The sequence below is a fragment of the Methylobacterium dankookense genome (genome assembly GCF_902141855.1).
Classification (GTDB): Bacteria; Pseudomonadota; Alphaproteobacteria; order Rhizobiales; family Beijerinckiaceae; genus Methylobacterium; species Methylobacterium dankookense.
The window spans coordinates 1-54,312 of the sequence record NZ_CABFVH010000008.1 but is presented as its reverse complement, the minus strand read 5'-3'; the positions used below and the strand labels follow the sequence as shown (position 1 = coordinate 54,312).

The window sequence follows — 54,312 nt, the reverse complement described above, 5'->3', positions numbered from 1 at the left end:
TTCCTCAGATCAGACGCCGGTCGAGGCGGATGATGCGGCAGGAATCGCCCGCCCGCGCGGCCGGGGCGTGGGGCGGGCGGATCAGCAGGGCCTCCGCCTGGCCGAGCACGGCGAGCATGGAGGAATCCTGGCGGCGCTCCGGCGTGGCGACGGGCAGGCGGTCGGGGGCGGTGTCGAGCTGCGCGCGCATATAGTCCTCGCGCCCGTCATTGGCCTCGACGTCGCGCCCGAGCAGAGCCGGCTCGCTGCGGTCGGCCCCGGCCACGGGATCGCCGAGCAAGGCCCGGATCGCCGGCACCACGAACAGGTAGCCGCAGACGATGGAGGAGACCGGATTGCCGGGCAGGCCGATCACCAGCATCGGTCCGAGGCGCCCGTGCATCAGCGGCTTGCCGGGCCGCAAAGCCACCCGCCAGAAGCCGAGTTCCAGCCCCTCCCTGGCGAGCGCCGCCTGGACGAGGTCGTGGTCGCCCACCGAGGCGCCGCCCAGCGTCACCAGGAGGTCGGCCCGGGCCTCCTTCGCGCGGCGGAAGGCGTTCTCCAGCGCAGCGTGGTCGTCCGAGGCGATGCCGAGGTCGATCGCCTCGCCGCCGGCGGCCTCGACGAGGGCGGCGAGCGCCAGCGCGTTCGAGGCGACGATCTGGTCCCAGGCCGGCTCCTCGCCCGGCGCGACGAGCTCGTCCCCGGTGGCGAGCACCGCGACGCGGGGTTTCCGGCGCAGGCTGAGGGACGGCCGGCCGGCCGCCGCCGCGAGCGCGATCCGGCGCGCGTCGAGGCTCTCGCCCGCGCGCAGGAGCCGGTCGCCCGCGCTGAAATCGAGGCCGGCCCGGCGCAGGAAGCGGCCGGCCACCACCGGCTCCAGCACGCGCACCGTCCCGCCCTCGGCCTGCGCGTTCTCCTGGATCACGATGGCGTCGGCGCCCTCCGGCACGGGCGCGCCCGTGAAGATCCGCACCGCCTCGCCGGGCCCGACCGCCCCGCGGAAGCCGTGGCCGGCGGCGCTGGTGCCGATGAGCCGGAGCACCGCCCCGGCCCGGTCCGCATCGCTGCCGCGCACCGCGTAGCCGTCCATGGCGGAGGCCTCGAAGGGCGGCTGCGTGCGCGTCGCCGTCACGTCCTCGGCGAGCGTCCGCCCGGCGGCGCGGGCCAACGGCACCGTCTCCGCCTCGACGGGGCCCGGCACGGAGGCCAGCACCCGCCGCAGCGCCTCCGCGACCGGGATCAGGCCGCTCACGCCTGCCCCTCGTCCGCGCGATAGGCGCCGGAGCGGCCGCCATCCTTGGCGAGCAAGCGGATGCCCTCGATCCGCATGCCGCGGTCCACCGCCTTCACCATGTCGTAGACCGTGAGGCAGGCCACCGAGACGGCGGTCAGCGCCTCCATCTCCACTCCCGTCGGCCCCTGCACGCGCACCTCGGCGGTGAGGCGCAGGCCCGGCAGCGCGTCGTCGAGGGCGCACTCCACCTTCACCTTCGAGAGGAGCAGCGGGTGGCAGAGGGGGATCAGCTCGTGGGTGCGCTTGGCCGCCATGATGCCGGCGAGCCGGGCCGTGCCGATGACGTCGCCCTTCTTGGCGTCGCCCTCGCGGATCAGCGCGAGCGTCTCGGGCCGCATCGCCACGAAGCCCTCCGCCACCGCGGTACGGTCGGTCGCGGGCTTCTCGGTGACGTCGACCATGTTGGCCGCGCCGCTCGCGTCGAGATGGGTCAGGCCCGCCATGCCGCCCCGCTCACGCCTTCGCCTTGCGGGCGGCCTTCTCGCCGAACAGGAGCGCACGCGTCGCGGCGGTCACGTCCGCCTGCCGCATCAGGCTCTCGCCGACGAGCACGGTGTCGAGCCCGTGCGCGCGCAGGCGCTCCACGTCGGCATGGGTGGAGATGCCGCTCTCGGCCACCGCGATGCGATCCTTCGGGATCCCCGGCCCGAGCCGGATCGCCGTGTCGAACGAGACCTCGAAGGTCTTGAGGTTGCGGTTGTTGACGCCGATCAGCGCCGTGCCCAGCGGGATGGCGCGGGCGAGCTCGGCCTCGTCATGCACCTCGGCGAGCACGTCCATGCCGAGGTCGTGCGCCGTCTCGACCAGCGCCTCCGCCTCGTCGTCGTCGAGGCAGGCCATGATCACGAGGATGCAGTCGGCGCCCCAGGCCCGGGCCTCGTAGACCTGGTAGGGCTCGAACAGGAAGTCCTTGCGCAGCACCGGCAGGGTGCAGGCCGCGCGGGCCTGGCCGAGATAGTCCGGCTTGCCCTGGAAGGAGGGCTCGTCGGTGAGCACCGAGAGGCAGGTCGCGCCGCCCTCCGCATAGGCCACCGCCAAGGCCGCCGGGTCGAAATCGGCCCGGATCAGCCCCTTGGAGGGCGAGGCCTTCTTCACCTCGGCGATGAGCGCCGGGCGGTCGGCGGCGATGTGGGCGCGGACGGCGTCGGCGAAGCCGCGGGGCGGATCGGCCTCGGCCACACGGGCCTCGAGCTTCGAGAGCGGCACGCGCAATTTCGCCTCGGCGATCTCGCGGCGCTTGTAGGCCTCGATCCGGGCGAGCACGCTCGGGCGCTCGGCGCCGGCCTCGGCGTCCGGCACGGGCGCGGAGGTGGTGGCGGAGGACATCGGTGCTCCTATCCGTTCGAGACCGCGACGAGGCGGGCGAGCGTCGCGCGGGCCGCACCCGAATCGATCGCATCCTGCGCCCGCGCGACACCCTCGGCCAGGGTCCCGGCGGCGCCTGCGACGACGAGGGCGGCTCCCGCATTGAGAACCGCGATGTCGCGGTATGCGTTGCGTTCGCCCGCGAGCACCGCCTCCAGCGCCCGGGCATTGTGCTCGGGGTCGCCCCCGCGCAGCTCCTCGAGCGTGCGCAGCGGCAGGCCCACCTCGCGTGGGTCGATGGTGAACTGCGTGATCCGGCCCGCGTCGAGGACGACGACGGCGGTGGGGCCCGTCACCGTGATCTCGTCGAGCCCGTCCGAGCCGTGCACGGTCCAGACCCGGCGGCTGCCGAGTTCGGCGAGCACCCGCGTCAGCGGCTCGGCCCAGCTCCCTTGCGAGACCCCGAAGAGCTGGCGCTCGACGCCGGCCGGGTTCGAGAGCGGCCCGAGCAGGTTGAAGATCGTGCGCACGGGCAGTTCCGCGCGCACCGCCGCCACGTGGCGCATGGCGCCGTGATGGGCCTGGGCGAACATGAAGCAGAGGCCGGCCTCCGCGAGGCAGCGGCTGAGCGCCGCCGGGGGCAGGCCGAGCTTCACGCCGAGCGCGGCGAGCACGTCCGCAGCGCCCGAGCGCGAGGTCGCGGCGCGGTTGCCGTGCTTGGCCACCGGTACGCCGCAGGCGGCGGTGAGGATCGCGGCGAGCGTCGAGACGTTGTAGCTGCCGGAATGGTCGCCGCCGGTGCCGACCACGTCGACGGCCTCGGCGCCGCCCTCGACCCGCACCATGCGCGCGCGCATGGCCTCGACGGCGCCGACGATCTCCTCCGTGCTCTCGCCGCGCACCTTGAGGGCGACCAGGAAGGCGCCGGCCTGGACGGGCGTCACTTCGCCGGAGAGGAGATCCTCGAAGGCGGCGCGCGCCTCGGCGCGGTCGAGCGCTTGGCCGCTCGCGACCTTCGCCAGATGGGGCTTGAACGAATCCATGCGCGCCGGGTGAGCGAGACCGTGTGCGTTACGGACGCGTCAATGCACGCCCGGCCCGCGCTTGTCACGCTCCGCGTTCCAGGCCGCGGCGATATCGAGGAAGTTGCGCAGGATCCGGCTGCCATGCTCCGAGAGGATGCTCTCGGGGTGGAACTGCACCCCGTGCACGGGGAGTTGCGTGTGCTCCAGCCCCATGATCAGCCCGTCGGCCTCGGCCGTGACGGCGAGGCTGTCCGGGCAGCCGTCCCGCTCCACCACGAGCGAGTGGTAGCGCGTGGCGTCGAAGGTGTCGTTGAGGCCGCGGAACACGCCGCGCGCCGCGTGCCGGATGGTCGAGACCTTGCCGTGCATCGGGATCGGCGCACGCACCACCGCGCCGCCGAAGGCCTGCCCGATCGTCTGCAGGCCGAGGCAGACGCCGAAGATCGGGATCTCGCCGCTCAGGGACTTCACCGCATCGAGGCAGATCCCGGCCTCGTTCGGCGTGCAGGGCCCCGGCGAGAGCACCAGCGCGTCCGGCGCCCGGGCGCGGATGTCGTCCACCGTGACGGCATCGTTGCGCACGACCTCGATCGACCCGCAGAGCGGACCGATCAGATGGACGAGATTCCAGGTGAAGGAATCGTAGTTGTCGATGACGAGGACGTTGGCCATGGCCGGCGGCTTTCCGGAAGATCCCCGCCGATGTGGCCGTCTATCCGCCGACGGTCAACCGGGACCGGCGCCGCATCGGCGCCATCCGGCCCGCCCGCCGCTACGCCTCGGCCGCGTGCACCCGCAGCAGGAAGGTCGTGACCGCAGCCTCGAGGCTCGCGGCGCCGTCGCTCACGCGCACCGCTCCGCTCCGGACCTCGCCCGCCCGCTCGGCGTTCGAGGCGGCGGCGCCGCGCATGTCCGCGACGCTGTCGGACACCGTCCGCACCTCCATGGCCGCCCGCGCGATGGCCGAGGCGATCTCCTGGCTGGCCTGCCCCTGCTGCTCGGCCGCGCCCGAGACCTCCGACGCGATCAGCCCCAGCTGAACCACGGTGCTCCGGATCGAGCCGATCGCCGCGGCGGTGCCGCCGGAGGCCGTCTCGATCGCCTCCACCTGGGCGACGATGCGGTCCGTGGCGAGGGCGGTCTGCCCCGCCAGCGCCTTCACCTCGGCGGCGACCACGGCGAAGCCGCGGCCCGCGGCACCGGCGCGGGCCGACTCGATCGTCGCGTTGAGGGCGAGCAGGCTGGTCTGGTCCGCCACGCTGCGGATCAGGGAGCTGACGGTCCCGATCTCGGCGGCGGCGCGGGCGAGCGCCTGGACGGTCTCCTCCAGGCTGCTTGTATCGGACAGGGCCACGTCCGAGATGGTGCGGGCCCGCTCGACCTGCTCGGCGATGGCGCGGGCCGAGCTCGACAGCTCCTCGGCTGCCCCCGCGACCCCGTTCACCAGTTCGGCCGACTGCCCGGAGGCGCCGGAGACGATCCCGGCGCGGCCCGCCATGTCCTCCGCCGTCCCGGTGAGGCTGTCGGCGGCCGCCCGCATCGCCTCGGCGGAGCCCGCGAGCTCGGCGACGGCGGCGCCGGTCTCCTACTCGAAGGCCTGGGTCGCCTCGGCGAGGCGCTCGGCCCGCGCCGCATCCTCGTCCACCCGCGCCCGCGCCGACAGGTCGAGCCGGTCCTTCTCGATCAGAGCCGCCTGGAAGGCCGCGATGGTCCGGGCCATGGCGCCGACCTCGTCGCGACGGCTCGTGAACGGCACGACGCCGTCGAGCCGGCCCGCGGCGAGATCCTGCATCGCCTGCCGCAGCCGGTTCAGGGGCTCGCGGATCTGGGTGATCACGATCCAGAGGGCCGCCACCAGGCCGAGCCCGATCGCGAGGGCCGGCCCGGCGATCAGCGCCAGGGTGGCGCGGTCCCGCGCCTCGGCCGTCGCCTGGCGCTGCGCGTCGAGGGTCGCCAGCACGGTACGGCCGAGATCGTTGATCCGCGCCACCATCCGCTCGCGGTTGGCCACCGTCGCCTCGTCGGTGCCCTGGATCAGGGCCGCCTTCGGCGAGACCGTGAGGCCGAGCTCGGCCGTATCGGTCTGGTAGGCCACGAACTCCTTCACGGCGAGGTCGAGCCGACGCTCCTCCGCGGCCGGGAGGTGGCCCTCCATCGCGGCGAGGAAGGGCCCGCGCAGCCGCTCCACCTCGGCCAGCGCCCCCTGCAGGGCGGCGAGGCGTCCCCGCGCCTCCTCCGTGTCGGCGGCGGTGTAGAGCGCCGTCGCCTGCACCACCGTGTGCTCGATGGCGCGGGCGAGGCCGCTCGCCTGAAGGCCGGCATTCCACACCGCCTCCGTCCGCTCGGACCAATGCTGGCGCTCGGCGGCCTCGTAGAGGGCGAAGGCCGAGATACCGGCGGCGATGCCGCCGAGGAGGACGATCACGGAGACGAGCTTGAGGCTCAACGAGGCGCGCATATCGCTTCTGCCACATGCATCAGGGTGCGATGCAGCGAGCGAATAGGGCGCGTTCCTTGCGCTAGTTTTAAACAAAGCCGCCTAAAATTCCGCGTCTCCCGGGAAATATGCTTGCCGGAAGAAACGATCTACGTCCTTCGACTTCTCTTTATCGAAGAGACATCTCCGCCTCGCCCGCCCTCGGCCTGGCGGCGTGGATCACTGCCCCCGGCGCGCCTGGGCCGCGAAGCGCACGGCCTCCTCGGCGGCCCGGAACAGGGCACGCGCCTTGTTCACGCATTCCTGCTGCTCGGAGGCGGGGTTCGAGTCGTAGACGATGCCGGCGCCCGCCTGGACGTGCATGCGCCCGTCCTTCACGATCGCGGTGCGCAGCACGATGCAGGTATCCATCTCGCCGCGCGCGCCGAAATAGCCGATGCAGCCGCCATAGGGGCCGCGCTTCTCGCGCTCCAATTCGTCGATGATCTCCATCGCCCGCACCTTCGGCGCACCCGAGACCGTGCCGGCGGGAAAGCCCGCGGCCAGCGCCGAGAGGGCGTCGTGGGCGGGATCGATGTCGCCCTCGACGTTCGAGACGATGTGCATCACCTGGCTGTAATATTCGAGGAAGAACGAGTCCGTGACCCGCACGCTGCCGATGCGGGAGACGCGGCCGACGTCGTTGCGGCCGAGATCGAGCAGCATCAGGTGCTCGGAGCGCTCCTTCGGGTCGGCGAGCAGCTCCTCGGCGAGCGCCCTGTCCTCGGCCGGCGTGGCGCCGCGCCGCCGCGTGCCGGCGATCGGGCGGATCGTCACCGTGCCGTCGCGCAGGCGCACCAGGATCTCGGGGCTGGAGCAGACGACCTGGAAGCCCTCGAAATCGAGGTAGCACAGGAAGGGCGCGGGGTTCGTCCGCCGCAGGGAGCGGTAGAGGGCGAAGGCCGGCAGGGTGAAGGGCGCCTCGAAGCGCTGCGACAGCACCACCTGGAAGATGTCGCCCGCGACGATGTACTCCTTGGCCTTGGCCACCATCGCCGCATACGCGTCCGGCGTGGTGTTCGAGACGGGCTCGGGATGGGCCACGTCGCCGAGGTCGATCCGCGCCTCGATCGGCAGCGGGCCCTCCAGCGCCTCCGCCACCCGGTCGAGCCGGGCGAGCGCGGCCTCGTAGGCGGCCCTGGCCGGGACGCCCTCGGACGGCCGCACCGGGCAGACCACGGTGATGAGGTCGCGCACCGCGTCGAACACCACCATGGTGCGCGGGCGGATCATCACCGCATCCGGCACGCCGAGCGGGTCCGGATTCGGCTCGGGCAGACGCTCCATGGCCCGGACCATGTCGTAGCCGAGATAGCCGAACAGGCCGGCCGCCATCGGCGGCAGATCCTCGCCCGCGTCCCCGATCGCGCTCTCGGCGATGAGCGCCCGGAGGCTCTCCAGCGGCTTCCGCGCGTCCGGCTCGAAGCGGGCGAGGTCGGGACCGTGCGTGCGCTCGGGGCGGCCGTCGCGGCAGCGCCAGATCAGGTCGGGGTCGAGCCCGATCATCGAGTAGCGCCCGCGCACGGCGCCGCCCTCGACGGATTCGAGCAGGAAGGCCGGCCCGCCCTGGCAGGCCCGGAGCTTCAGGAAGGCCGCGACCGGGGTCTCGAGGTCGGCGACCAGGGTGAGGCTGAGCAGCGTCGGGCGGCCGGCCTCGTAGGCCGCCCGGACGGCGGCGAAGTCGCTCGCTTCGGGCATCAGTACTCGCCGCCGATCGCGCGGCGCAGAGCGGCCTGGTTGATGCTCACGCCCGCATTCTTCTGGACCTCGGCGATGTACTGGCCGAGCACGTCGTCGGCGAGCGCCGTGCGGAAGTTGCCCTCCACCGTCTTGTCGCTCGGGCTGCCCGCCACGTAGGCCGGCATGGTCGCGGCAGTGACCTTGAACACCACGCGGTTGTCGCCCGCGGGCGCGGAGCCGGCCTTGCCGACATTGGTGGCGAAGACGCGCTCGACCACGTCGGTGGTCAGCCCCTCCTTCGCCTGGTTGCGGGCGATGTCCTCGGTCTTCTGCACGTTGAGGCCGGCCGACTGGGCCACCGCCTCGATGTCCTCGCCCTTGTCGAGGCGCGCGGATAGCTCCTTGGACTTGTCCTGCAGGCGCTTGGCGATCTCGGCCGCGCGCCAGCCCGCGGCGACCGCGTCGCGCACCTGGTCGAGGGGCTTGTCGTGGGCGGCGTCGATCTTCGTCACGTCGTACCAGACATAGCCGCCGGCCTTGGTGCGCAGGGGCTCGTTGTCGCCGCCGATCTCGGACCGGAACAGGGCCGGCAGGGTCGTGTCGGGCTCCGGGATGTCGGCGACCTTCGCGCCGGCCGGATCCTGTCCGTGGGCATCGACGGCCGGGACGGTGACGAGGGGCAGGTCGCGCTCCTTGGCGATCTCGGCGAGCGGCTTGGCGCTGGCGCGCTGGTCCTCGACCGCGTCGTGGATCTTATCCACCTGCTCGCGGGCGCGGGCCTGCGCCACCTGCTTGCGGATCTCCGGCTCGACCTCGGAGAGCGCCTTGGTGGTGCCGGGCTCGATCGCGGTGACGTGCAGGAGCACGGTGCCGAAGCGGCCCTTCACCGGCTGGCTGACGCCGCCCTGGGGCAGACCGAAGGCGGCCTCGGCCACGGCCGGATCGAACAATTCGGCCTTGGTGAGGGTGCCCAGCGTCAGGTCCTTGCCGTCGGTGCCGCGCTCGGTGGCGACCGCCTCGAAGGTCTTGGCGCCGGATTCGATCGTCTTGCGCGCCTCCTCGGCCGCGGCCGCGTCGGGGAAGACGATCTGCTGGATGGTGCGGCGCTCGGGCGCGCCGAACTTGCCCTTCTGCGCGTCGTAGATCTTCTGGACCTCCTCGGCGCTCACCGCATCGGGCTTGGCCAAGCGCTCGGGATCGAGGACGAGGAGGCTCGCGGCGCGGGTCTCGGGGGCCCGGAAGCCGGACTTGTTCGCCTCGTAGTAGGTCTTGAGGTCCTCCTCGCTCGGCGCCGGGATATCGCCCGCGACGGAGGGGGTCAGCACGAGGTAGGCGGCGGCGCGGCGCTCGGTGGCGTAACGGTGCACCGCCTCCCGCATGGCCTGCGGCACGGCGAGGTCGGCGGTGACGGCCTCGGCGAGCTGGAGCCGGGCGATCACGGCGCGCTGCTCGCGCACGAACATCGGCTCGTTGAGGCCCGCCCGCTGCAAGGTCTGGTAGAACAGCGTCGGATCGAAGCGCCCTTCCGCGTTCTGGAAGCTCTTCTCGTCGTGGATCGCCCGCACCACCGCGGCGTCCGGCACGGTGAGGCCGAGGTCGCGCGTCTTCTGGTCGAGGGCGGCCTCGGTGACGAGCTGCGACATCACCTGCCGCTCGATGCCGAGCGCCCGGGCCTGGTCCGGCGTCAGGTTGCGGCGGAACTGGGTCTGGAAGCGCTGGAGCTGGTTCTGGTAGGCGGTGCGGACGGCCTCCGCGCTGATCGGCGTCTTGCCGACGGTGGCCACCGTGGTGCTGGCGCTGCCGCGGAAGAATTCCTCGACGCCGAAGATGCCCACGCCCGCGATGAGCAGGGTGAAGATGACCGTCAGCACGATCTTGCCCAGCCAGTGCTGGCTTGCGTCCCGGATGTTCTGAAGCATGCTCGCGTCCTCCCGCGCCCGTGGGCGGCGGGCCGTCATTCATTTGCGCCCGCGATAGACCATCCGCGGGCGGGGAGCAAAGGCGGCGTCCGGTTGTCAGCCGGCTGGTTTGCGCGCCCAAGCTTGCTCTGCTAGGCCCCGGGGCGCTTCATAAGGCGCGTGGAGGTAGACGGGTATGGCGAGCAGGCGGCGTCCTCTGGTTGCAGGCAACTGGAAGATGAACGGCACGCGCGCCTCGGTCGCGACGGTCGAGGCGATCCGGGACGGCCTGTCGCCCAAGCTCGTCGAGACGATCGACGTGCTGATCTGCCCGCCCGCGACGCTGATCGGCTCCTGCGTCGCCGCCACCTACGGCTCGGCCATCGCCATCGGCGGCCAGAACCTGCATGCGCGCCCGAACGGCGCCTTCACCGGCTCGATTTCCGCCGAGATGCTGGCCGATCTCGGCGCGAAATACGTGATCGTCGGCCATTCCGAGCGGCGCGCCTACCACCACGAGACCGATGACGGCGTGCACGCCAAGGCGCTCGGCGCCCGCCGCGCGGGCCTGTGCGGCATCATCTGCGTCGGCGAGACGCTGGAAGAGCGCGAGCAGGGCCGGGCGCTGAGCATCGTGCGGGCGCAGCTCGCGATCGGCACCCCGAAGGGCGCGACCGCCGAGGACACGGTGATCGCCTACGAGCCGGTCTGGGCCATCGGCTCGGGCCGCACCCCGACCCCGGCCGAGATCGCCGAGGTGCACGCCTCCCTGCGCGAGATGCTGGACAAGCTCGTCGGCGACGAGGCGCAGAAGATCCGCATCCTCTACGGCGGCTCGGTGAAGCCCTCGAACGCCCGCGAGCTGCTCTCGGTCGAGAACGTGGACGGCGCCCTCGTCGGCGGCGCGAGCCTCGTCGCAGAGGACTTTTTGGGGATCTGCAACGCCTACGCGTGAGGGCGCGGCCCTTCAGATCTTGAAGGCCTGCCGCGCGAGCAGGCGCCAGCGGCCGCCGTCGCGATGCCAGACCTGAAGCACCCCGATATGGACCGGCACGGTCTTCCCGTCGGAGACCGTCTCGCCGTCGAAGACGTGCCGCACGATGGCGTCCTCGCCGACGACCGAGGCGGAGCGCTTCGTGAGGGTGATGGTCGGGAAGCTGGAGCGCCGGCTCGCCAGCGCGTCGACGAAGGCCGCCTTGTCCTGCACCGCCCCGCTCGAATGCCCGTAGCTCAGGCCGTCGAGCACGAGGGCGTCGAGGGCCGCCCGGTCGGCCGCGAGTATCGCCTGCGTCAGGGCGTCGACCGCCGCCTCGACCTCCACTTCCGGCCCGGCAGCCCGGGCGGAGGGCATGGAAGCGGCGCCGCAGAGGGCGGTCGCCACGGCCAGGGCGCGGATCGTACGGTGCGGGACGGCCATGGCTCGGCTCCTCGACGTCGGCGGGGCTCGCATCCGCCGAGCTGAGCACGGACGCAACCGAAAGGCGAGGCCGGCCGGCGCCGGCCGCCATCCGGTTGGCGTGAGGCCGCATCTGGTGTAAGGGCCGCGTCGAGTTTCGTGGCCCGGGCCGTCTCTTGCCGCCCGGCCACTGTGCACGCGCTCCTCAGATCCTGCGAAGGATCGGCCCGTGCCGAGCCCTTTCGGAACACCGATGCAGACCGTCCTGATCGTCGTCCACCTCATCATCGTGCTCTCGCTGATCGGCGTGGTGCTGCTGCAGCGCTCCGAGGGCGGCCTCGGGCTCGGCGGCGGCGGCAGCGGCGGCGTCTCCGGCTTCATGACCGGCCGCGGCCAGGCCAACGCCCTGACCCGGGCGACCGCGATCCTCGCCGCCCTGTTCTTCGTCACCAGCATGACGCTCGCCGTGATGTCGCACCGTTCGGCCGGGCCGCGCTCGATCCTGGAAGGCGCCGGCGGCGCGAATCAGTCCGCGCCGAAGCAGCCGGGCGGGGCCGACAACCTGCTCGACAGCCTGCGCCAGCAGCAGAACCAGCAGGGCCAGGCCGCCCCGCAGACCCCCGCGCCCGCCGCGCCGCAGGCACCTGCCCCGGCCCAGCCGGCCGAACCCCAGGCGCCGCAGTCGCGCTGATCGACGGGCGCCACCCGGCGCCCGGAGCACACGTCGCCAGCCATGCCGCCGACGCGGCCCGGACCCGCCCCGCACGATCACAGAAATCGCGCGGCGCGGGGCTCGTGCCGTTTGGCAAACCCCCCTGCTTTCTTTATGGACCGAGGCCCATGACGCGGTACGTCTTCATCACCGGCGGCGTGGTTTCCTCCCTCGGAAAGGGCCTCGCCTCGGCCGCTCTCGCGGCGCTCCTCCAGGCACGCGGCTACCGCGTCCGCCTGCGCAAGCTCGACCCCTACCTGAACGTCGATCCGGGCACGATGAGCCCGACGCAGCACGGCGAGGTCTTCGTCACCGACGACGGCGCCGAGACCGACCTCGACCTCGGCCATTACGAGCGCTTCACCGGCCTGCCGGCGAGCCGGGCCGACAACATCACCACGGGCCGGATCTACCAGGACATCATCGCCAAGGAGCGGCGCGGCGACTATCTCGGCGCGACCATCCAGGTGATCCCGCACGTCACCAACGCCATCAAGGCCTTCGTGCTCGACGGCAACGAGCCTTACGACTTCGTGCTGGTCGAGATCGGCGGCACGGTGGGCGACATCGAGGGCCTGCCCTTCTTCGAGGCGATCCGCCAGCTCGGCCAGGAGCTGCCGCGCGGCGCCACCGCCTTCCTGCACCTGACGCTGCTGCCCTACATCCCCTCCGCGGGCGAGCTGAAGACCAAGCCGACGCAGCACTCGGTGAAGGAGCTGCGCTCGATCGGCATCCAGCCCGACATCCTGCTCTGCCGCTGCGACCGGCCGATCCCGGCCGACGAGCGGCGCAAGCTCGGCCTGTTCTGCAACGTGCGCGAGACCGCGGTGATCGAGGCGCGCGATGTCGCCTCGATCTACGACGTGCCGCTCTCCTACCGCGAGGCGGGGCTCGACCGCGAGATCCTGACCCATTTCGGCCTGGAAGCCGCGGGCGAGCCGGATCTCGCGCGCTGGCGCCGGATCTCCGAGCGGGTCCACAACCCCGAGGGCGAGGTCTCCATCGCCATCGTCGGCAAGTACACGGGCCTGAAGGACGCCTACAAGTCGCTCACCGAGGCGCTCACCCATGGCGGCATCGCCCATCGCTGCCGGGTGAACCTCGAATGGATCGAGGCGGAGGTGTTCGAGCGCGAGGATCCGGCGCCCTTCCTCGAGGGCATCAACGGCATCCTGGTGCCCGGCGGCTTCGGCCAGCGCGGCGCCGAGGGCAAGATCCGCGCGGCGCGCTACGCCCGCGAGCGCAAGATCCCGTATTTCGGCATCTGCTTCGGCATGCAGATGGCGGTGATCGAGGCGGCGCGCGCGCTGGCCGGCATCCGCGACGCCAACTCCACCGAGTTCGGCGAGACCTCGGAGCCGGTGGTCGGCCTGCTCACCGAGTGGCTGAAGGGCAACGAGCTGGAGAAGCGCGCCGCGGCGGGCAACCTCGGCGGCACCATGCGGCTCGGCGCCTATCAGGCCCGCCTGCACGCGGACACCAGGATCGCGCGGATCTACGGCGGCACGGAGATCTCCGAGCGCCACCGCCACCGCTACGAGGTCAACATGGCCTATCGCGAGCGGCTGGAGGCGGCGGGCCTGCGCTTCTCCGGCACCTCGCCGGACGGCCTCCTGCCGGAGACCGTAGAGCATGTGGGCCACCCGTGGTTCATCGGCGTGCAGTACCATCCGGAGCTGAAGTCGCGCCCCTTCGAGCCGCACCCGCTCTTCGAGAGCTTCATCGGCGCGGCGATCGAGCAGAGCCGTCTGGTCTGAGAAGGAAGAGCCCGTGACCTCGATCTCCGGGCTTCCCGCCTTCCTCGCCTACTACGCCACGGCGCTGGCGCTCGTGGCCGCCTATCTCACCGTCTACCTGACGGCGACCGCCCATCACGAGATCGCCCTGATCCGCGCCGGCAACGCCGCCGCGGCGATCGCGCTCGGCGCGGGCCTGATCGGCTACGCCCTGCCGCTCTTCGTCTCGATCTATAATGCGCAGTCGCTCCTCGACTGCGTCGTCTGGGGCCTCGTCGCCCTCGTGGTGCAGATGTCGATCTACTGGGCGATGCGTTTCGTCCTGCCCGACCTCTCCGGCCGCATCGAGCGGGGCGAGACGGCCGCGGCGATCCTGCTCGGCGCCGCCTCGCTGGCGGGCGGGCTCATCAACGCCGCCTCGATGACGTACTGATCACCTTCCGGCCGATTCGGACCGGGACGGACAGACGCGCGACCGGGGGAACGCCGGATGGACGCAACGCAGGACATTGACGGCTCGCGGACGCGCTCGAAGCGCTCCCAGACCGTCTCCCTCGTCCTGATCGCGGGTGCGGGCGCCGCGGCGCTCGGCCTCGGCAGCCTCGATCCGAGCCAGCGCGAGGAGGACGTGCTGGTCTACGCGGACGCCGCCGCCTGCGCTGCCGAGGCCATCCGCCCGGCGGAGGAGTGCCGCAGCGAGTACGCGGTGGCCCGGGCCGCCTACCCGACCGCGGCGCCGCGCTACGCCAGCCTGCCCGATTGCGAGGGGCATCACGGGCCGCTTCACTGCCGGCCGGGCGGCGAGGTCACCGAGCAGGCGCGCGACCGCTACCTGCCGCGCATGGCGGGCTACATGATCGGCCGGCGCGCCGCGCAGGGCCTCGCGCCGCAGCCGGTCTTCGACCACGCTCCGAGTCCCGGCCACGCCGCGGCGGCGGCGGGACATGGCGGCTACTGCACCGGCGGCGGGGCCCGGATCTTCACGGGCAGCGGCGGGCGCGCCTCGGCCGCGCGCGTCCAGACGGCGTCGCTGCGCGGCACCTCCTTCGGCGGGTTCGGGCAGACCGGGCGCTCCTTCTCCTCCGCCTCGCACGGCTCGGCGCACGGCGCCTCCGGGGGCGGCTGATGCGCCGCGTCGCGACGGGCGAGCGGCCGGACTGGCGCGCGACCGCGCAGAGCCACGGCTTCGTCTTCCACACCCTCGACGGCGCGCCCTACTGGGACGAGAGCCACGCCTACGCCTTCAGCCTCGCCGAGATCGAGGACGGCATCGAGGGCCCGAGCGGCGACCTGCACGCCCTCTGCCTCGCCTTCGCGGCGCACGCGGCGGAAGACGAGCGCATCCTCGCCCGGCTCGCGATCCCCGAAACGGCCTGGGACGCGATCCGCACGAGCTGGCGGCGGGGCGATCCCAGCCTCTACGGGCGGCTCGACCTCGCCTATGGCGGGACCGGCCCGGCCAAGCTCCTCGAATACAACGCGGATACCCCCACCGCCCTCTACGAGACCGGGGTGTTCCAGTGGCTCTGGCTGGAGGAAAGCTTGCGCGGCGGGCGCCTGCCGCCAGGCGCCGACCAGTACAACGCCGTGCACGAGCGGCTGATCGAGCGGTTCCGCGCGGTCGCGGGCCCGGGCCTCCTCGCCTTCACCGCCTATGCGGAGGCGCCGGAGGACCGCGGCACCGTGGCCTATCTCGAGGATTGCGCCGTGCAGGCCGGATGCCGGACCGCCTTCGCGGACCTGCCCGATCTCGGCCTGCGGCCGGATGGCAGCCTGTGCACCCGCGCGGGCGAGCCGATCGAGACCCTGTTCAAGCTCTACCCCTGGGAATGGGCCTTCCGGGACGCCTTCGGCGAGGCAATTGGGCAAACGCCGACCCGCTTCCTGGAGCCGCCCTGGAAGGCGGTGCTCTCGAACAAGGGGCTGCTCCCCTGCCTCTGGGCCCTGGAGCCCGGCCATCCGAACCTGCTGCCGGCCTATTTCGAGGACGACCCGCGGGCCGCCGAGCTCGGGGACAGCTACGCCCGCAAGCCGCTGTTCTCGCGCGAGGGCGCCAATGTCAGCCTCGTGCGGGACGGCGCGATGCTTGTCGCGGGCGACGGCCCCTACGGCGCCGAGGGCTTCGTGCGGCAGGGACTGGCGGACCTTCCCACCTTCGACGGGCGCCGGGCGCTGGTGGGCTCGTGGATCGTCGGCGATGCGCCGGCCGGCCTGTGCATGCGCGAGGCAGCGGGGCTCGTCACCGGCAACGACGCGCTCTTCGTGCCGCACTTTATCGAGCCGGGCTGACGTGACGCGGTGGCGGCGCGACGCCGCCGGTCCTATCTCGGAAGCGCCGTGACCGAGATCCTGTTCTACCACATGCAGCGCCAGCCCCTCGAGCGGGTGCTGCCGAACCTCGTCGAGCGCTCGCTGGAGCGCGGCTGGCAGGCCGCGATCCAGGCGGTGAGCGAGGAGCGCCTCCAGGCCCTCGACGACGGGCTCTGGACCTATACGGATGAGAGCTTCCTGCCCCACGGCACCGACCGCGAGCCCGATGCCGGTTCCCAGCCGGTGGTGCTGACGCTACGCGACCTCAACCCGAACGGCGCCTCGATCCGCTTCCTCGTGGAGGGCGCCGACCTGCCCCCCGACGCCGCCGACTACGCACGCATCTGCATCCTGTTCGACGGTACCGACCAGGACGCCCTGCTGCGCGCCCGCGAGCAGTGGCGCGAGGCCAAGGCGGCGGGCCACGTGGTCGCCTACTGGCAGCAGGACGAATCCGGCCGCTGGAACAAGAAGGCGTAGGCTTTTGAGACACGCATCCCGGCTCCATCCGTGCCTGCCCTTGACCCTCTGCGCCGAAGGAAGGCCCGCGGACCAGCGCGGACCGGAAGAAGGGACCAGCGGTGCCGGAGACGGCGCGGGTCCCCTCTCCCGTTCGGGAGAGGGACAGGGTGAGGGTCGAGAACTTTCAGGAATGAGCAGAACCGGAGCCGCTTCGCCGTCGCGACATCTCCGGACAATTCTCAACCCTCACCCCAACCCTCTCCCGAACGGGAGAGGGGGCCTGTCGCGGGTCTGGCTGGTGCTCGCCGCCCTCCTCGTCGGCCTCGCGCCGCTGCACGCCCAGGAGGCCAATCGCCGCCCGCCCGAACGGGCCGCGGCGGAATCCCGCGAGGGCCGCAAGCTGCCGCCCGATTCGGTGACGCAGCAGAGCGTCACCCTGCCGGACGGCCGGGCCCTCGCCTTCACCGCGACCGCCGGCAGCCTGCCCCTCGTCGACGAATCCGGGAAGCTCCAGGCCGAGATCGCCTTCGTCGCCTATACGCGGCCGGCGGAAGCCGGGGCCGAACGCCCCGTCACCTTCGCCATCAATGGCGGGCCCGGCGCGGCCTCGGCCTACCTGAACATCGGCGCGATCGGGCCCTGGCGCCTGCCCGCGGACGGGCCGAGCATCAGCCCCTCGCAGGGGGTGGCCCTCGTGCCGAACGACGGCACCTGGCTCGACTTCACCGACCTCGTCTTCATCGATCCGGTCGGCACCGGCTACAGCCGCGCGGCGGAGGGGGACGGCAAGTCCTACTGGAACGTCGATGCGGATGCCTCGGTCCTCTCCGCGGCGATCGCCCGCTACCTGCGCGTCAACGAGCGCATGGGATCGCCGAAATTCTATGTCGGCGAGAGCTATGGCGGCTTCCGCGGCCCGCTGATCGCGGCGAAGCTCCAGGAGGAGATCGGCGTCGGGCTCTCCGGCATGGTGCTGCTCTCGCCGGTCCTCGACTTCGCCTGGCTGCAGCAGCCGCGGGCGAATCCCTGGAGCCACGTGCTGCGCCTGCCCTCCTACGCGGCCTCCGCCCTGGAGCGCGCCGGCACGGCGCCGACCCCCGACCTGATGCGGGACGCGGAGGGCTACGCCACCGGCGACTACCTCGCCGACCTCCTGAAGGGCCCGGGCGACGCGCAGGCGGTCGCCCGCCTCACCGACCGCGTGGCGGCGCTGACCGGGCTCGACGCGGCCTTCGTGAAGGCGCAAGCCGGCCGCCTGTCGATGGGCAGCCTCCAGCGCGAGATCGACCGCAAGGCCGGCCGGGTCGCGAGCGCCTACGACACCGCGGTGAGCGGCTGGGACCCGGACCCGGCGGCCCCGCATGGCGGCTTCGACGACCCCCTGCTCACCGCGCTCCAGGCCCCGCTCACCAGCGCGATGATCGACCTCTACGCCAAGCGCCTGAACTGGCGCGTGCCGAACCTGCGCTACGAGCTCCTGAACGGCGCCGTGAACCGGGCCTGGGGCTGGAATTCCGGCCGCTCGGCCCCGGAGGCGCTGGGGCAGTTGCGCGGCGTGCTGGCCCTCGACGGGAACCTGCGGGTGCTCGTGGCGCACGGCTATACCGACCTCGTCACGCCCTACTTCGCCTCGAAGCTGCTGATCGCGCAGATGCCCGCCTACGGGGCCGAGCCGCGCCTGAGCCTCGCTGTCTATCCGGGCGGGCACATGTTCTATTCCCGGCCCGATTCGCGCGCCGCCTTCCGGCGCGACGCCGCCGCCCTGTTCAAGGCAGCGCTGAAGGCGCGGGGCGCCGACGGGGCAGCCGAGCCGAAGGAGATGCGGTGACCCGGTTCCTGATCCTGCTGCTGCCGGCGCTGCTCGCCGGCTGCACCTCCGCCGAGCGGACGCCGCCGGCGCCGAGCGAGATCGTGCCGGTGCCGCCGAAGCCCCCGGCCCCGCCGCCGAGCTTCACCGGCCCGGTCCTCGGACCCGACGGCGCCTGCACCGGCCCCGTCCCGGGCACGGCCGCCGCGATCGAGCCCGGCATCGGCGAGTGCGATCTGGTGCGCCTGAAGGGCCGGCCGCCCACCGACGTCCTCGTCGGCGAGGGCCGCGCGGGGCGCGAGGTGCAGGTCCTCTACGCCGAGCCCGGCGCGAAGGAATTGTACTTCTTCGTCAACAACCGGCTCGACCGGGTGGTGAAGTCCTAAAAGCGCTCTCAAGCCGAAGTGGACGCCGGTTCGGCTCAGGAGAGCGCGTCAAGAAGGATCCAGAGCCGTGACCGATTGCAGCGCGATCGGTCACGGCTCCGACCGTCAGCGCACCCGCCAGACCCTGAGCACCCCCGGCAGGCTCACCGGCTCGAGCCAGGGCGCGGCCACCTCGCCGCGGGTGAGCCGCGTGGCGAAGGCCGGCTCGGCCTGGAGGTCGTCGCCGGGGCGGGCCGGGCAGGGCACGAGGTAGCGGATCCCGTGCGCCGCCACCTGGCGCCGGAGATCGGCCTCGCTGCCGCCGAGCCCCTCGATGGCGGCGGTGAGCCCGGGAATCGCGCGGTGATAGGGCGCGGCCACCACGGAATGGGGCGTGCGCAAGAGGATCGACGGTCCGATGAAGATCGGCGCCAGCACGGTGCCGGCCGGCAGGGCGGCGAGCGGCGCCACGGCGGCGTCCGAGTGGCAGGCGATCGCCCCGTCCGGATCGCGGCCGTTCGCGGCGGTCGGGGTCAGCGCGCCGGCAAGCAGGGCGAGCACGGTCCAGGTCGAGCTGATCAGGCCGGTCCCGACCGCCACCGCCCCCCAGAGCCGCGGCCCCCGCATGGCGGGCGCGGCGGCGAGGATGCGGTCGATCACCGGGCCGGCCACCAGGGGCACGAACCCGACCGCGACATAGATGCCGCGCAGCTGGAAGAAGCCGAGCACCGCGCCGGGCCACAGGAACAGGGCCGCGATCCGGAAGATCCGCCGCTCCGGCCCGTCAAATGCCAGCCAGGTCGCCGTACCCGCCGCGAGGACGAGGACGGGGTAGAAGGCCAGGATCTCCCACTGCCCCGCGGCCAGGAATTTCGGCACCGAGGCCATCTCGTTGACGGTGTAGAGCCAGTGCTCGCGCACGAGCGGCGTCATCCCCGGGAAGGGGCCGCGCAGGCAGGCCGGGAACAGGGCGGCGAAGCCGCCGAGGAGGAGGGCGCCACAGGCGGCGGCGAGCCCGAGCCGGGCGCGGGCCGAGGCGAGGTGCCGGTCGGCGCAAGCGCAGACGAGGGCGCTGGCGAGGCCGCCGCCCGCGAGCCACAGCCAGGGCGGCGAGAGCGCGTCGCAATAGGTCGTGCCCCAGAGGGCGGGCGCGGTCTGGCCCACGAAAAGCGGGACGACCGCGAGGCCCAGGCCGAGGCCGAAGCCGAGGAAGCCCGGCAGCGCCGCCCGCCCGCGCAAGATCCATTCGCCCGCCAGGAACAGGCCGGCGAGCGCGATGTAGGGCACGGCCTCCAGCCCGATCGCCAGCGAGGCCGCGGCGAGCGCTCCGCCGAGGAGCGAGGGCCGCAACCCGCCGCGGATCATGCAGAGCGCGAGCCCGAACATCGCGATGATCTGCAGGTTGTGGTGGTCGACCCGGCCGGCCTGGAACTGGACGATGATGCCGAAGGCCTGCGTCGCCACGAACACGGCGAGCACCGCCGCGCGCGGGCCGAAGCTCCGGCGCACGCCGCGATGGACCATCAGGCAGAACAGGCCGAGCAGGAGGAGCGGCCACAGGACGGCCGCGAGACCCTCGGCCAGGGAGCGGCCGAGGAGCGGGCCGAGCAGCAGGATGAGACCGGCGATCGGCGCGTCCACGAGGCGCGACCAGTGGCTCTGCACGCCGTCCGGCGGCAGGAAACGGTACTGGACATTGTCGTACCAGCCCTGCCCGGCGAGGAGGTCGCGCACGCCAACGAGGCGCATCGCGTCGTCGGTGTCGGGCACGCGCAGGTGGTCGATCGTGCCCCAGAGGTCGGCGGGCGCGTTCAGGGTGAGAACCGAGAACGCCACGAGGATCCAGAGCAGCGCCTGCGGGTCGATCCGCATCGTCGGCGCCGCCTCGGCACCGATCCCCGTCGTCGCCATCTCGTCCCCGCTCCGCGCCGCCGCGGATGCGCGGCCGCGGTTGCGCGACCATGGCGCGGCCGGCTTAACGCCGGGTCAAGCCGGTGAAGGGCAAACCGGTGACGGGGCGGCGTTAATCGGCCGGCAGGCAGGGCCGGCTAAGGTCGCGGGCTCGCGGAGCCCCGGCATGGTCCCCCCTTCCCTCTCGACGCGGCAGCGCCTCATCGTCGCGCTGGGCGCCCTGATCTCGCTGCTGGCCTGGCTGAGCATCAGGCCGTGGGACTTCAAGGCCTGGATGATCGGCGCCCCGTTCGGGCGCGACTTCGTCAACTTCTGGCTGGCACCGCGCCTGTTCCTGGCCGGCCAGGGCGCCGTCGTGGCCGATATCGCCGTCTATCGCGACGCGGTGATGGCCACCTTCGGCATCACCGACGACCCGAAGCTGCTCTTCGTCTACCCGCCGCACACCCTGCTCTTCCTGGCCCCCTTCGCGCCACTGCCCTTCCTGCCGGGCGTCCTGGTCTGGACGGCGCTGAACCTCGCCGCGCTCGCCGCCACGACGCGGCTCTGGCTCGGGGCGGCGGCGCGGCCGGGGCTCATCTTCGTCATCTGCACCGCGCCGCCGGCCGGGGCGATGGTGCTCTACGGCCATTTCGGCGGCCTCATCGCACTGGCCTCCACCCTCGCCGTGCTCGAGAGCCGGCGCCGGCCCTGGATCGCCGGGCTCTGCCTCGCCTGCCTCTCGGTCAAGCCGCAATTCGCCCTGGCGCTCGGGCTGATCCTGCTCGGCGCCGGGCGCTGGCGCTGGATCCCGGCCGCCGTCCTCGGCACGGCGGCCCTCGTCGCGCTCTCGGCGGCCCTCTTCGGGCTCGATTCCTGGGAGCGGTTCATCGGCGTGACCATGCCGATCCAGAGCGCGTTCATCACCGAGTTCAAGGCGCGCTGGATCGCCCATTCCGTGACGCCCTATTTCGGCGCGCGCTTCTGGGGGATGCCCGCCGCCGGGGCCTGGGCGCTCCAGGCCGCGACAACCCTCCTCGCCCTGGCCGCGGCGGTCGCCGTGCTGCGCCGGATGGGGCCCGAGGCCGGCCCCGGCACGGAGGCCGCGCCGCGGATGGACCCGACGGCGCTCCTCGTCGTCCTGCTCGCGCCGATCGTGATGCAGCCCTATGCCAGCCATTACGAGCTCGCCATCGTCGCCCCGGGCCTGACCCTGCTGGCACTCGGCCGCCCCGCCGCCCCCCTCGCGCTCGCCGTGTGGCTGCTGATCCCGCTCGCGCGGATCCTGATCACCTTCGACCATCCGATCCTGTGCGTGCTCGTCCCCGGCGCCCTGTTCGCCGTCGCGTGGCGCCTGCTCGCACCGGGAGCGCTCTCCGCCGCGGTCGGCGCCGGTTCGGCGCGCGAGAGCGTGTCGCAACACCCCTCGCGCGCCGTGCCCGTCGCGGCCCGCGGCCCCGCCGCCTGCTGAGGACAGACATGGCCCGTCTTCTCGTCACCGGCGGCTCCGGCTTCCTCGGCGGCCTGCTCGTCGAGGACCTCCTCGCCGAAGGACATGCGGTCACCAGCATCGACCTCCTGCCCGGCCACGCGCGCCATCCGCAGCTGCAGGGCGTCGTCGGCGACATCCGCGACCGGGCCCTCCTCGATGGGATCCTGTCCGGCGGCGGCTTCGAGGGCGTGTTTCACTGCGCGGCGCTGCTGGCCCACGGCTCCGTCTCGGAGGCCGAGATGTGGGCCTCGAACGTCGAGGGCACGCGCAGCCTCGCGGCGGCGACGGCCGCGGCGGGCGTGCCAAGCCTCGTCTACATCTCCAGCAACTGCCTCTGGGGCCGCGGCTTCGACCGGCCGGTGCGCGAGGACGACCCGCCGGAGCCTTGCGAGCCCTACGGCCTCAGCAAGTGGGAGGGCGAGAAGATCCTGGCGGCCCATGCCGGCGCCTTCGCGGCGACGGTGATCCGCTCGCCGACCATCATCGAGGAGGGACGCCTCGGCCTCCTCGCGATCCTGTTCGAGTTCATCGCCGAGGGGCGCCGGGTCTGGATGGTCGGCGACGGCTCCCACCGCTACCAGTTCATTTATGCCCGCGACCTCATCGCCGCCATGCGGCTCGCTTGGCGGCAGCGCCGCGCGGGCATCTTCGGTATCGGCTCCGACCGGGTCGACACCATGCGCGAGACCTTCGCCCACGTGATCGCCGAGGCGGGCAGCACTTCGCGGATCGTCGGCCTGCCCAAGGGACCGGCCGTGCTCGCCATGCGTGCGGCGCACGGGCTCCGGCTCTCGCCGCTCGGGCCCTACCATTACCGCATGATCGCGGCCGACTTCACCTTCGACACCGCCCGGATCAAGGCGGAGCTGGGCTGGCGCCCGACCCTGTCGAACAGCGAGATGCTGCTGCGCGCCTACCGCTACTACGCCGCCAACCAGGCCGAGATCGCCGCGCGGTGCCACGTCTCGGCCCATCGCCGTGCGGCGGATATGGGCGTCATCCGCGCGCTCAAGTGGATCTCCTGACGGAGGCGGCGTTCACCGGTGCTCAAGTGCTCTTAAGCCGAAGCGGGCACCGGTTCGGCGAAAAAGAATGTTTCAAAACAAAGACTTGGATCCGATTTCGATTGCAACGCGATCGTGAACGGCTCAAGCCCCCGGAACAGCGTTCGTTAACCCTTCCCTGCGATCCTCCGGCGCATTCGGGCGGCCCTCGTGGAACGAGCCGCCCCGCCGGAGCTGCGCATGAGTCATCACACCGAGACGCTGGTCATCGGCGCAGGGCCAGCCGGCCTCACCGCCGGCTACCTTCTGTCGAAGCACGGCCGCGCCGTCACGGTGCTGGAGCGCGACCCCGCCCAGGTCGGCGGCATCTCGCGCACCGTCTCCCATAACGGCTACCTGTTCGACATCGGTGGGCACCGCTTCTTCTCGAAGTCGAAGGCCGTGGTCGATCTCTGGGACGAGATCCTGCCGGACGACTTCATCGAGCGGCCGCGCCTGTCGCGGATCTACTATCAGGGCAAGTACTACGCCTACCCGCTCAAGGCCTTCGAGGCGCTGCGCAATCTCGGGGTGATCCGCAGCACGGCCTGCGTGCTCTCCTACCTCTACGCCCGCGCCCGGCCGATCGAGCAGCCGAAGAGCTTCCACGACTGGGTGCGCAATCAGTTCGGCGAGCGCCTGTTCTCGATCTTCTTCAAGACCTACACCGAGAAGGTCTGGGGCATGTCCTGCGACGCGATCTCCGCGGACTGGGCGGCACAGCGCATCAAGGGCCTCGACCTCGGCGCCGCGATCCGCGACGCGCTCGCCCGCTCGCTCGGCCTGAAGCCGAAGCAGAAGGCCGGCGAGCCGGTGATCAAGACGCTGATCGAGTCCTTCCGCTATCCCCGCCGCGGCCCCGGCATGATGTGGGAGGCCGCCGCCGCCAAGATCGCCGCCCAGGGCGGCCAGGTCCTCCACGACCGGAGCGTGGACGGGCTGAGCTACGATTCCGCCACCGGCATCTGGACGGTGAGCGTGCTCCTCGGGGACGGCAGCCGCGAGACCCACACGGCCCGCCACGTGATCTCCTCCGCGCCGGTGCGCGAACTGGTGGATTCGATCCGCCCGCGGCCCTTGAGCACCTTCAACGCCCGCGCGCTGCAATACCGCGACTTCCTCACCGTGGCGCTCATCGCCAAGTCGGACCGGACCTTCCCCGACAACTGGATCTACATCCACGATCCGTCCGTGAAGGTCGGCCGCGTGCAGAACTTCCTGTCGTGGTCGCCCGAGATGGTGCCGGAGGCGGGCCATACCTGCCTCGGGCTCGAATATTTCTGCTTCGAGGGCGACGGCCTCTGGTCGAGCTCGGATGCCGATCTCGTGGCGCTGGCCAAGGCCGAGATCGGCAAGATCGGCCTGATCGATCCGGCCGACGTGGTCGACGCCTGCGTGGTGCGCCAGCCCAAGGCCTACCCGGTCTACGACGAAGCTTACGCCGACAACGTCGCCACCGTGCGGCTGGAGTTGGAGCGGGACTTCCCGACGCTGCACCTCGTCGGCCGCAACGGCATGCACAAGTACAACAACCAGGACCACGCGATGATGACGGCCATGCTGACCGTCGAGAACATCCTGGCCGGCCACCGCCGCCACGACGTCTGGCGGGTCAACGAGGATGCCGAATACACCGAGGCCGGCGTCTCGGGCGCCGAGGCCGCGCTCGGCAGCGAGCGGCTGGTGCCGCGCAAGGTGGCCTGAGCGGCAGGGGCGCGGACAGCCGCGCCCGGCCGTCACCCGATCGCCTTGCCCACGGCTCTCTCGCGCGCAAGACTTCCCGCAACGCCCGATCACGAGGCGGCAATCGGGAAGGAACATCCATGCGATCGCAGATCCTCGCCGCGCTCCTCGCGAGCGCGGCCCTCGTCACCGGTGCCCTGGCGCAGGGCGCGGCGCCGGCCGAGACCAAGGCCGAGACTCGGGCCAAGACCGACGACCTCGAGAAGCTCCAGGCCTTCAAGAGCACCGGCACCGCCCCGGCCCCCGAGATCCCGCAGACCGGCCGGCGCGCCGACGCGATCCGCAAGACGCTCGCCAAGATCAAGCTGCCCGAGGGCTTCAAGATCGATCTCTACGCCGTGGTGCCGGATGCCCGCGCCATCGCGGTCGGCCCCAATGCCGGCGTGCTCTTCGTCGGCACGCGCAAGACCAAGGTCTACACGGTGACCGACCGCGACAAGGACCGCGTCGCCGACGAGGTGCGCGCCTTCGCGCCGGGCATCGACTTCAAGATCCCCAACGGCGTCTGCTTCTCGAAGGACGGCGTGCTGACCATCGTCGAGCAGAACCGGGTGCTCGCCTTCCCGGCGGCCGAGTTCTTCTACGAGAACCCGGATGTCGCCGCCGGCATCGTCGTCAAGCAGGGCGAGCTGATCCCCGCATCGGAGGAGAGCTACAACCACACCGCCCGGGTCTGCCGGGTGGGGCCGGACGGCAAGACCTACATCGCGCTCGGCCAGCCCTACAACGTGCCGCCCGCCGACAAGCTCGACCTCTACGCCAAGACCGGCATCGGTGGGATCATCCGCGTCGACGCCGACGGCAAGAACCGCGAGGTCTTCGCCACCGGCATCCGCAACTCGGTCGGCATCGACTTCGCCACCGACAAGTCGCTCTGGTTCACCGACAACCAGGTCGACGGCATGGGCGACGACACGCCGCCGGGCGAGTTGAACCGCGCCACCAAGGCGGGCGAGAATTTCGGCTTCCCCTGGTACGGCGGCGGCAATGTCCGCACCACCGAGTACAAGGACCAGTCCCCGCCGGCCGGCGCCGTCGCCCCCATGGCGGAGCTGCCGCCGCACGCGGCCGATCTCGGCCTGATCGTCTACAACGGCAAGCAATTCCCCAAGAGCTACCGCGGCGGCCTCTTCATCGCCGAGCACGGCTCGTGGAACCGCTCGGAGCCGATCGGCGCCCGGATCATGTTCGCGAGCCTCGGGGCGGACGGCAAGGTCGCCGCGGTGAAGCCCTTCGCGGAGGGCTGGCTGACGCAGGACGGCGAGTATCTCGGCCGCCCCGTCGACGTGGCGGTGCTGCTCGACGGCTCGCTCCTCGTCTCGGACGACACCGCGGGCGCGATCTACCGCATCTCCTACGAGGGCGGCGCCCAATGAGGGCGCACGGCGTCGCGGTCGCCCTGGCGGCCGCGTCCCTCCTCGCCGGCCTGCCCGCGCGGGCCGGCGGGGACGCGGCGGCCGGGCGCAAGCGCGCCGCCGCCTGCCAGACCTGCCACGGCCTCGACGGGCTCTCGAAGATGCCGGAGGCGCCCAACCTCGCCGGCCAGGTCGAGCCCTACCTCGTCAAGGCGCTCAAGGAGTACCGCGACGGCACGCGCCGCAACGCGATCATGAACGTCGTCGCCAAGGAGCTCGGCGACGCCGACATCGACAACCTCGCGGCCCATTACGGCGGCATCCAGATCGAGGTGATCCCGCCGGGCTGATCAGGAGGCCGGGCAGGCCTGTCCGCCGGGCAGCACCACCTCGCGCTGGCCGTTGACGGCCTTGCCCTCGCGCACGGGCCAGGACACCGTGTAGGAGAAGGTCCAGTCGTTGAGCATCGGGACGAGCCGGAACAGGGCCGCGTAGCGCATCTTCACCTCGGCCATCACGAAGCGGGCGCCGTCGCTGGCGCTGCCCGCCGGCGCCGGGCCGATCACCGAGCCCGCCGCCCGCGCCTGGTCGTTCCGCGCCGTGCTGGAGCAGACCTTGGCCACGTAGACGCCGCGCTGCAGGTAGACGCCCCCCGCGGTGAGCACGATGCCCGCATCCGCCACGTCGTAGGGCGTCGCCACCGCCTGGGCGGCGGCATAGACGTCGGACAGGCTGGCGAAGTCGTTGCGCGAGATCAGGTCGGCCATGGCGCCGGCCCCCAGTTGCAGCCGCTTGCCCGTGGCAAAGGCCCGCGGCAGCTCCACCGAGGCCATGAACAGCCCGAGCAGGACCGGCGCGATGAAGGCGAACTCGATCGCGCTGACCCCCTCGCGCGCCGTCGCCGCCCGGGCGAGCCAGGCGCGGACGCGGCGGCCGAGGCGGCGCAGCCTCCCCTCCCCTGCCGGAATCCCCTTCGTGGGAGAACGCGCGGGCGGCATCACACGCAGCTCTTCCCCGAATACGGCTCGGTGCGGAAGATCGCGGTGGCGACGAGGAGCTGCAGGTTCCCGCCCATGCTCTGGTGGGTGAAGTCGAGGAAGCCGAACAGGCGCAGCACCGGCACGGCGGCCCGCAGGGCGACCACGTCGTCGCCCTGCGGGCACTGGAAATTCGTGCCGAACCCGGCCGCCCAGTTCTTCCTCTGGCTGTCGTAGGGGACGGCGACCTGGGTGGTCGAGAAGCTCGCCGACCGGGTGAGGTCGAGCTTGAGGTCGTCGCAGCGGAAGAACACCACCATGCCGCCGCACATCAGCCGCTGCAGGCGCTTCGAGGGGTCGGTGCCGTTCGCCATGTCCTGGAACTCGCCGGTGCGCAGGACGCGCGTCGCGCGGTCCATCGCGAGGTCGAGGGTCTGCTGCGAGAGGGTCATCATCGCGGATTCGACGACCACGCAGAGGAGGGCCAGGAACGGCGCCGCCAGGATCGCGAACTCCACCGCGGCGGCCCCCCGGCGATCGGCCAGGAAGGCGCGGCGGAGACGGGGCGGCCGCACGCTCTCGGTCGTCGGCATGCGGTCGGGTTTCCCACCGGGGCGCCGCATCACGTGCGGGCTTACGTGCCAGATCGCGGATCCTTCGGGACCCGCCCACGCGCCCGAACCTAGGCATGTGCACCTTTACAACCCGTAAGGCCCGCGACTCGCGCTGTGGATGGAATGCCATCGGCCCGGAGAGCGGCTCGGGACGGATCGTTAACCGGCCGCCGCTTAGAGATGGCGGTCGCGTGGACTCGGGCCTCGGCGGGCGGTGTCGATGGGGTACGGACGGCCAGAGGGGAGAAGCCGCGCGGGTTCGAGCGGAGCCGGATCCGGGCTGGTCCGCCGGTTCGGCCGCGACCGGCGGGGCAGCGTCGCCCTGATCTTCGGCCTCAGCGCGACGGTCCTGGTCGGCCTCATCGGCGGCGGCATCGACTACGCCCGGATCACCAGCCGCCGCAGCCAGCTCCAGGCCGCGGTCGATGCCGGCGCGCTTGCGGGCGGCAACGCCCTCAAGCTCGCGGCCTCCTCGATCGACTCGGTTCGCGGCGTCGCCGAGCAGACCGTGCGCGAGGCGGCCAAGCCCTCGCCCGACCGGCCCTTCACCCTGCGCGTCGATGTCCCGCCGGAGAAGACCAGCGTCTTCGCCCGCGCCGAGGAGACGGTGCGCCTCGGCTTCGGCGCCTTCGTCGGCCTCGGCACCACGACGATCGCCGCGCAGGCCCGCGTCAACGTGGTCGGCCGCATGCGCCTGTGCATGCTGACCCTCGACCCGGGCGCCCCCGGTGCCTTCAACCTCCAGAAGGACGCCCAAGTCACCGCCAACAACTGCTCGCTCTACTCGAATTCGCTCAATCCGATCGGGATGGTGGGCGGCGACCGCGCGATGGCGCGGGCCGACACGATCTGCTCCGTCGGCGGCTATCTCGGGATCCGGGCGAACTTCGCGCCGGCGCCGCAGACGGGCTGCCCGGTGATCGAGGATCCGCTCAGGGGCCGCGCCAACCCGCCGGTGGGCAGCTGCTCGAGCCTGCCCTTCCCGTTCAACCTGCTGCCCCTCGGCAAGACGCCGACCATCGACCAGAGCGTCACCCTCGAGCCCGGCACCTATTGCGCCGGCCTGCAGATCAAGAAGAACGCGGCGGTGACGCTGAAGCCCGGCATCTACGTGTTCAAGGACGGGCCGCTGATCGTGAAGGACAAGGCCTCCCTGACCGGGGCGGGCGTCGGCCTCTACTTCACCGGCGACAGGGGCGGCCTGCTCTTCGACAAGAACACGACCATCAGCCTCACGGCGCCCACGACGGGCGAGATGGCCGGGCTGCTGATGGCCGAGCAGACGACGGTCGCCGACCCGCTCGATCCGGCGATCCTCGCCAATCTCCTGGATATCGGCTTGTCCATCCCGCTCACCCCGCCGCCGCTCGGGCTGACCAAGCCGTTGCGGATCTACCGGATCATCAGCAACAATGCCCGCACCATGCTCGGCACGATCTACCTGCCCACCGGGCGCCTCGTGATCGACGCGACGCAGCCGGTGGCGGACCAGTCGGCCTACACGGTCGTGGTCGCCCAGCAGGTCAATCTCTACGAGGGGCCGAACCTCTACCTGAACGCCAATTACGAGGGCACGAGCGTGCCGGTGCCCAAGGGCGTCGGCCCGATCTCGGGCAAGCTGATGCTGAGCCAGTAGGGCGCCGGACGGTCCTCGGGAGATACGCGATGCTCGCCCTCATCCTCGACGATTCCGAGATGAACAACCTGCTGATGATGCAGGCCCTGAAATCCGTGCCCGATTGCGAGCCGGTGGACTTCACCTGCCCGCGTGCGGCCCTCGACTTCCTGCGCGACAATGTCGAGCGGATCGGCATCGCGATCACCGACTACGACATGCCGGGCCTGACCGGCCTCGACGTCATCGCCGCGGCGCGCGCGGTCGAGGGCTTCGCGCATGTCCCGATCGTGATGGTGACGAGCCTCGACCAGCAGAGCCTGCGCCGCGAGGCCCTGGCGCGGGGCGCCACCGATTTCCTCGGCAAGCCCTGCGACCCGGTCGAGATCCGGGCGCGGGTGACGAACCTGATGAAGATCTCGGCGGCCCACCGACAGGAGCGGGACCGCTCCGCCTGGCTCGCCCGCGAGGTCGCCGCCGCCGTCTCGGTGATCGAGGCCCGCGAGCGCGAGATCATCGCCCTCCTGATGCGGGCGGCCGAGCACCGCGACACCGATACCGGCAACCACGTCGCCCGGGTCTCGGCCTATGTCGGCATCATCGCGACGCATCTCGGGCTCGATCCGGAGCGGGTGCGCATCCTCTCGCTCGCCTCCACCATGCACGATGTCGGCAAGATCGGCGTGCCGGACGCGATCCTCCTGAAGAAGGGCCCGCTCTCGCCCGAGGAGCGGGCCGAGATGGAGCTGCATGCCGAGCGCGGCCGGCGCATCCTGGAGGGCAGCACCTCCGAGGTGGTCCGGCTCGCCGCCGAGATCGCCGCGAGCCACCACGAGCGCTGGGACGGGACCGGCTACCCGGCCGGCCTCGCGGGCGAGGCGATCCCGCTCTCGGGCCGCATCGTGGCGGTGGCCGACGTGTTCGACGCCCTCGTCTCCGAGCGGCCCTACAAGAAGGCGTGGTCGCACGCGGAGGCGCGGGCCTTCCTCGCCGACCAGGCCGGCCGCCATTTCGATCCCGCCTGCATCGCCGCCTTCGTCTCCGGATGGGACGAGGTGGAACGGCAGCACGCGGCCCTGGCCGCCTGACGGCGACTTCGGAGACTCTAATCCGCGATGCGCCCGCTCAAGCCGCCCTCCCGGCGCTCCCTCGCCAGCCGGCTCGCCACCGTCGTGGTCGGCGCGGTCGCGGCCGCCCTCCTCGTCGCCACCACGCTCTCGGTCTGGCGCGAGGTCGACCGCTACGGCGCCGAGACGAGCAGGGCGTTGCGCACCATCGCCGAGGTCTTCGCCTCCGCGGGCGCGCAGGCGGTGGCCGACGACGACCGCGCGGCGGGCGACGCCACCCTCCGGGCCATCGGCAGCGACCGCTCGATCGTCTACGCCGCGCTCGAGCGGCTCGACGGCTCTGTGCTCGCCGAGCAGGGCCTCGGCCTGCGCCTGTCCCGCGACATCGACCTCGACGCGCAGTCCGAGATCTCGGTGCTCGACCTGCTCTCGACCCATACCCTGCGCGTCAGCGTGCCGGTGAAGGAGAATTCGAGGACCATCGGCCACGTCGTGATGGTGAAGCAGGCCGACGACCTGCCCGGGCGCATCGCAGACGTCGCCCTCTCGGGGACGCTGGCCGGCCTCCTCGCCATCGTCCTCGGCCTCGGCATCGCGGCGCGGCTGCAGCGCTCGGTGACGAAGCCGCTGGCCGCGCTCGCCACCACCATGGACGCGGTGCGCCTGCACCACGACTACACGCAGCGGGCCGAGGTCGTCGCCGGCGACGAGGTCGGGGCGCTGGCCGGCACCTTCAACGCGCTGCTCGGCGCCGTGAACGAGCGCGACCGCAGGCTCGCCGAGCACGGCGCCAAGCTGGAGGACGAGGTCCGCGCCCGCACCCTCGACCTCAGCGAGGCGATGCAGGCGGCGGAATCCGCGAACGCCGCGAAATCCACCTTCCTCGCCACGATGAGCCACGAGATCCGCACGCCGATGAACGGCATGCTGGTGATGGCGGAGCTGCTGGCCGGCACCGACCTGCCGCCGCGCCAGCGCCGCTACGCCGAGGTCATCGCCCGCTCGGGCCAGTCGCTCCTCGCGATCATCAACGACATCCTCGACTTCGCGAAGGTGGAGGCGGGCAAGCTGGAACTGGAGCGCATCCCGGTCGACCCGGCCGAGATCGCCGACACGGTGGTGACGCTGTTCGCCGAGCGGGCGCGGGGCGGCGGGCTCGACCTCGCGGCGAGCATCGCCCCGGACGTGCCGCGCCGCATGCTCGGCGATCCGGTGCGGCTCGGGCAGGTCGTCTCGAACTTCGTCTCGAATGCGCTGAAGTTCACGGCGGCCGGCCATGTCCGCCTGCGCATCGAGACCTGCGAGGGCGGGCGCTCCCTGCGCATCGCGGTGAGCGACACCGGCATCGGCATCCCGCAGGACAAGCTGCCGACCATCTTCGCGGCCTTCTCGCAGGCCGACCAGTCGACCACCCGCCGCTTCGGCGGCACCGGCCTCGGCCTCTCGATCGCCGAGCGGCTGATCGGCGCCATGGGCGGCACGGTCGGCGTCGAGAGCACGCTGGGTATGGGCTCGACCTTCTGGGCGCGGATCCCGATCGCGGAGGCCGAGGCGCCGCCGGTGATCCTGCGGCGCGATCCCGTGCCGGCGGCCCTCGCGCTCGCGGGCCTCGGCGGGGCGACGCGCGACGCGCTCGCCGCGAGCCTCAGGGCGGCCGGCTTCACGCCCGCCGACGGGTCGGAGGCGCCGCTGCGCATCGCCGACGCCGAGGCGCTGCTGCGCGAGCGCGTCCGCCCGGCCGGCGCCGTGCGGGTGATCGCCCTGTGCCCGATGGGCGAGCCCGCGGGCACGCAGGTGCTCGAGGCGGGCCTCGCCGACGAGCTGCTGCGCTGGCCCGTGGTGCAGGCCGAGTGGCGGCCGGCGCTCGCCGCCCTCGCCGAGGGCCGGCCCTTCGCGCAGAGTGCGACGACGCAAGGCGCCCGCGCGGCCGCCCTGCCGCAATTCCCGCGGGCGCGGGTGCTGGTCGCCGACGACAGCGCCGTCAACCGCGAGGTCGCCGTCGAGGCGCTCGCCCGTTGCGGCGTCACCGCCGTGACGACCGTCGAGGACGGCGCCGCCGCCGTGCTGGCCTGCGCCGAGGATCGCTTCGACCTCGTGCTGATGGACGGCAACATGCCCGTCCTCGACGGCTTCCAGGCCGCCCGCGCCATCCGCGCCCGCGAGGCCGAGACGGGCGGCCCCCGCACGCCGATCGTCGCGCTCACCGCCCATGTCGTCGGCGACGGCGCCGTCGCTTGGCGCGAATCCGGCATGGACGGGTCGCTCGCCAAGCCCTTCACCCTGGCCCAGCTCGCGGCAATCCTGGGCGGATCCCTTTCCTCAGCGACGGAGGCCGCCCCCGAGGCGGCGCCCGAACCGCAGGCGATGCCGCTCCTCGACGCGCAGACCCTCGCGAACCTCTCCGAGCTCGGCGACGGCGCCTTCTTCGGCCGCCTGCTCCGCCTCTACGAGGCGCAAGGTCCCGCGGCGCTGGAGAACCTGGACGCCGCCGTCGCGGCGGGCGACCTGCGGAAGGTGGGCCGCGTCGGGCTCAAGGCGCTGATCTACTTTGAGGTGGTGACCACCATCGCCCTCGTGCTCGGCATTGCGCTGGCCTACCTGTTCGCGCCGGGCCATGGCATGAACGTCGACACGGCGAGCCTCGATGCCAAGGCGCTCAGCCCCTATACCGACCGCGTCGGGCAGGTGACCGGCACGGTCGACTTCCTGATGAAGCTGATCCCGACCACGGTGGTCGACGCCTTCGCCAAGGGCGACATCCTTCAGGTCCTGCTGATCGCCATCCTGTTCGGCTCCGGCCTCGCGCTGCTGGGCGAGCACGGAAAGCCGCTCGCCGAGAGCATCGAGCGCATCACCAACGTCCTGTTCAAGGTGATCGGCTTCATCGTGCGCCTCGCGCCGCTGGGCGTCCTCGGCGCGGTCGCCTTCACGGTGGGCAAGTACGGGGTCGGATCGCTCAAGCAGCTCGGCCTCCTGGTCGGCCTGTTCTATGCGGGCGTCGCCTTCTTCGTCTTCGTGGTGCTCGGCGCCATCATGCGGGCGGCGGGGTTCAGCATCCTCAAGCTGCTCGCCTACCTGCGCGAGGAGCTGACGGTGGTGGCCGGCACCGCCTCCTCCGACAGCGTGCTGCCCCAGGTGATGCGCAAGCTGGAGCGCCTCGGCATCAAGGATTCGACGGTCGGCCTCGTCATCCCGACCGGCTACTCGTTCAACCTCGACGCCTTCTCCCTCTACCTGACGCTCGCCACCGTGTTCATCGCGCAGGCGACGAACACGCCGCTCTCCTTCGGCCACCTGCTCCTGATCCTCGGCATCGCCCTGCTCACCTCGAAGGGCGCGCACGGCATCCCGGGCTCGGCGATCGTGGTGCTCGCCGCGACCCTCTCGGCGGTGCCGGACATCCCGGTGATCGGCCTCGTGCTCGTCCTGTCGGTGGACTGGTTCGTCGGCATCGCCCGGGCGCTGGGCAACCTGATCGGCAATTGCGTGGCGACCGTGGTGATCGCCGCCTGGGAGGGCGACATCGACCGGGCGCAGGCGCGCCGCGTCCTCGACGGCGACGTCGCGCTCAACACCGAATCGGCCCTCGCCGTACCCGTAGCCGAGGTCCGCCCCGCCCGATGAGGCCGGGATCCCGGGTTTCCAAAGGGATCATCCCTTTGGTGGGGTGCAGGGGCAAAGCTCCTGCGGACATCCCCGGGCTCCGCCCGGACCCGCGAGAGGGATGATCCCTCTCGACACCCGGATTTCGCCGATGCACGAAGGTCCCGAGATGAGCGCTTCGCCCTACAACCCGCCCTGCGGGGGCCTGCCGCCCCAAACCGCCCTGATGACCGGCCGGGCCGTGTTCACCGAGGCCTACGCGGTCATCCCGAAGGGTGTGATGAGCGACATCGTCACCAGCGTCCTGCCCTTCTGGGAGGGCAGCCGCGCCTGGATGCTGTCGCGGCCCCTGTCCGGCTTCTCCGAGACCTTCGCGCAATACCTGATGGAGGTCGCACCCGGCGGCGGCAGCGCGCGGCCCGAGCCCGACGGGCAAGCCGAGGGCGTGATCTTCGTGGTGGAGGGGGCCCCCGCCCTCACCCTCGACGGGCGCGAGCAGGCGCTGCGGCCGGGCGCCTACGCCTATCTCGCCCCCGGCGCCACATGGTCGCTGCGCAATCCCGGCCCGGGCGCGGCCCGCTTCCACTGGATCCGCAAGGCCTACGAGCGGGTGCCGGGGATCGACGCACCCGACTCCTTCCTGGCCCACGAATCCGAGATCGAGCCGGCGCCGATGCCGGGCACGGACGGGGCCTGGGCCACCACCCGCTTCGTCGCCTCGGACGACGTGCGCCACGACATGCACGTCAACCTCGTCACCTTCCGGCCCGGCGCCTCGATCCCCTTCGAGGAGACGCATGTGATGGAGCACGGCCTGTTCGTGCTGGAGGGCAAGGCGGTCTACAAGCTCAACCGCGACTGGGTCGAGGTCGAGGCCGGCGACTTCATGTGGCTGCGCGCCTTCTGCCCGCAGGCCTGCTACGCCGGCGGCCCCGGCCCCTTCCGCTACCTGCTCTACAAGGACGTGAACCGCCACGCCGCCCTGAAGCCCCGCGGGGCCGGCCGATGAGCGGCCGCAGCGTCACCGCGCAGGCCCTCACGCGCGAGGCCTTCGCGCCCTTCGGCTCGGTCATCGACTGGGAGGGCGCCACCGCCCGCCCGATGAATGCCGGCATGGCGCGCCGCTTCCACGACCTCGCGCGGATCGACGTCGCGGGCGAGGGCGCGCATGTGGTGATCGGCCTCGTGGAGGCCGAGCCCTACCCCATGCCGCTGGCCTTGAGCCTCGTGGAGCGCCATCCGCTGGGTGCGCAGGCCTTCCTGCCGCTGAACGACGCGCCCTTCCTCGTCGTGGTCTGCCCGGACGAGGGCGGCCGGCCCGGCCGGCCGCACGCCTTCGTCACGGCGCCGGGCCAGGGCGTCGCCTACGCCCTGAACACCTGGCACGGCGTGCTGACCCCGTTCGGGGCGCCCCAGGCCTTCGCCGTGGTGGACCGCGGCGGCCCCGGCGTGAATCTCGAGGAGTTCGTTTTCGACGAGCCCTGGACGGTGGCGCTGCCGGGATAGTCCGGGCGTCGAGAGGGGTCACCCCTCTCGCGGGGCCAGGGCGGAGCCCTGAAAGGACCTCGGGGCTTCGCCCCGACGCTCCCACCAGAGGGATGATCCCTCTGGACACCCGGGATTCAGGCCCCGAGCTTGGCCATCAGCGCCTCGGAGAGGGCGAAGTTGACGTAGACGTTCTGGACGTCGTCCTGGTCCTCGATCACCTCGACCAAGCGGACGAGCTTCTCGCCGGTCTCGTCGTCGACATCGATCGTGTTCTGCGCCTTCCAGACGAGGCCGGTGCGCACGGGCTCGCCGAAGCGGGCCTCCAGGGCCTTGCCGACCTCGCCATAGGCGTCCTGCGCGCAGGTGACCTCGTGGCCGCCCGCGTCCGAGCGCACGTCGTCGGCGCCGGCCTCGATCGCGGCCTCCAGCATGGTGTCGGCATCCGCCACCGAGGCTGCGAAGGCGATGACGCCGACCCGGTCGAACATGAAGGCCACCGCGCCGGTCTCGGCGAGGCTGCCGCCCGACTTGGTGAAGGCCGAGCGCACGTCGGAGGCCGTGCGGTTGCGGTTGTCGGTCTGGGCCTCGACGATGAGGGCCGCGCCGCCCGGGCCGTAGCCCTCGTAGCGGATCTCCTCGTAGTTCTCGCCATCGGCGCCGGCCGCCTTCTTGATGGCGCGCTCGATATTGTCCTTGGGCATGTTCTCGGCCCGCGCCGCGAGAATGGCGGCGCGCAGGCGCGGATTCATCGCCGGATCGGGCGTGCCGAGCTTGGCCGCGACCGTGATCTCGCGGGCGAGCTTGCCGAACACCTTGGAGCGGACCGCGTCCACGCGGCCCTTGCGGTGCATGATGTTCTTGAACTGGGAATGGCCGGCCATGGCTTTCGGCTCTGCCTCTGGGCTGTCGTGCGATCCGGCGGAGAGCCCGCGCCCTCGACGCCGCGATGTGTGAATCGGCGGGTTATAGGCCGGCGCTCGCCAGCGAGGCAACGCGGATGCGGCCGGCTACGGAAAGATCCGGCCCGGCGGGCGTTCCGATGTCGGGTGGCGCAGGCCGCGGAGGAGAGCCGATGCCGGGACGGACCGAAGCACGCATTGCGGTGCCGGCGGATTCGAGCGGCGCCGACGGCCGGGCGAGAGCGGCGGGTCCGCGCTGGCTCAGGCTCGGATTCGTGGCTTTGCTCGGCGCCGTGGCAGGCGCGACGCTGTTCGCCACCGAGGCGCAGGGGCGGGCCGAGACGCGGCGCCGATCGGAGGACGAGCAGACTTGAAGGCGCGTGCGTCAGCCCCCAGTCACGCTGACCGTCTCTTCGACCGCTGCCAGCACCTGCTCGATATCGGCGTCCGTGGGCTCGGCCATCAGGTCGCCGTGCACGATGCGGTTCCTGAGATCGATCAGCCCCCGCCCCCGCCGCTCGGTCTCTGGCTCGATATAGCCCTGCATGGCGAGAGTCTGAACCAGCGTGCCGGGTGCACGTGCGCGACCCTCCGCCTCCTCTTCCCGAAGCCGCAACGCGGTTTCGAGCAGCGACCAAGCCATGATGAAGGCGGCGCGCCTGTGCCCGGCTCTCCGGAGGTCGCGAACCTCCTCGATATGGCTGCGCAGCAGTTCCGGTGCCGCTGTATCGAGCACGAGCGACTGGAGCGGGTCCCCGCCGATGAAGGCCACGTGCAGATGCCAGTCCGGATGGCCGTCGAACAGGCCGCGAATGTCCTGCAGGCTGTGGTCGGATGACGGGCCCGGCCGGTCCTTCACCTCGATGACGATGTTGCGGCCCGGCTTCTCGGCAAGCGCATCGGGCAGATAGGATCCGAGAAAGTCGGGGAGTTGCTCAGCGCGCGGATGAAGCGTGAACCGGAAGCCCGCATCCTCGTAGCGCCCGCGCAGGCGCTCCATGAACTGCGTCTCGACCTCGCGCCGAGACAGCGGAGCATAGGAAGCCATCAGATCCTCCTCCAGGCCAGATCGTCGTCGACGCGGATATAGACGATAGGCAAGGCCGCATTGAGCGCCGATGCGAGTTGCCTGCTCGGATCGATGAACTCCCAGGCAAGGCCCGGCTCGAACTTCTGGACCAGGACGCGCTCGACATCCCGATCGTCCAGGTAGGCGATGCCGATCAGTGCGTCCATGACAGGCTTCACGATGTTGTCGACATCGCCTTCCATGGTTGCCGCCGGAAAATAGTAGAGCGTGAGACTGAGTGGGCGCCGGTCGAGAAAGCCAAGCTCGTCGGTTTCATGAACGCGCGCCCGTGCCGTCGCACCGACCAGCATTCGCCACCGCTCCTTCGACCGGCTACTGCCCGCGAGCGAAATCGGCGTTCCGGCGACGTGGAATTCCAGCGGATAGAGGGTCTCCTGCGTACCCGGCATCCTGCCCGTCCATCCCGCAGCAATCACGCCGAGTGACTTTGCAGAAGACTATTGTCCTGCGCAACAGCGAAGGCGCCTGCAGCGGGCCGACAGGCCGGGTTGCGAATATTCTTAAGGCCGCCCGGCGTGCCAGTCCTTCAACGCGGCAAGCGTCACCACGCCGCCGGGCCAGACCACGCCGGCGATGTGGCGGTGCGGGCTGTCCGGCTCGCCGAGGTCGGAGACCGCCGAGAAGGCGCCATCGAGCGAGTGGCGCTCGGTGTAGAGGCTGCGCGTGGCGATGACGGCGAGGCCCGCATCGAGGGCGGAGCGGATGCCGGCGGCGGAATCCTCGACGGCGATCGCCTCGGACGGCCGCACGCCGAGCCGCTCCAGGGCGAGGGTGAACACGTCCGGCGCCGGCTTCTTGCGCGCCGCCTCGTCGCCGGCCGCGATCACGTCGAAGGGCTGCACGCCGTCCGGGAAGTTCACCGCGATCAGGCGGTCGACATTCGGCCGGCTCGTGGTGGTGGCGACCGCGAGTTTCACCCCGGCGGCCCCGGCCTCGGCGATGAGGCGGCGGATGCCGGGGCGCAGGGCGAGGCGGCCGGCATCGACCAGATCGCCGTAGACCTTCGTCTTGCGCTCGTGGATCTCCGGGCAGCGGGCCAGGAGGGCGGCGGCCTCCTCGGGAAAGCGCGTCTCGATGTAATGGGCGAGGCGCTCCTTGCCGCCCATGACTGTGAGGAGGTCCGCATAGGTGGCGGGCTCCCAGTGCCAGGGCAGGCCGAACTCGGCGAAGGCGCGGTTGAAGGCCTGCCGGTGCAGGTCCTCGGTCTCGGCCAGCGTGCCGTCGACGTCGAAGATCAGCGCCTTCAGCATGCGAGGGGGCCGGATCCGGATGCCGCCTCGGCGCTGCTCCGGATTGCCGCGATCCGCTCGGCATAGGCCGCGGGCCCGTCCTTGAAGACCGCGTTGCCGGCCACGAACACGTCGGCGCCCGCCCGCGCCGCGGCCTCGACCGTGGTCGCGTCGATGCCGCCATCGACCTCGATGCGGATGTCGCGGCCGGCCGCCATGGCGCGCACCCGCGACACCGTCTCGAGCGAGCTGGCCAGGAAGCTCTGCCCGCCGAAGCCGGGATTGACCGTCATCACCAGCACGAGGTCGGCGATGTCGAGGAGCGGCTCGACCACCGCGGCGGGGGTGCCGGGGTTGAGCGCTACGCCCGCGCGCTTGCCTAGCGCTCGGATGGTCTGGAGCGAGCGGTGGATGTGGGGCCCGGCCTCGACATGGACGGTGATGCCGTCGGCGCCCGCCTCCGCGAAGGCCGCGAGATAGGGATCGGCCGGCGCGATCATCAGGTGCACGTCGAAGAACTTGTCCGTGTGGGGCCGCAGCGCCTTCACCACCGGCGGCCCGAAGGTGATGTTGGGCACGAAATGCCCGTCCATCACATCGAGATGGATCCAGTCGCCCCCGGCCTCGGCGACCGCGCGCGTCTCCTCGCCGAGCCGCGAGAAGTCGGCGGAGAGGATCGAGGGGGCGATGAGGGGGCGGGTCGTCATGTCAGGTCTTCCAGAGGTTCAGATAGGGTCCGATCCCGCGCGGGGAGGGGCCTCGGCGCTGGCCGGGTGTCGCGGGATGCGCCCATTCCCACCCGCGACCTCATCGTGAGGGGGAGAGTCGCCGATCCGCCCGGATGCCGGCAGCCATAGCGACCGGGCCGCCCTCAAGCCAGCCGCCGCCTGCGCTCCACGAGCTGCATGATGATCGGCGTCAGGATGAGCTGCATCGCGAGGTCGAGCTTGCCGCCCGGAATGACGATGGAGTTCGCCCGGCTCATGAAGCTGTCGTGGATCATCGAGACCAGATAGGAGAAATCGATCCCCTTCGGACTCTTGAACCGGATGACGACCATCGACTCGTCGGCGGTGGGGATCCAGCGGGCGATGAACGGGTTCGAGGTGTCCACCGTCGGCACGCGCTGGAAGTTGATGTCCGTCCACGAGAATTGCGGGCAGATCGTCTGCACGTAGTCGGGCATCCGCCGCAGGATCACGTCGGTGACGGCCTCGGTCGAGTAGCCGCGGAACGAGCGGTCGCGGTGCAGCTTCTGGATCCACTCGAGGTTGATCACCGGCACCACGCCGATCTTGAGATCGGGATAGCGGGCGATGTCCACGCTTGAATCGACCACGCAGCCGTGCAGGCCCTCGTAGAACAGCAGGTCCGAGCCCGGCGGGAAGTCCTCCCAGGCCGAGAAGGTGCCCTCCGGGGTGCCGTAGCGGGCGGCGTCGTGCGCGTCGTGGGCGTAGTGCCGCGTGCGGCCGGTGCCGGACTCGCCGTAGCTGCGGAACACCTCCTCCAGCTCCGGCAGGAGGTTGGCCCGCGGCGCGAAGTGGCTCAGCGTCGGCTCGCGGGCCATCATCGCGCGCATGGTCTCGCGGTCGAAGGCGTGGAAGCCGTCGCCCTCGATATAGACCGCGCTGACGTCCTCCCGGCGGAAGATCTGCTCGAAGGTGTTGCGGACCGAGGTGGTCCCGGCCCCCGAGGAGCCGGTGACCGAGATGATGGGGTGACGCGCCGACATCCTTAAAACGAACGGTGCCCGGCCTAGCTGCGCATCAGGCCGCGCTGGCCGAAGAGCGGCGAGCGGCCGGCAGCGTGGTTGCGCCCGCCGAAATACTTGGCGACGCACTCGACCTCCTCGACCGAGCCGAACACCAGCGGCACGCGCTCGTGGACGCCGGTCGCCTCGATGTCGAGGATGCGGCGCTCGCCGTCGGTGGCGCCGGCGCCGGCCTGCTCCATCAGCAGGGCGATGGGCGCCGCCTCGTAGAGGAGGCGCAGGCGCCCCTGCGCGTAGCCCTTGCGCTGGTCGCCGGGATAGAGGAACACGCCGCCGCGCAGCAGCACGCGCTGGGCATCCGCCACCAGCGAGCCGAGCCAGCGCATGTTGAAGTCCTTGTCGCGCGGGCCATCCGCACCGCGCAGGCAATCCTCGACGAAGGCCTTGATCGGCGGCTCCCAGTGCCGCGCGTTCGAGGCGTTGATCGCGTATTCCTTGGCCGAGACCGGCACGTCGAGCTGCGGGTGGGTCAGGCGGAAGGCGCCCTCCGCGCGGTCGAGCACGTAGATCTGGGTGCCCTGCCCCAGGGTGAGGACGAGGGCGGTGGCCGGGCCGTAGGTGACGAAGCCGGCGGCGAGCTGCGCCGTGCCCGGGCTCGTGAAGGAGGCGAGCGGGTTCGCATCGTCCTGCACCGCCGGGCGGATGCCGAAGATCGTGCCGACCGCCATGTTGACGCCGATATTCGACGAGCCGTCGAGCGGGTCGATCGCCACCGCGAGCGGCGCGCCCGGATTCAGGCGCATCACCTCGTCGGCCTCCTCCGAGGCGACCTCGGCCACGGGCGCGGCCTGCAGCGCCTCGGTGACGCGCTGGTGCGCGATCACGTCGAGGGCCTTCTGCACGTCGCCGTCGCTGTTCTGGCCGCCCGCCGCGGCGAGGTCGCCGCCGAGCGCCCCGCGGCCGATGACCTCGCTGATCGTGATCGCGGCCCCCGCGATCGCCGCCACCACCGCCGCCGTGTCCTTCAGCGCGGGGTCGCCGGCCACCGCCTGCGCGAGGCACGCGTCCAGACGCGATCCGACCTCCAGAGATCCTGCCGCCATCGGCCCGCCCTCGATCCAGCTATCCATTCCGCGCAAGGCCCACCGGCCCCGCCCACGAGCGAGACGTCTAACCGGAGCCGTCGAAGGATGATACCGCGCGTTGCGGCCGGATCGCCAGAGGCAGGAACGGCCTAGCTCAAGAATTCTAAAATAACTTGCGGCTCCTTACAAAAAAACTAGAACCGAAGCATGCGCAACCTGTCCCTCAAGCAACTCCAGGCCGTGGCCGCGGTCGCCCGGCTCGGCACCATGACCCGGGCGGCACAGGAACTGAACGTGACCTCGGCCGCGCTCTACGCGCGCATCCGCCAGCTTGAGGAGGAGGCCGGGCTCCTCCTGTTCGACCGCACGCCGAACGGCCTGAAGCCGACCGATGCGGGCCGCGAGATGCTCTGGGCCATCGACAGCATCAACACGGTTCTGGAGACCTGCGCCGACCGGCTGCGCACCCTGAAGGGCGGCGCGGGCGGGCGCGTCGCCATGGGCGTGGTCTCCACCGCCAAGTACTTCGCGCCGCAGGTGATCGCCGGCTTCGTCGAGCGGCATCCGGGCGTCGAGATCAACCTCTCGGTGCGCAACCGCGGCGAGACGGTCGAGGCTTTGCGCAACTACGAGATCGATTTCGCGATCATGGGCCGGCCGCCCCGGGACTTCGCCATCGAGGCCGAGACCTTCGGGCCGCATCCCCTCGTCCTGATCGCGGCGCCGGGCCATCCGCTCGCCGGCCGGCGCGACGTCCCGAAAGCGGAGCTCGCCGAGCAGGCCTTCTTCGTCCGCGAGGAGGGCTCGGGCACGCGCACCGTGTTCGAGGAGTTCGTCAGCGGCATCATCATCCGGCGGGCGAAGCTCGGCATCGATTCCGGCTCGAACGAGACGATCAAGCAGGCGGTGATGGCCGGCCTTGGCATCGCGCTCCTCTCCGCCCACACCGTGGCGGCTGAGGTGGTCAGCGGGCGCCTCGTGCTCCTCGATGTGCAGGGCCTGCCGATCCGGCGCGACTGGTACGTGGTGCGCCGGGCCGACAAGGTGCTGGGCCCGGCCGCCTCCGCGTTCTGGTCCTACCTCGTCAAGGAGGGCCCGCGCTGCCTGCCGCAACTCGAGGCCGTGAAGGCCCTGTCGGCCGGGGCCGCGGAGTGAGCGCGGACGTCCCGGCGACGGAAGCCGGCATCGTCATCCTCGGCGCCGGCCAGGCCGGCTTCCAGGCGGCGGCCTCGCTGCGGGAGGCGGGCCATGCCGGTCCGCTGACCCTCGTCGGCGACGAGCCCTGGCTGCCCTACCAGCGCCCGCCCCTCTCGAAGGCCTATCTCGCGGGCAAGACCGACGCGGAGGGGCTGGCGCTCCGGCCCGCCGCCTTCCTCGCCGAGCACCGCATCGCCTACCGGCCCTCGCTGCGCGCCGAGGCGATCGACCGCGCCGGGCGCCGCCTGCTGACCGATGACGGGCCCGTCCCCTACGACCACCTGATCCTGGCCACCGGATCGCGGAACCGGCCGCTGCCGGTGCCGGGCGCCGATCTCGACGGCGTACGCCAGTTGCGCGGCCTCGCCGATGCCGACGCGCTGAAGGTGGATCTCGCGCGGGTGGGCCGCGTCGCCGTGGTGGGGGCGGGCTTCATCGGGCTCGAATTCGCCGCCGTCGCCGCCGCGCGGGGATTGCACGTGACCGTGGTCGAGGCCGCGGCCCGGCCGATGGCGCGGGCGGTCTCGGCCGAGATGGGCGCCTTCTTCCGCGCCGCCCATAGGGAGGCGGGCGTCGCCTTCGCGTTCGATGCCGGGGTGTCGGAGATCCTCGGCGAGGCGGGGCGCGCCGTCGGCCTGCGCCTCGCCGATGGAAGCGCGGTGCCGGCCGACCTCGTCCTCGTCGGCATCGGCGTGCTGCCGAACCAGGAGATCGCATCCGCGGCCGGGCTCGCGGCGGCGGACGGCATCCGGGTCGACGCGCTGCTCGCCACGCAGGATCCGTCCATCTCGGCGATCGGCGATTGCGCGCGCTTCCCCACCCGCTTCGCCCGCGGCCTCGCGGCGGACGGGACGGTGCGGATCGAATCCGTGCAGAACGCCATCGATCAGGGGCGCGCGCTCGCCGCCCGGCTCACCGGAAGGCCCGCCGCCTACGACGCGGTGCCCTGGTTCTGGAGCGACCAGGGCCCGAACAAGCTGCAGATCGCGGGCCTCGCCGCGCCGGGCGACGAGGCGGTGCGCCGCGGCGACGGCAACGCCTTCTCGGTCTTCCGCTTCCGCGAGGATCGCCTCGCCGCGGTGGAATCCGTGAACCGGGCGGGCGACCACATGATCGCCCGCCGCCTGATCGCGGCCGGCACCCCGCTCACGCCGAAACAGGCCGCGGACGCCGCCTTCGACCTCAAGGGGCTGGCTCTGGCCCGGCCCTGAATCGGCCGGTTTTCACGTGAAATTAACCCTGCGGCGGTGGAGCCTCTGCGAGGTGCGGGGGCAACAGGCGGCGGCGGAACACAAGTGCAGCCGCACCGTTCATTGACGGTTGCGGGCGCAATGCCCAAGCTTCCCCCAGCCCGGCACGGACCGCGGACAGGCTTCGAGACACGATCGATGACGGTGCGTCGCTCCTGGGGTTTCCGCGCCCTTCTCGCCCTCGGGCTCGCGGCGCAGGCGGCCGCCTGCTCGTCGCTGCCGCGCATCCCCTACACCGCGAATCAGGCGGCGCTCGCCTCGGTGCCGGGCATCCCCGAGGCCCGGATCTATTCCGACGCCTCGGTCGAGACCTTCACGGCGCTCGCCGCGCGGCAGGAAGCGAAGCGCGGCTTCAGCTACCTCGCCCTCTCGGGCGGCGGCGGGGACGGCGCCTACGGCGCCGGCATCCTCAACGGCTGGACCGCCTCGGGCACGCGGCCGGACTTCACCATGGTCTCGGGCGTCAGCACCGGCGCCCTGATCGCGCCCTTCGCCTTCCTCGGCCCGGCCTACGACGCCTATCTCACCGAGTTCTACACGAGCGGCGTCGCCGCGACGCTGGTCCAGTCGCCCGACATCACCAACGTGCTGTTCGGCTCTGGCCTGTTCGGCGACGGGCGCCTGCGCGACCTGATCGGCCGCTACGTGACGGCGGACCTGCTCACGGCGGTGGCGGCCGAGCATGCCAAGGGGCGGCGCCTCCTCGTCGTGACCGCGAACCTCGATTCGCAGCGCGCCGTGATCTGGAACATGGGCGCCATCGCCGCGAGCGGCGCGCCGAACGCGGTCGAGCTGTTCCGCGACGTGCTCACCGCCTCGGCCAGCGTGCCGGCGGTCTTCCCGCCCCAGCTCATCGACGTGACCGCCGGCGACGCGCGCTTCCAGGAGCTTCATGTGGACGGCTCGGTGGTGACGCCGGTCTTCACCCTGCCCCAGGCGCTGCTCGTGCGCGAAGGCCGCCTGCGCACCGCCGGCAAGGCCGACATCTACGTGGTGATCAACGGGCGCCTGGAGCCCGAATTCGACGTGACCCGCAACAACACGCTCTCGATCGTCGAGCGCTCCTTCACCACGGCGAGCCGGGCCCGCAGCCGCGCCACGCTGACCACCACCTATGCCTTCGCCCGCGCCAACCACATCGGCTTCAACCTCACCTATATCGACGAGGCCGCCCCGAGCGCGACCGCGGCCCGCGGCTTCGACACCGCCTACATGCGCGCGCTCTACGACGCGGGCTACGCGAAGGGCCGCACCGGCCGCTTCTGGGAGCATTCGGTGCCGGCGGCCCCCGTGGTGAAGGCCGCCATCGCGGCGGCGACGCCCTGACGCGAGGCGGCCGGCTCGAAATCCGCCGCGCGCGCCCCTAGATTCCCCGGGAAGCGATCGAAGGAGCGTCGGATTCGATGAGCGAGAGCGCGAGCCCCAAGGGCCGGAAGGCCGCTGGCAAGGGCACGGCCCGGGACGGCGCGGCCAAGGAGAGCGGACCGGCGCAGGGCGCGCCGAAGCTCAACCCGCGCGAGGCCGCGGTCGAGGCGCTGATGCGGCTTGCCGCCGAGCAGCCCTGGAACGACATCGAGATCGGCGACGTCGCCCGCGAGGCCGACCTGACGCTGGCGGACCTGCGCGAGTTCTACCCCTCGAAGGGCGCGATCCTCGGCGGCCTCGCCCGGATGATCGACCGGGCGGTGCTGGCGGAGGACAATTCCGACCTCGCCGACGAGCCGGCCCGCGAGCGCCTGTTCGACGTGCTGATGCGCCGCCTCGACGCGATGACGCCCTATAAGCCGGCCCTGCGCCGCATCTCCTACGCCCTGCGCGGCGACCCGCTCTCCATGCTGGCGCTGAACGGCGTGATGCTGAATTCGCACCGCTACATGCTGGCCGCGGCCGGCATCGACACGGAGGGGCCGCTCGGCCGCCTGAAGCTGCAGGGCCTCGTCATCGCCTTCGCGCGGGTGACCGAGACCTGGCTGGAGGACGACGACCCGGCGCTCGCCCGCACCATGGCGCGGCTCGACAAGGAGATCCGCAACGGCGAGCGCTTCATGGAGCGGGCCGAGGATGCGCGCCGCCTCACGGCGCCCTTCCGCGCCCTCGGCCGCGCCTTCCTCGACCGGCGCCGGCCCGGCCGCCGCGATGCGGAGCGCCGGGACGAGGATTCGGATCCCGCGGCCGCGATCTGAGCCCGTCAGTTGCCGCGGTCGGCGGGCCGGGGCGTGTGAAGGGCGTCGCGCACCGTCTGCGCGACCGAATCGGCGTCCATGGCCTCGGGGACGATCAGGGCGTCGGGCACGAGGTCGGAGACCTCGCGCGCCAGGGCCTCGGTCCCGTCGCTGGCGAGCACGATGTGCAGGCTCGGCCGCAGGGCGCGCGCCTCGATGGCGAGCTGGGCGCAGCAGACCTGCCCCTGCAAGGTGCAGTCGATCACCATCACGTCGATGGGCAGTCCCAGAACGAGGACGGCGAGCGCGTCGACTCCGTTGTCGCAGGCCGTGACCTGATAACCGGCCCGGCGGATTTCGGAGGACAGGCCGTTGCGCCAGCTCTTGTTGCGGCCGGCGACGAGAACCTGCACCCGGTAGCATCCCCGCGGAGGGATGGCGGGTTTCATGACAGCGGATCCGAGGACAGCTCGCGGCATCCCGCGCTCGACTTCGTGTTCACGTTGCATTGCGGCATGCTACGCCCGGTTGTTGGAACTAGACAAGCCCTATGCCGCGAAGACGCCGCATTTGATCCCGGCCCTGGCGCGCCCATAGGCAGGATCCGGATTTGGGCGGCCTCCGCGCCCGGCCCCGTGGTCGGCGGTTGACGGCGACGGGTCGGGCGGGTCAACACCGCGGCGCCGTGAGCAGCCCCGCGACCAGCCGGAGATCGATTCGGTGTCATCCGCCAACCCGCCGCCCGTCTCGCCCCTCGCCCCGGCCTCCGCGCCCGACCTGCCGCCGGTCCCGGGCGTCCGGCTCGCCACCGCCCAGGCCGGCATCCGCTATTCCGGGCGCACCGACGTGCTCTATGTCGGCCTCGAGGCCGGGACGGTCCCGGCCGGGGTGTTCACCCGCTCCAAATGCCCCTCGGCGCCGGTGGATTGGTGCCGCGAGGCCCTGAAGGCCGGCTCCGCCCGCGCGCTCGTCGTCAATTCGGGCAATGCCAACGCCTTCACCGGGCAGCGCGGCCGCGACGCGGTGGCGCTCACCGCCCGCATCGCCGCGCAGGCCGGCGCCTGCACCGAGACCGACGTATTCGTCGCCTCGACGGGCGTGATCGGCGAGCCCCTCGACGCCACGAAGTTCGAAGGCGTGCTGGCCGATTGCGCCGGCCGCGCCGAGGACGGCCCCGAGGCCTGGGCCGCCGCCGCCCGGGCGATCATGACCACCGACACCTTCGCCAAGCGCGCGACCCGGACGGCCGAGATCGCGGGCACGCCCGTCACCATCAACGGCATCGCCAAGGGCGCGGGGATGATCGCCCCCGACATGGCGACCATGCTGGCCTTCGTCTTCACCGACGCGGCCCTGCCGCAAGACGTGGCGCAGGCACTCCTCGCGACGGGCGCGGACCAGAGCTTCAACTGCGTCACCGTCGACGGCGACACCTCGACCTCCGACACGCTGATGCTGTTCGCCACGGGCAAGGCCGGCAACGCGGCGGTCGCGGAGGCCTCGGATCCACGCCTCGCCGGCTTCAGGGCCGCCCTCGACGACCTCCTGGTCGAGCTGGCCCAGCTCGTCGCCCGGGATGGCGAGGGCGCGCGCAAGTTCGTCACCGTCGAGGTGACGGGCGCCGAGAGCGACCGCTCCGCCCACCGCATCGCCATGTCGATCGCCAACTCGCCGCTGGTGAAGACCGCGGCGGCCGGCGAGGACGCGAACTGGGGCCGCGTGGTCATGGCGGTCGGCAAGGCCGGCGAGCCCGCCGACCGCGACCGGCTCGCGATCTGGTTCGGCGACGTGCGCGTGGCCGTCCACGGCGCACGCGACCCCGACTACAGCGAGGCGGCGGCGAGCGCCGTGATGCGCGAGCCGGATATCCGCGTCCGCGTCGATCTCGGCCTCGGCACCGGCACGGCCCGCGTCTGGACCTGCGACCTGACCAAGGCCTATGTCGAGATCAACGGGGATTACCGCTCGTGAGGGCGGCCCTCGCCGGCCTCGCCCTGGCGCTCTCCGTCCTGCCGGCCCGCGCCGAGGACGAGCTCTGCGCCCGCAAGATCAGCGTCGTCGGGCGGGCCCAATCCGTCCGCGCGCCGGACTTCGCCGAGATCTCGGTGGGGGTCGAGACCAAGGCGCCGGGCGCGGCGGCCGCGCTCGACGCCGCCTCGAAGGCGGTCGAGGGCATCGTCGCCCTCGGGCGCGAGATCGGCGTGCCGGCGGGCGACATCGGCACCTCGGCCGTGGTGCTGGAGGCGGCGACCCGCGCCGTCACGCGCCCGAACGGCACCACCAGCTCCGAGCCGGACGGCTACCGCGCGGCCAACGCGGTCACCGTGCGGCTCGCCGATATGGGCCGCCTCGGAGACTTCCTGCGCCGCGCCCTCGAAGCGGGCGCCAACCGCATCGATGCCATCGGCTTCGGGCTGAACGATCCGGACAAGGTCGAGGCCGAACTCCAGGTCGCCGCAACCCGAGATGCCCGCACGCGCGCGGCCGAGCTTGCCGAGGCCATCGGTGCCAAACTAGGGCCGCTCTGCGCCCTGTCCACGGGCGGCGGGCCGCAGCCCCTGCGCATGGCCGCGCCGATGGCCGCGAAGGCGGCACCCGGCCGCCGCGTCCCGATCACCGCGGGCACGATCGGCAGCAGCGCCGAGGTCTCGGCGAGCTTTGCGGTCCTGCCGTGAGCCACCCTGCGGGCATCCGTCTCGTCCTCGTCGTCGCGGTCGCCCTGGTGGACCGCGACGGCCGCGTGCTGGTGAGCCAGCGTCCCCCGGGCAAGCAGCTCGCGGGGCTCTGGGAGTTCCCGGGCGGCAAGGTCGAGCCCGGCGAGCGCCCCGAGGCGACGCTGATCCGCGAGCTCGCCGAGGAGATCGACGTGACCGTCGAGGAGCCCTGCCTCGCGCCGCTCACCTTCGCGAGCCACGCCTACGACGACTTCCACCTCCTGATGCCGCTCTACGTCTGCCGCCGCTGGTCGGGCACGCCCCGTCCACTGGAAGGGCAGACGCTGCGATGGGTGCGGCCGGGGGCCCTGCGCGACCTCGCCATGCCGCCGGCCGACGAGCCGCTGATCCCGTTCCTCGTGGACCTGCTCGGCCCCTGAAAACAAGGCAGGGCCCCGCACCGAGGTGCGGGGCCCTGCCTTCGACGAACCCGGATGGCTCAGTGGCCGCCGGCCTCCGCATTGCGGGTGGCCTCGTAGAGGAACCACGTGCGCTCCTCGGACTGGTCGATCCACTCCTCGAGCTGGCTCGTGGTCGCGACGTCGTTGGCCTCGTCGGTGACGGCGTGCAGCTCCCGCATATGGGCGGTGAGCGCCTTGTTATCGTCCCGCAGCTCCTTGAGCATCTCGAGGGGGCCGACATACTCGGCGTCGTTGTCCTGCACGCGCGCGAGCGTCTTGGCCTGGCCGATCGAGCGCAGCGTCGTGCCGCCGATCTTGCGGGCGCGCTCGCCGACCGCGTCGATGATCGCGAAGATCTGCTGCGACTGGTCGTCGAGGAGCAGGTGATAGTCGCGGAAATTCGGGCCGCTGACGTGCCAGTGGAAATTCTTCGTCTTGATGTAGAGCGCGAAGAGGTCCGACAGCAGGACGGTGAGGCCCTCGGAGATCTTCTTGACGTCGTTCGGATCGAGGTCGGTCGGCGTGTTGAGGCGGTCGCTGCCGATGCGGCTGACGGGCTTGGCCTTGGCCATGGATATCTCCGTTCGTCTTTTGAGGATCTCGTGCCGATGCACGCGTCGGCGGGCGCGCTTGGCATCGTTCCTCGGCAGAATGAACGGTGCGGATGATTGTTCCGCCGCGCTTGCCGCCGGCATGGCGGGGTCGCGGCCGGTGCACACCCTGGAGCGGTTCTAAGCTGATGGACCGCGTCAGTTGGCCACGGGAATGGAGGCGGGCGGTCGCAGGGCCTGCGGCCTGACCGGGCGCGCGGGCGCCGGGATCGCGCCCGTGGTCGTGGGCTCGGCGGGCCTGGAATCCGCGGGCCTCGAGACGGCGGGCTTCGGTTCCGCGGGTTTGGGCTGCGCGCCGTTCGCGGCCGCAGCGGGCGGCCGTGCCGGGGCCCCGGCGGCCGCGGGAGGCGCGCCGCCGGGCGTGTCGAGGCTGTAGATGTCGTCCCGGAAATGCGCGCGCCCGTCCGGCGTGGCGTAGCCGGTGAGGTAGACGAAGGTCACCGGAACGGGCTTCGGCAGCTTGATGTCGCGGCGCTCGCCATCGGCGATGCCGGTCTCGATCTCGATCGCGCCCCAGGTCGAGCCCGGCCCGTTCGGCCCTTCCGTGCCCTGCAGCAGCCAGCCCACGAACTCCTTCACCTGGCCGACGCGGACGCAGCCATGGCTGTGGAAGCGGACGGAGCGGGCGAACAGCGACTTCGAGGGGGTGTCGTGCATGTAGACCGCGTGCCGGTTCGGCATGTCGATCCGCACCTGGCCGAGCGAGTTGTCGAAGCCGGGATCCTGCCGCAGCGTGTAGTTCACCGCCTTGTTGGTGTTCCAGTCGATCGTGGTCGGATCGACCTCGGCATTGCCGGGACCGAGGATGCGGATGTGGTTCTTGGCGAGGTAGCCCGGCTCCTTCCGCATCCGCGGGATGATCTCGTTCTTCACCACCGACATCGGGACGGTCCAGGTCGGGTTGAAGTTGATGTCGGTGATCCGGGTCTCGACGGCGGGCGGCGCCTTGTCGGGGCTGCCGACCACGGCGACGTAGCGGCGCACGACCTGGCCCCTCTCCACGGCCTCGACCACCGCCGAGGGGATGTTCACCACCACGTAGCGCTCGCCGAAGGCGAAGTTCGAGCCGATCAGCCGCTGGGCCGAGGCCGCGAGCTGGCGCTGGCGCGTGGCGGCCGGCACGTTCAGCGCCGCGATGGTCTGGCGGCCGAGATTGCCCGTGGCCGGGAGGCCGTGGCGCTCCTGGAAGGCCGTGATCGCCGCCACCAGCGGCGGGTCGAGCCGGTCGCTCGGGGCTGCGTCGGCGGGCAGGTCGCCGGTCAGGGTCAGGTGATGGCGCAGGGACGGCACGGCCGGATGGCCCGCGCCGGGCTTCAGGGCGAGGTCGGCGGGCAGCGGATCCCAGCCGCCGGCCTCGGCATAGGCCTGGTACTGCTCGGCCGCCTTCAGCGTGTCGAGGAAGGTGCGCGCGGTCAGCGTCGGCGTCGGGTCGGCGGAGACGCGGGCATAGACGAGGGGCGCGGGCTCCCTCTTCCGCTGGGCCTCTTTTCGGGCGGCGTCAGGGACCGGCTGGATGGCCTGCGCCGGAGGGGCCGGCTGCGGGGCCTGGGGCGCCGGGGCGGCCTGTGCCGCCGGAGCCGCCTGGATTGCGGGGACGGGCTGGACCGCACCAGCCTCGGGCGGCGTCGGCGGCAGCCCCTGGGCCGCGGCCGGGCCGAGGGCGAGGAGAAGCGCCAGCGGCGGCAGGGCCCCGCGCGGGCGGGCGAATGTCGAGACCATACGCAGTACCTCGGCCCCTGGATTGACCCGCACGCGAGAGACGGGCGGATGATGCCGGCGGATGGTTACCAATCCGCTTGCGTGCGCCTCCGGGGCCTGTCCCTCTCGACAAGCGGGGCTTCCGCCCCACCCTTCGCCCCTGGGAGCGAACCGGCTCCCGGGAGGAACCGAGCCATGCAGCACCCCGCGATCAGCCCCGGACGCAGCGCCGTGGTCACCGGCGCGGCGAGCGGCATCGGGCTCGCCGCGGCGCGCGCCTTCGCCCGGGCCGGGATGCATGTCTGGCTCGCGGACCTGCCGGGCGAGGCGCTGGAGGCCGCCCGCGCCGAGGTCGCCGGGCTCGCCGCCGTCGAGGTGCGGGCGGTGCCGACCGATGTCGGCCGGCGCGAGGCGGTGGAGGCCCTGCGCGACGCCGTCCTCCGCTCCGGCCCGCCCGCCCTGGTGATGCTGAACGCCGGCATCGAGGCGGGCGGCCGCCTGTTCTCGGAGGCGGAGGTCTGGTCCCGCATCCTCGACACGAATCTCTGGGGCGTGATCAACGGCGTCCAGGCCTTCGCCCCCGGGATGATCGCGGGGGCCGAGCCCGGTGCGATCGTCGTCACCGGCTCGAAGCAGGGCATCACCACCCCGCCCGGCAACACGCCCTACAACGTCTCGAAGGCGGGGGTGAAGGTGCTCACCGAGGCGCTCGCCCACGATCTGCGCGGGCGGGAGGGCTGCCGCACCAGCGCCCATCTGCTGATTCCGGGCTTCGTCTATACGGGCCTGACCAAGGCCCGCGGCGTCGCCGAGAAGCCGGCCGGCGCCTGGACCCCGGACGAGACCGTCGCCTTCATGCTGGAGCGGCTGGCGCAGGGCGACTTCTACATCCTCTGCCCGGACAACGAGACGACCACCGCGCAGGACCGCGCCCGCATCGCCTGGGGCGCCGGCGACATCACCGAGAACCGTCCCGCCCTGTCGCGCTGGCACCCGGATTATGCGGAGGCGTTCAAGGCGTTCTGCGCCGGGCGCTGACGGGCCGAACGCCGCTCAGGCGATTCGATTCGGCTCCGGGCGGCGCGCCCGCCCCCGCTGGCACGCGGGCAACCGGTCCTGATCCGGGTCTGCCCGGCCCGGCCTCCGCGGACCTGCACTCAAGAATATTATCCGGGCGATCGAGCGGTATGGCCGGTCGAATCAGGAGGATCATATTGACATTTAAGGCATAATAGGCTATTGTGGGGGCATTGTCCTGTTAGGGGATTGCCCTGCGTGATGCTCTGCCAGTGACCACCCTGCATGCGCTTCGCTGGCAGTTCGCCGCACTCGATGTCGAGGCGAAGCTCGTCCGCCTGCGCCTCGCTCTCAAGCTGTTCAACCCGCTTCAGCCGCGTGTTCCGGCCGGCAATTGGGACGGTGGACGATGGACCAGGGGCAACGCCTCGGATCAGGCCGACGACGGTTCCTTGATACAGCCCGTCGCGGGCCGGGAACGGGATCGGATCTCCGGAGCGGAGCTTGCCAAGGATCCCTACCTCAACCGCCATATCGTCGATGGCCATGTCGGGAAGACCGACGCGGAGATGATCGAACGCGTCGCGGACAGTTACAGGCGAGATCTGTACGGCATAATGCCGCCGCCCCTACCGTTGAGGAGGGACGGATCCTTCGACTCGATCGAGTCTGCAAGGACCTTCATCAGGGAGACTTTGGAAAAGAATAGAGACGCGGTTCAACGGGTCGCGGAAGGGTTGGAGCCTGAAGCCTGGCTCAAGTCGCGCTTCGGCTATCCGACCGGTCGAGAGGCCGTGAGCATCCCGAAGGATACCCCCATCCGCATGCGGACGACCTATGGCGTCGGCATCTGGATAACCCATGATCGCTCGGTGGAAAGGGGATTTCGCATCGTCACGGCTCACCCGATGAATGATGATGACGCGAATGAAAATAAGTCAGATTCATTCATATACATAGGGGACATAAATGAATGCTGATTGGAGAGAATTCTGCGGGTGGTTTCATCAAGACGCAGATATACTTGGGGACAGCTGGGATAAAATCGTAGCGTTCGTCGTATCCTATCGTAGCAGAGAAAATGCTCTCAAGATCAGAGATTTTCTGGATGATCTGCTGGCCAAAGATCTTAGCGATCAGGAACTGATGGATATCTGGCTCGAATCACCCGCGGATGTATATTTGAGAGACAAAGAAGCCTATCGGAACTTCTACACAATGATCCGGGATACGGCAGACCGGCATGTGCAAGGCCTGCTGCCGAGAAGCCCACTGCCGAAGGACGTGTAGGACCGTCTCCGAGGGGAGCGAGGACGTCCGGTTTTCAAGGCCTCATCCTGTGGCGGGTCCGGGGCGGAGCCCGTCGCGCCTGGCGCAGCACCTTCAAGGGTCTCGCCCCTGAAGACCCCAGACAAGGGACAGAGCAGCACGATGCCTGGATCAAGTCCCGCTTCGGCTATCCGACCGGTCGAGAGGCCGTGAGCATCCCGGAGGATACCCCCATCCGCATGAGGACGACCTACGGCGTCGGCGCCTTTATAGTCCATGATCGCTCGGTAGAGAGGGGATTTCGCATCATTACAGCTTTTCCGATGAATGATGACGAAGGAGAGAGGAAATCTAGCTCATACCTTGACCTGCAGGAGGCAAAAATGAACTCTTCTTGGAAGGATTTTACTGGCGAATTTCATCGTTATGTCCATGTTTATGGAGATACATGGGAAGATATTATCGGATATATTATGCAGAAGAGAGACAAAAAAGAAGCCCTGGAGGTCAAGGCGTTTCTAAGCGATCTGCTTGCAAAAAATCTAAGAGTCCGTCCGATAAGTCATGAGGCGCGTCCCAGCCGTCGAACGAGGATCATGACGGCAGCGGCGTAGAGGAAGGCTTGGGCCGAGGCGAGGGTCGCC

General features: G+C 71.5%; 54 protein-coding genes. 31 read left to right on the top strand and 23 right to left on the bottom strand.

Annotated elements, in window-relative coordinates; genetic code table 11:
- Nucleotides 1-4 precede the first annotated feature (4 nt).
- The 9 genes from MTDSW087_RS09080 to MTDSW087_RS09045 form a co-directional block, all read right to left on the bottom strand.
- Nucleotides 5-1,234 carry a molybdopterin molybdotransferase MoeA gene (locus MTDSW087_RS09080; RefSeq protein WP_144762980.1) on the bottom strand — a complete coding sequence of 410 codons (1,230 nt, stop codon included), beginning with the start codon at nucleotides 1,232-1,234 and terminating at the stop codon, nucleotides 5-7.
- Entirely contained in the window at nucleotides 1,231-1,719 is a 489-nt protein-coding gene (gene moaC / locus MTDSW087_RS09075) for a cyclic pyranopterin monophosphate synthase MoaC (protein ID WP_144762978.1), read from the bottom strand. The genes MTDSW087_RS09080 and moaC overlap by 4 nt, the downstream gene beginning before the upstream one ends.
- Nucleotides 1,720-1,729: 10 nt before the next feature.
- Nucleotides 1,730-2,602, bottom strand: a complete 873-nt coding sequence (trpC, locus tag MTDSW087_RS09070; RefSeq protein ID WP_144762976.1) for an indole-3-glycerol phosphate synthase TrpC — start codon at nucleotides 2,600-2,602, stop codon at nucleotides 1,730-1,732.
- Nucleotides 2,603-2,610: 8 nt separating this feature from the next.
- Nucleotides 2,611-3,624, bottom strand: a complete 1,014-nt coding sequence (gene trpD, locus MTDSW087_RS09065) for an anthranilate phosphoribosyltransferase (RefSeq protein WP_144762974.1) — start codon at nucleotides 3,622-3,624, stop codon at nucleotides 2,611-2,613.
- 39 nt (nucleotides 3,625-3,663) lie between these two features.
- A complete protein-coding gene (locus tag MTDSW087_RS09060) occupies nucleotides 3,664-4,278 on the bottom strand; it encodes an anthranilate synthase component II (protein ID WP_144762972.1) in 615 nt (204 codons plus the stop codon).
- 100 nt (nucleotides 4,279-4,378) lie between these two features.
- On the bottom strand, nucleotides 4,379-5,146 hold the full coding sequence (locus tag MTDSW087_RS30765; protein ID WP_238178615.1) for a methyl-accepting chemotaxis protein: 768 nt from the start codon (nucleotides 5,144-5,146) through the stop codon (nucleotides 4,379-4,381).
- Nucleotides 5,147-5,191: 45 nt separating this feature from the next.
- A complete protein-coding gene (locus tag MTDSW087_RS30760; protein WP_238178614.1) occupies nucleotides 5,192-6,064 on the bottom strand; it encodes a HAMP domain-containing protein in 873 nt (290 codons plus the stop codon).
- A 198-nt stretch (nucleotides 6,065-6,262) separates the two neighbouring features.
- Nucleotides 6,263-7,780 (bottom strand): anthranilate synthase component I, encoded by a 1,518-nt coding sequence (trpE, locus tag MTDSW087_RS09050; RefSeq protein WP_144762970.1) that lies wholly within the window; start codon nucleotides 7,778-7,780, stop codon nucleotides 6,263-6,265.
- A complete protein-coding gene (locus MTDSW087_RS09045; protein ID WP_144762968.1) occupies nucleotides 7,780-9,681 on the bottom strand; it encodes a peptidylprolyl isomerase in 1,902 nt (633 codons plus the stop codon). The genes trpE and MTDSW087_RS09045 overlap by 1 nt, the downstream gene beginning before the upstream one ends.
- A gap of 175 nt (nucleotides 9,682-9,856) precedes the next feature.
- On the opposite strand from MTDSW087_RS09045, the gene tpiA reads away from it, so the two are divergent.
- Nucleotides 9,857-10,615 (top strand): triose-phosphate isomerase, encoded by a 759-nt coding sequence (gene tpiA, locus MTDSW087_RS09040; RefSeq protein WP_144762966.1) that lies wholly within the window; start codon nucleotides 9,857-9,859, stop codon nucleotides 10,613-10,615.
- Between the two features lie 12 nt (nucleotides 10,616-10,627).
- On the opposite strand, the gene MTDSW087_RS09035 is transcribed toward tpiA, so the two are convergent.
- A complete protein-coding gene (locus MTDSW087_RS09035) occupies nucleotides 10,628-11,077 on the bottom strand; it encodes a nuclear transport factor 2 family protein (protein ID WP_144762964.1) in 450 nt (149 codons plus the stop codon).
- 232 nt (nucleotides 11,078-11,309) lie between these two features.
- On the opposite strand from MTDSW087_RS09035, the gene secG reads away from it, so the two are divergent.
- The 8 genes from secG (at nucleotide 11,310) to MTDSW087_RS08995 (ending at nucleotide 18,469) form a co-directional block, all read left to right on the top strand.
- Nucleotides 11,310-11,747 carry a preprotein translocase subunit SecG gene (secG, locus tag MTDSW087_RS09030; RefSeq protein WP_144762962.1) on the top strand — a complete coding sequence of 146 codons (438 nt, stop codon included), beginning with the start codon at nucleotides 11,310-11,312 and terminating at the stop codon, nucleotides 11,745-11,747.
- 149 nt (nucleotides 11,748-11,896) lie between these two features.
- Nucleotides 11,897-13,525 (top strand): CTP synthase, encoded by a 1,629-nt coding sequence (locus MTDSW087_RS09025; RefSeq protein WP_144762960.1) that lies wholly within the window; start codon nucleotides 11,897-11,899, stop codon nucleotides 13,523-13,525.
- A 13-nt stretch (nucleotides 13,526-13,538) separates the two neighbouring features.
- A complete protein-coding gene (locus MTDSW087_RS09020) occupies nucleotides 13,539-13,937 on the top strand; it encodes a DUF350 domain-containing protein (protein WP_144762959.1) in 399 nt (132 codons plus the stop codon).
- 57 nt (nucleotides 13,938-13,994) lie between these two features.
- Nucleotides 13,995-14,630: a DUF1190 domain-containing protein gene (locus MTDSW087_RS09015; RefSeq protein ID WP_144762957.1), complete on the top strand. Its 636-nt coding sequence runs from the start codon at nucleotides 13,995-13,997 to the stop codon at nucleotides 14,628-14,630.
- Nucleotides 14,630-15,793: a glutathionylspermidine synthase family protein gene (locus MTDSW087_RS09010; RefSeq protein WP_144762955.1), complete on the top strand. Its 1,164-nt coding sequence runs from the start codon at nucleotides 14,630-14,632 to the stop codon at nucleotides 15,791-15,793. Before MTDSW087_RS09015 ends, MTDSW087_RS09010 begins: the two co-directional genes overlap by 1 nt.
- Nucleotides 15,794-15,841: 48 nt before the next feature.
- On the top strand, nucleotides 15,842-16,294 hold the full coding sequence (locus MTDSW087_RS09005; RefSeq protein ID WP_144762953.1) for a DNA polymerase III subunit chi: 453 nt from the start codon (nucleotides 15,842-15,844) through the stop codon (nucleotides 16,292-16,294).
- Between the two features lie 280 nt (nucleotides 16,295-16,574).
- Nucleotides 16,575-18,104, top strand: a complete 1,530-nt coding sequence (locus MTDSW087_RS09000; protein ID WP_373321881.1) for a S10 family peptidase — start codon at nucleotides 16,575-16,577, stop codon at nucleotides 18,102-18,104.
- Complete coding sequence (locus MTDSW087_RS08995; RefSeq protein WP_144762949.1) at nucleotides 18,101-18,469, top strand: hypothetical protein; 369 nt, start codon at nucleotides 18,101-18,103, stop codon at nucleotides 18,467-18,469. Before MTDSW087_RS09000 ends, MTDSW087_RS08995 begins: the two co-directional genes overlap by 4 nt.
- 105 nt (nucleotides 18,470-18,574) lie before the next feature.
- Here the strand turns inward: MTDSW087_RS08995 and MTDSW087_RS08990 are convergent, their stop codons facing one another.
- Nucleotides 18,575-20,359 (bottom strand): hypothetical protein, encoded by a 1,785-nt coding sequence (locus tag MTDSW087_RS08990; protein WP_244948376.1) that lies wholly within the window; start codon nucleotides 20,357-20,359, stop codon nucleotides 18,575-18,577.
- 166 nt (nucleotides 20,360-20,525) lie between these two features.
- On the opposite strand from MTDSW087_RS08990, the gene MTDSW087_RS08985 reads away from it, so the two are divergent.
- The 5 genes from MTDSW087_RS08985 to MTDSW087_RS08960 all read left to right on the top strand — a co-directional run bounded on the left by MTDSW087_RS08985 (nucleotide 20,526) and on the right by MTDSW087_RS08960 (nucleotide 26,321).
- A complete protein-coding gene (locus tag MTDSW087_RS08985) occupies nucleotides 20,526-21,809 on the top strand; it encodes a glycosyltransferase family 87 protein (RefSeq protein WP_144762947.1) in 1,284 nt (427 codons plus the stop codon).
- Nucleotides 21,810-21,817: 8 nt separating this feature from the next.
- The gene (locus MTDSW087_RS08980) at nucleotides 21,818-22,855 is read left to right on the top strand and encodes an NAD-dependent epimerase/dehydratase family protein (protein WP_144762945.1); all 1,038 of its coding nucleotides are present in this window, start codon (nucleotides 21,818-21,820) and stop codon (nucleotides 22,853-22,855) included.
- A 219-nt stretch (nucleotides 22,856-23,074) separates the two neighbouring features.
- On the top strand, nucleotides 23,075-24,577 hold the full coding sequence (locus MTDSW087_RS08975; RefSeq protein ID WP_144762943.1) for an NAD(P)/FAD-dependent oxidoreductase: 1,503 nt from the start codon (nucleotides 23,075-23,077) through the stop codon (nucleotides 24,575-24,577).
- A gap of 119 nt (nucleotides 24,578-24,696) precedes the next feature.
- The gene (locus tag MTDSW087_RS08965) at nucleotides 24,697-25,992 is read left to right on the top strand and encodes a PQQ-dependent sugar dehydrogenase (RefSeq protein WP_144762939.1); all 1,296 of its coding nucleotides are present in this window, start codon (nucleotides 24,697-24,699) and stop codon (nucleotides 25,990-25,992) included.
- Nucleotides 25,989-26,321, top strand: a complete 333-nt coding sequence (locus MTDSW087_RS08960) for a c-type cytochrome (protein ID WP_144762937.1) — start codon at nucleotides 25,989-25,991, stop codon at nucleotides 26,319-26,321. Before MTDSW087_RS08965 ends, MTDSW087_RS08960 begins: the two co-directional genes overlap by 4 nt.
- On the opposite strand, the gene MTDSW087_RS08955 is transcribed toward MTDSW087_RS08960, so the two are convergent.
- Together MTDSW087_RS08955 and MTDSW087_RS08950 are read right to left on the bottom strand one after the other, a co-directional pair.
- The gene (locus MTDSW087_RS08955; protein ID WP_238178612.1) at nucleotides 26,322-26,969 is read right to left on the bottom strand and encodes a TadE/TadG family type IV pilus assembly protein; all 648 of its coding nucleotides are present in this window, start codon (nucleotides 26,967-26,969) and stop codon (nucleotides 26,322-26,324) included.
- Complete coding sequence (locus MTDSW087_RS08950; protein WP_144762935.1) at nucleotides 26,969-27,541, bottom strand: TadE/TadG family type IV pilus assembly protein; 573 nt, start codon at nucleotides 27,539-27,541, stop codon at nucleotides 26,969-26,971. The genes MTDSW087_RS08955 and MTDSW087_RS08950 overlap by 1 nt, the downstream gene beginning before the upstream one ends.
- Nucleotides 27,542-27,782: 241 nt before the next feature.
- Between MTDSW087_RS08950 and MTDSW087_RS08945 the strand changes: the two genes are divergently transcribed.
- From MTDSW087_RS08945 to MTDSW087_RS08925, 5 genes are all read left to right on the top strand, one after another.
- Nucleotides 27,783-29,198 (top strand): TadE/TadG family type IV pilus assembly protein, encoded by a 1,416-nt coding sequence (locus tag MTDSW087_RS08945; protein WP_144762934.1) that lies wholly within the window; start codon nucleotides 27,783-27,785, stop codon nucleotides 29,196-29,198.
- A gap of 29 nt (nucleotides 29,199-29,227) precedes the next feature.
- Entirely contained in the window at nucleotides 29,228-30,265 is a 1,038-nt protein-coding gene (locus MTDSW087_RS08940) for an HD-GYP domain-containing protein (RefSeq protein ID WP_144762932.1), read from the top strand.
- A 27-nt stretch (nucleotides 30,266-30,292) separates the two neighbouring features.
- Nucleotides 30,293-33,868, top strand: a complete 3,576-nt coding sequence (gene dctA / locus MTDSW087_RS31205) for a C4-dicarboxylate transporter DctA (RefSeq protein ID WP_280525257.1) — start codon at nucleotides 30,293-30,295, stop codon at nucleotides 33,866-33,868.
- Between the two features lie 148 nt (nucleotides 33,869-34,016).
- Nucleotides 34,017-34,856 (top strand): bifunctional allantoicase/(S)-ureidoglycine aminohydrolase, encoded by an 840-nt coding sequence (locus MTDSW087_RS08930; protein WP_144762930.1) that lies wholly within the window; start codon nucleotides 34,017-34,019, stop codon nucleotides 34,854-34,856.
- Complete coding sequence (locus MTDSW087_RS08925) at nucleotides 34,853-35,353, top strand: ureidoglycolate lyase (RefSeq protein ID WP_144762928.1); 501 nt, start codon at nucleotides 34,853-34,855, stop codon at nucleotides 35,351-35,353. The genes MTDSW087_RS08930 and MTDSW087_RS08925 overlap by 4 nt, the downstream gene beginning before the upstream one ends.
- Nucleotides 35,354-35,469: 116 nt before the next feature.
- Here MTDSW087_RS08925 and MTDSW087_RS08920 read toward each other — a convergent pair whose 3' ends face one another.
- Complete coding sequence (locus MTDSW087_RS08920; RefSeq protein WP_144762926.1) at nucleotides 35,470-36,216, bottom strand: YebC/PmpR family DNA-binding transcriptional regulator; 747 nt, start codon at nucleotides 36,214-36,216, stop codon at nucleotides 35,470-35,472.
- Between the two features lie 191 nt (nucleotides 36,217-36,407).
- Here MTDSW087_RS08920 and MTDSW087_RS08915 point away from each other — a divergent pair, with 191 nt between their 5' ends.
- Nucleotides 36,408-36,608, top strand: coding sequence for a hypothetical protein (locus MTDSW087_RS08915; protein WP_144762924.1), 201 nt, complete (start codon nucleotides 36,408-36,410; stop codon nucleotides 36,606-36,608).
- 11 nt (nucleotides 36,609-36,619) lie between these two features.
- Here the strand turns inward: MTDSW087_RS08915 and MTDSW087_RS08910 are convergent, their stop codons facing one another.
- The 6 genes from MTDSW087_RS08910 to MTDSW087_RS08885 all read right to left on the bottom strand — a co-directional run bounded on the left by MTDSW087_RS08910 (nucleotide 36,620) and on the right by MTDSW087_RS08885 (nucleotide 41,367).
- The gene (locus tag MTDSW087_RS08910; RefSeq protein WP_144762922.1) at nucleotides 36,620-37,282 is read right to left on the bottom strand and encodes a hypothetical protein; all 663 of its coding nucleotides are present in this window, start codon (nucleotides 37,280-37,282) and stop codon (nucleotides 36,620-36,622) included.
- Complete coding sequence (locus tag MTDSW087_RS08905) at nucleotides 37,282-37,713, bottom strand: RusA family crossover junction endodeoxyribonuclease (protein ID WP_144762920.1); 432 nt, start codon at nucleotides 37,711-37,713, stop codon at nucleotides 37,282-37,284. The genes MTDSW087_RS08910 and MTDSW087_RS08905 overlap by 1 nt, the downstream gene beginning before the upstream one ends.
- Before the next feature lie 111 nt (nucleotides 37,714-37,824).
- Nucleotides 37,825-38,574: an HAD-IA family hydrolase gene (locus MTDSW087_RS08900; RefSeq protein WP_144762918.1), complete on the bottom strand. Its 750-nt coding sequence runs from the start codon at nucleotides 38,572-38,574 to the stop codon at nucleotides 37,825-37,827.
- Nucleotides 38,568-39,260 (bottom strand): ribulose-phosphate 3-epimerase, encoded by a 693-nt coding sequence (rpe, locus tag MTDSW087_RS08895; RefSeq protein WP_144762916.1) that lies wholly within the window; start codon nucleotides 39,258-39,260, stop codon nucleotides 38,568-38,570. The genes MTDSW087_RS08900 and rpe overlap by 7 nt, the downstream gene beginning before the upstream one ends.
- 164 nt (nucleotides 39,261-39,424) lie before the next feature.
- A complete protein-coding gene (locus MTDSW087_RS08890) occupies nucleotides 39,425-40,285 on the bottom strand; it encodes a phosphoribulokinase (RefSeq protein ID WP_144762914.1) in 861 nt (286 codons plus the stop codon).
- Between the two features lie 23 nt (nucleotides 40,286-40,308).
- A complete protein-coding gene (locus MTDSW087_RS08885; protein ID WP_144762912.1) occupies nucleotides 40,309-41,367 on the bottom strand; it encodes a class 1 fructose-bisphosphatase in 1,059 nt (352 codons plus the stop codon).
- A gap of 189 nt (nucleotides 41,368-41,556) precedes the next feature.
- Between MTDSW087_RS08885 and MTDSW087_RS08880 the strand changes: the two genes are divergently transcribed.
- The 4 genes from MTDSW087_RS08880 (at nucleotide 41,557) to MTDSW087_RS08865 (ending at nucleotide 45,979) form a co-directional block, all read left to right on the top strand.
- A complete protein-coding gene (locus tag MTDSW087_RS08880; RefSeq protein ID WP_144762910.1) occupies nucleotides 41,557-42,504 on the top strand; it encodes a LysR family transcriptional regulator in 948 nt (315 codons plus the stop codon).
- The gene (locus tag MTDSW087_RS08875) at nucleotides 42,501-43,757 is read left to right on the top strand and encodes an NAD(P)/FAD-dependent oxidoreductase (protein ID WP_186383789.1); all 1,257 of its coding nucleotides are present in this window, start codon (nucleotides 42,501-42,503) and stop codon (nucleotides 43,755-43,757) included. Before MTDSW087_RS08880 ends, MTDSW087_RS08875 begins: the two co-directional genes overlap by 4 nt.
- 177 nt (nucleotides 43,758-43,934) lie before the next feature.
- Nucleotides 43,935-45,122 (top strand): patatin-like phospholipase family protein, encoded by a 1,188-nt coding sequence (locus MTDSW087_RS08870; protein WP_144762908.1) that lies wholly within the window; start codon nucleotides 43,935-43,937, stop codon nucleotides 45,120-45,122.
- A gap of 77 nt (nucleotides 45,123-45,199) precedes the next feature.
- Nucleotides 45,200-45,979: a TetR/AcrR family transcriptional regulator gene (locus MTDSW087_RS08865; protein WP_238178610.1), complete on the top strand. Its 780-nt coding sequence runs from the start codon at nucleotides 45,200-45,202 to the stop codon at nucleotides 45,977-45,979.
- A gap of 5 nt (nucleotides 45,980-45,984) precedes the next feature.
- On the opposite strand, the gene MTDSW087_RS08860 is transcribed toward MTDSW087_RS08865, so the two are convergent.
- Complete coding sequence (locus MTDSW087_RS08860) at nucleotides 45,985-46,407, bottom strand: response regulator (protein WP_238178609.1); 423 nt, start codon at nucleotides 46,405-46,407, stop codon at nucleotides 45,985-45,987.
- Nucleotides 46,408-46,678: 271 nt separating this feature from the next.
- Here MTDSW087_RS08860 and argJ point away from each other — a divergent pair, with 271 nt between their 5' ends.
- The 3 genes from argJ to MTDSW087_RS08845 are packed head-to-tail and all read left to right on the top strand — an operon-like array spanning nucleotide 46,679 to nucleotide 49,052.
- On the top strand, nucleotides 46,679-47,929 hold the full coding sequence (gene argJ, locus MTDSW087_RS08855) for a bifunctional glutamate N-acetyltransferase/amino-acid acetyltransferase ArgJ (protein WP_144762904.1): 1,251 nt from the start codon (nucleotides 46,679-46,681) through the stop codon (nucleotides 47,927-47,929).
- Nucleotides 47,926-48,633 carry an SIMPL domain-containing protein gene (locus tag MTDSW087_RS08850; protein WP_144762902.1) on the top strand — a complete coding sequence of 236 codons (708 nt, stop codon included), beginning with the start codon at nucleotides 47,926-47,928 and terminating at the stop codon, nucleotides 48,631-48,633. The genes argJ and MTDSW087_RS08850 overlap by 4 nt, the downstream gene beginning before the upstream one ends.
- Nucleotides 48,630-49,052 carry a (deoxy)nucleoside triphosphate pyrophosphohydrolase gene (locus MTDSW087_RS08845; protein ID WP_144762900.1) on the top strand — a complete coding sequence of 141 codons (423 nt, stop codon included), beginning with the start codon at nucleotides 48,630-48,632 and terminating at the stop codon, nucleotides 49,050-49,052. The genes MTDSW087_RS08850 and MTDSW087_RS08845 overlap by 4 nt, the downstream gene beginning before the upstream one ends.
- 59 nt (nucleotides 49,053-49,111) lie before the next feature.
- Here MTDSW087_RS08845 and MTDSW087_RS08840 read toward each other — a convergent pair whose 3' ends face one another.
- Nucleotides 49,112-49,645, bottom strand: a complete 534-nt coding sequence (locus tag MTDSW087_RS08840; RefSeq protein WP_144762898.1) for a Dps family protein — start codon at nucleotides 49,643-49,645, stop codon at nucleotides 49,112-49,114.
- A 177-nt stretch (nucleotides 49,646-49,822) separates the two neighbouring features.
- Complete coding sequence (locus MTDSW087_RS08835) at nucleotides 49,823-51,403, bottom strand: L,D-transpeptidase family protein (protein ID WP_144762897.1); 1,581 nt, start codon at nucleotides 51,401-51,403, stop codon at nucleotides 49,823-49,825.
- Between the two features lie 174 nt (nucleotides 51,404-51,577).
- On the opposite strand from MTDSW087_RS08835, the gene MTDSW087_RS08830 reads away from it, so the two are divergent.
- The 4 genes from MTDSW087_RS08830 to MTDSW087_RS08815 all read left to right on the top strand — a co-directional run bounded on the left by MTDSW087_RS08830 (nucleotide 51,578) and on the right by MTDSW087_RS08815 (nucleotide 54,282).
- Complete coding sequence (locus tag MTDSW087_RS08830; RefSeq protein WP_144762895.1) at nucleotides 51,578-52,420, top strand: SDR family NAD(P)-dependent oxidoreductase; 843 nt, start codon at nucleotides 51,578-51,580, stop codon at nucleotides 52,418-52,420.
- Nucleotides 52,421-52,671: 251 nt separating this feature from the next.
- Nucleotides 52,672-53,379 (top strand): RNase A-like domain-containing protein, encoded by a 708-nt coding sequence (locus MTDSW087_RS30755; RefSeq protein ID WP_238178607.1) that lies wholly within the window; start codon nucleotides 52,672-52,674, stop codon nucleotides 53,377-53,379.
- Nucleotides 53,369-53,689 carry a contact-dependent growth inhibition system immunity protein gene (locus tag MTDSW087_RS08820; RefSeq protein WP_144762893.1) on the top strand — a complete coding sequence of 107 codons (321 nt, stop codon included), beginning with the start codon at nucleotides 53,369-53,371 and terminating at the stop codon, nucleotides 53,687-53,689. Before MTDSW087_RS30755 ends, MTDSW087_RS08820 begins: the two co-directional genes overlap by 11 nt.
- A 218-nt stretch (nucleotides 53,690-53,907) precedes the next feature.
- Complete coding sequence (locus MTDSW087_RS08815; protein WP_144762891.1) at nucleotides 53,908-54,282, top strand: hypothetical protein; 375 nt, start codon at nucleotides 53,908-53,910, stop codon at nucleotides 54,280-54,282.
- Nucleotides 54,283-54,312: the final 30 nt, after the last annotated feature.

Excerpts from the sequence above, each read along its gene's own strand:
- moaC (WP_144762978.1), bottom strand. The coding sequence starts at position 1,719 with ATGGCGGGCCTGACCCATCTCGACGCGAGCGGCGCGGCCAACATGGTC.
- trpC (WP_144762976.1), bottom strand. The coding sequence starts at position 2,602 with ATGTCCTCCGCCACCACCTCCGCGCCCGTGCCGGACGCCGAGGCCGGC.
- trpD (WP_144762974.1), bottom strand. The coding sequence starts at position 3,624 with ATGGATTCGTTCAAGCCCCATCTGGCGAAGGTCGCGAGCGGCCAAGCG.
- MTDSW087_RS09060 (WP_144762972.1), bottom strand. The coding sequence starts at position 4,278 with ATGGCCAACGTCCTCGTCATCGACAACTACGATTCCTTCACCTGGAAT.
- MTDSW087_RS30765 (WP_238178615.1), bottom strand. The coding sequence starts at position 5,146 with ATGCGGGCGGCCGCCGACAGCCTCACCGGGACGGCGGAGGACATGGCG.
- MTDSW087_RS30760 (WP_238178614.1), bottom strand. The coding sequence starts at position 6,064 with ATGCGCGCCTCGTTGAGCCTCAAGCTCGTCTCCGTGATCGTCCTCCTC.
- trpE (WP_144762970.1), bottom strand. The coding sequence starts at position 7,780 with ATGCCCGAAGCGAGCGACTTCGCCGCCGTCCGGGCGGCCTACGAGGCC.
- MTDSW087_RS09045 (WP_144762968.1), bottom strand. The coding sequence starts at position 9,681 with ATGCTTCAGAACATCCGGGACGCAAGCCAGCACTGGCTGGGCAAGATC.
- tpiA (WP_144762966.1), top strand. The coding sequence starts at position 9,857 with ATGGCGAGCAGGCGGCGTCCTCTGGTTGCAGGCAACTGGAAGATGAAC.
- MTDSW087_RS09035 (WP_144762964.1), bottom strand. The coding sequence starts at position 11,077 with ATGGCCGTCCCGCACCGTACGATCCGCGCCCTGGCCGTGGCGACCGCC.
- secG (WP_144762962.1), top strand. The coding sequence starts at position 11,310 with ATGCAGACCGTCCTGATCGTCGTCCACCTCATCATCGTGCTCTCGCTG.
- MTDSW087_RS09025 (WP_144762960.1), top strand. The coding sequence starts at position 11,897 with ATGACGCGGTACGTCTTCATCACCGGCGGCGTGGTTTCCTCCCTCGGA.
- MTDSW087_RS09015 (WP_144762957.1), top strand. The coding sequence starts at position 13,995 with ATGGACGCAACGCAGGACATTGACGGCTCGCGGACGCGCTCGAAGCGC.
- MTDSW087_RS09010 (WP_144762955.1), top strand. The coding sequence starts at position 14,630 with ATGCGCCGCGTCGCGACGGGCGAGCGGCCGGACTGGCGCGCGACCGCG.
- MTDSW087_RS08990 (WP_244948376.1), bottom strand. The coding sequence starts at position 20,359 with ATGGCGACGACGGGGATCGGTGCCGAGGCGGCGCCGACGATGCGGATC.
- MTDSW087_RS08985 (WP_144762947.1), top strand. The coding sequence starts at position 20,526 with ATGGTCCCCCCTTCCCTCTCGACGCGGCAGCGCCTCATCGTCGCGCTG.
- MTDSW087_RS08980 (WP_144762945.1), top strand. The coding sequence starts at position 21,818 with ATGGCCCGTCTTCTCGTCACCGGCGGCTCCGGCTTCCTCGGCGGCCTG.
- MTDSW087_RS08975 (WP_144762943.1), top strand. The coding sequence starts at position 23,075 with ATGAGTCATCACACCGAGACGCTGGTCATCGGCGCAGGGCCAGCCGGC.
- MTDSW087_RS08965 (WP_144762939.1), top strand. The coding sequence starts at position 24,697 with ATGCGATCGCAGATCCTCGCCGCGCTCCTCGCGAGCGCGGCCCTCGTC.
- MTDSW087_RS08960 (WP_144762937.1), top strand. The coding sequence starts at position 25,989 with ATGAGGGCGCACGGCGTCGCGGTCGCCCTGGCGGCCGCGTCCCTCCTC.
- MTDSW087_RS08955 (WP_238178612.1), bottom strand. The coding sequence starts at position 26,969 with ATGCCGCCCGCGCGTTCTCCCACGAAGGGGATTCCGGCAGGGGAGGGG.
- MTDSW087_RS08950 (WP_144762935.1), bottom strand. The coding sequence starts at position 27,541 with ATGCCGACGACCGAGAGCGTGCGGCCGCCCCGTCTCCGCCGCGCCTTC.
- MTDSW087_RS08945 (WP_144762934.1), top strand. The coding sequence starts at position 27,783 with ATGGGGTACGGACGGCCAGAGGGGAGAAGCCGCGCGGGTTCGAGCGGA.
- MTDSW087_RS08940 (WP_144762932.1), top strand. The coding sequence starts at position 29,228 with ATGCTCGCCCTCATCCTCGACGATTCCGAGATGAACAACCTGCTGATG.
- dctA (WP_280525257.1), top strand. The coding sequence starts at position 30,293 with ATGCGCCCGCTCAAGCCGCCCTCCCGGCGCTCCCTCGCCAGCCGGCTC.
- MTDSW087_RS08930 (WP_144762930.1), top strand. The coding sequence starts at position 34,017 with ATGAGCGCTTCGCCCTACAACCCGCCCTGCGGGGGCCTGCCGCCCCAA.
- MTDSW087_RS08925 (WP_144762928.1), top strand. The coding sequence starts at position 34,853 with ATGAGCGGCCGCAGCGTCACCGCGCAGGCCCTCACGCGCGAGGCCTTC.
- MTDSW087_RS08920 (WP_144762926.1), bottom strand. The coding sequence starts at position 36,216 with ATGGCCGGCCATTCCCAGTTCAAGAACATCATGCACCGCAAGGGCCGC.
- MTDSW087_RS08915 (WP_144762924.1), top strand. The coding sequence starts at position 36,408 with ATGCCGGGACGGACCGAAGCACGCATTGCGGTGCCGGCGGATTCGAGC.
- MTDSW087_RS08910 (WP_144762922.1), bottom strand. The coding sequence starts at position 37,282 with ATGGCTTCCTATGCTCCGCTGTCTCGGCGCGAGGTCGAGACGCAGTTC.
- MTDSW087_RS08905 (WP_144762920.1), bottom strand. The coding sequence starts at position 37,713 with ATGCCGGGTACGCAGGAGACCCTCTATCCGCTGGAATTCCACGTCGCC.
- MTDSW087_RS08900 (WP_144762918.1), bottom strand. The coding sequence starts at position 38,574 with ATGCTGAAGGCGCTGATCTTCGACGTCGACGGCACGCTGGCCGAGACC.
- rpe (WP_144762916.1), bottom strand. The coding sequence starts at position 39,260 with ATGACGACCCGCCCCCTCATCGCCCCCTCGATCCTCTCCGCCGACTTC.
- MTDSW087_RS08890 (WP_144762914.1), bottom strand. The coding sequence starts at position 40,285 with ATGTCGGCGCGTCACCCCATCATCTCGGTCACCGGCTCCTCGGGGGCC.
- MTDSW087_RS08885 (WP_144762912.1), bottom strand. The coding sequence starts at position 41,367 with ATGGCGGCAGGATCTCTGGAGGTCGGATCGCGTCTGGACGCGTGCCTC.
- MTDSW087_RS08880 (WP_144762910.1), top strand. The coding sequence starts at position 41,557 with ATGCGCAACCTGTCCCTCAAGCAACTCCAGGCCGTGGCCGCGGTCGCC.
- MTDSW087_RS08870 (WP_144762908.1), top strand. The coding sequence starts at position 43,935 with ATGACGGTGCGTCGCTCCTGGGGTTTCCGCGCCCTTCTCGCCCTCGGG.
- MTDSW087_RS08865 (WP_238178610.1), top strand. The coding sequence starts at position 45,200 with ATGAGCGAGAGCGCGAGCCCCAAGGGCCGGAAGGCCGCTGGCAAGGGC.
- MTDSW087_RS08860 (WP_238178609.1), bottom strand. The coding sequence starts at position 46,407 with ATGAAACCCGCCATCCCTCCGCGGGGATGCTACCGGGTGCAGGTTCTC.
- MTDSW087_RS08840 (WP_144762898.1), bottom strand. The coding sequence starts at position 49,645 with ATGGCCAAGGCCAAGCCCGTCAGCCGCATCGGCAGCGACCGCCTCAAC.
- MTDSW087_RS08835 (WP_144762897.1), bottom strand. The coding sequence starts at position 51,403 with ATGGTCTCGACATTCGCCCGCCCGCGCGGGGCCCTGCCGCCGCTGGCG.
- MTDSW087_RS08830 (WP_144762895.1), top strand. The coding sequence starts at position 51,578 with ATGCAGCACCCCGCGATCAGCCCCGGACGCAGCGCCGTGGTCACCGGC.
- MTDSW087_RS08820 (WP_144762893.1), top strand. The coding sequence starts at position 53,369 with ATGAATGCTGATTGGAGAGAATTCTGCGGGTGGTTTCATCAAGACGCA.
- MTDSW087_RS08815 (WP_144762891.1), top strand. The coding sequence starts at position 53,908 with ATGAGGACGACCTACGGCGTCGGCGCCTTTATAGTCCATGATCGCTCG.